General features: G+C 70.4%; 33 protein-coding genes (1 of these 33 only partly in view). 19 read left to right on the forward strand and 14 right to left on the reverse strand.

Features of this window, described 5'->3' with window-relative positions; genetic code table 11:
• On the reverse strand, window positions 1-1,431 hold the 5' portion of the coding sequence (locus D7X74_RS01960) for an NADP-dependent glyceraldehyde-3-phosphate dehydrogenase (RefSeq protein ID WP_120531185.1). The gene continues 189 nt to the left of window position 1, outside the view; the window shows 1,431 of its 1,620 coding nt (coding positions 1-1,431); the start codon lies at window positions 1,429-1,431; the stop codon falls past the left edge of the window.
• A gap of 209 nt (window positions 1,432-1,640) precedes the next feature.
• On the opposite strand from D7X74_RS01960, the gene D7X74_RS01965 reads away from it, so the two are divergent.
• The 5 genes from D7X74_RS01965 (at window position 1,641) to D7X74_RS01985 (ending at window position 8,887) form a co-directional block, all read left to right on the forward strand.
• Entirely contained in the window at window positions 1,641-3,872 is a 2,232-nt protein-coding gene (locus D7X74_RS01965; RefSeq protein WP_120531186.1) for a von Willebrand factor type A domain-containing protein, read from the forward strand.
• 12 nt (window positions 3,873-3,884) lie between these two features.
• Window positions 3,885-5,735 carry a HAMP domain-containing sensor histidine kinase gene (locus tag D7X74_RS01970; RefSeq protein WP_120531187.1) on the forward strand — a complete coding sequence of 617 codons (1,851 nt, stop codon included), beginning with the start codon at window positions 3,885-3,887 and terminating at the stop codon, window positions 5,733-5,735.
• The gene (locus tag D7X74_RS01975) at window positions 5,732-6,439 is read left to right on the forward strand and encodes a response regulator transcription factor (RefSeq protein WP_120531188.1); all 708 of its coding nucleotides are present in this window, start codon (window positions 5,732-5,734) and stop codon (window positions 6,437-6,439) included. Before D7X74_RS01970 ends, D7X74_RS01975 begins: the two co-directional genes overlap by 4 nt.
• A gap of 72 nt (window positions 6,440-6,511) precedes the next feature.
• Window positions 6,512-7,237, forward strand: coding sequence for a hypothetical protein (locus D7X74_RS01980; RefSeq protein WP_120531189.1), 726 nt, complete (start codon window positions 6,512-6,514; stop codon window positions 7,235-7,237).
• Between the two features lie 135 nt (window positions 7,238-7,372).
• On the forward strand, window positions 7,373-8,887 hold the full coding sequence (locus D7X74_RS01985) for an SBBP repeat-containing protein (RefSeq protein ID WP_120531190.1): 1,515 nt from the start codon (window positions 7,373-7,375) through the stop codon (window positions 8,885-8,887).
• A gap of 42 nt (window positions 8,888-8,929) precedes the next feature.
• Here D7X74_RS01985 and D7X74_RS01990 read toward each other — a convergent pair whose 3' ends face one another.
• A complete protein-coding gene (locus D7X74_RS01990) occupies window positions 8,930-10,192 on the reverse strand; it encodes a hypothetical protein (RefSeq protein ID WP_120531191.1) in 1,263 nt (420 codons plus the stop codon).
• A gap of 104 nt (window positions 10,193-10,296) precedes the next feature.
• Between D7X74_RS01990 and D7X74_RS01995 the strand changes: the two genes are divergently transcribed.
• From D7X74_RS01995 to D7X74_RS02010, 4 genes are all read left to right on the forward strand, one after another.
• The gene (locus D7X74_RS01995; RefSeq protein WP_120531192.1) at window positions 10,297-11,421 is read left to right on the forward strand and encodes a sensor histidine kinase; all 1,125 of its coding nucleotides are present in this window, start codon (window positions 10,297-10,299) and stop codon (window positions 11,419-11,421) included.
• Between the two features lie 25 nt (window positions 11,422-11,446).
• Complete coding sequence (locus D7X74_RS02000; RefSeq protein ID WP_233601930.1) at window positions 11,447-12,232, forward strand: LytTR family DNA-binding domain-containing protein; 786 nt, start codon at window positions 11,447-11,449, stop codon at window positions 12,230-12,232.
• A gap of 168 nt (window positions 12,233-12,400) precedes the next feature.
• Window positions 12,401-15,622, forward strand: a complete 3,222-nt coding sequence (locus D7X74_RS02005) for an Ig-like domain-containing protein (protein ID WP_147446437.1) — start codon at window positions 12,401-12,403, stop codon at window positions 15,620-15,622.
• Between the two features lie 108 nt (window positions 15,623-15,730).
• The gene (locus tag D7X74_RS02010) at window positions 15,731-16,477 is read left to right on the forward strand and encodes a type 1 glutamine amidotransferase domain-containing protein (RefSeq protein ID WP_120531195.1); all 747 of its coding nucleotides are present in this window, start codon (window positions 15,731-15,733) and stop codon (window positions 16,475-16,477) included.
• A 28-nt stretch (window positions 16,478-16,505) separates the two neighbouring features.
• On the opposite strand, the gene D7X74_RS02015 is transcribed toward D7X74_RS02010, so the two are convergent.
• Window positions 16,506-17,399 carry a hypothetical protein gene (locus tag D7X74_RS02015; RefSeq protein WP_120531196.1) on the reverse strand — a complete coding sequence of 298 codons (894 nt, stop codon included), beginning with the start codon at window positions 17,397-17,399 and terminating at the stop codon, window positions 16,506-16,508.
• A 191-nt stretch (window positions 17,400-17,590) separates the two neighbouring features.
• Here D7X74_RS02015 and D7X74_RS02020 point away from each other — a divergent pair, with 191 nt between their 5' ends.
• Window positions 17,591-18,799 carry an RICIN domain-containing protein gene (locus D7X74_RS02020; RefSeq protein WP_120531197.1) on the forward strand — a complete coding sequence of 403 codons (1,209 nt, stop codon included), beginning with the start codon at window positions 17,591-17,593 and terminating at the stop codon, window positions 18,797-18,799.
• A gap of 63 nt (window positions 18,800-18,862) precedes the next feature.
• On the opposite strand, the gene D7X74_RS02025 is transcribed toward D7X74_RS02020, so the two are convergent.
• A complete protein-coding gene (locus tag D7X74_RS02025) occupies window positions 18,863-19,930 on the reverse strand; it encodes a HEAT repeat domain-containing protein (protein WP_120531198.1) in 1,068 nt (355 codons plus the stop codon).
• A 102-nt stretch (window positions 19,931-20,032) separates the two neighbouring features.
• On the opposite strand from D7X74_RS02025, the gene D7X74_RS02030 reads away from it, so the two are divergent.
• Complete coding sequence (locus tag D7X74_RS02030; protein ID WP_120531199.1) at window positions 20,033-20,653, forward strand: LysM peptidoglycan-binding domain-containing protein; 621 nt, start codon at window positions 20,033-20,035, stop codon at window positions 20,651-20,653.
• Between the two features lie 117 nt (window positions 20,654-20,770).
• A complete protein-coding gene (locus D7X74_RS02035) occupies window positions 20,771-24,958 on the forward strand; it encodes an Ig-like domain-containing protein (protein ID WP_120531200.1) in 4,188 nt (1,395 codons plus the stop codon).
• A 9-nt stretch (window positions 24,959-24,967) separates the two neighbouring features.
• On the opposite strand, the gene D7X74_RS02040 is transcribed toward D7X74_RS02035, so the two are convergent.
• From D7X74_RS02040 to D7X74_RS02070, 6 genes are all read right to left on the reverse strand, one after another.
• Window positions 24,968-26,032 (reverse strand): HEAT repeat domain-containing protein, encoded by a 1,065-nt coding sequence (locus D7X74_RS02040; protein ID WP_147446438.1) that lies wholly within the window; start codon window positions 26,030-26,032, stop codon window positions 24,968-24,970.
• Window positions 26,033-26,119: 87 nt separating this feature from the next.
• Window positions 26,120-26,530, reverse strand: a complete 411-nt coding sequence (locus tag D7X74_RS02045) for a hypothetical protein (RefSeq protein ID WP_120531202.1) — start codon at window positions 26,528-26,530, stop codon at window positions 26,120-26,122.
• A 3-nt stretch (window positions 26,531-26,533) separates the two neighbouring features.
• Window positions 26,534-28,123 (reverse strand): DUF4157 domain-containing protein, encoded by a 1,590-nt coding sequence (locus D7X74_RS42870; RefSeq protein WP_158622158.1) that lies wholly within the window; start codon window positions 28,121-28,123, stop codon window positions 26,534-26,536.
• Between the two features lie 107 nt (window positions 28,124-28,230).
• Entirely contained in the window at window positions 28,231-28,617 is a 387-nt protein-coding gene (locus D7X74_RS02060; protein WP_120531204.1) for a VOC family protein, read from the reverse strand.
• 55 nt (window positions 28,618-28,672) lie between these two features.
• A complete protein-coding gene (locus D7X74_RS02065) occupies window positions 28,673-29,239 on the reverse strand; it encodes a DNA-3-methyladenine glycosylase I (protein WP_120531205.1) in 567 nt (188 codons plus the stop codon).
• A 126-nt stretch (window positions 29,240-29,365) separates the two neighbouring features.
• Window positions 29,366-29,608, reverse strand: a complete 243-nt coding sequence (locus D7X74_RS02070) for a DUF1059 domain-containing protein (protein WP_120531220.1) — start codon at window positions 29,606-29,608, stop codon at window positions 29,366-29,368.
• Window positions 29,609-29,720: 112 nt separating this feature from the next.
• Between D7X74_RS02070 and D7X74_RS02075 the strand changes: the two genes are divergently transcribed.
• Window positions 29,721-31,376, forward strand: coding sequence for an FAD-binding dehydrogenase (locus tag D7X74_RS02075; RefSeq protein ID WP_120531206.1), 1,656 nt, complete (start codon window positions 29,721-29,723; stop codon window positions 31,374-31,376).
• 46 nt (window positions 31,377-31,422) lie between these two features.
• Here D7X74_RS02075 and D7X74_RS02080 read toward each other — a convergent pair whose 3' ends face one another.
• Window positions 31,423-31,881 (reverse strand): GFA family protein, encoded by a 459-nt coding sequence (locus D7X74_RS02080; protein WP_120531207.1) that lies wholly within the window; start codon window positions 31,879-31,881, stop codon window positions 31,423-31,425.
• A gap of 169 nt (window positions 31,882-32,050) precedes the next feature.
• On the opposite strand from D7X74_RS02080, the gene D7X74_RS02085 reads away from it, so the two are divergent.
• Complete coding sequence (locus D7X74_RS02085) at window positions 32,051-34,012, forward strand: S9 family peptidase (protein WP_120531208.1); 1,962 nt, start codon at window positions 32,051-32,053, stop codon at window positions 34,010-34,012.
• 49 nt (window positions 34,013-34,061) lie between these two features.
• Window positions 34,062-35,207, forward strand: a complete 1,146-nt coding sequence (locus tag D7X74_RS02090) for an alpha/beta fold hydrolase (RefSeq protein ID WP_120531209.1) — start codon at window positions 34,062-34,064, stop codon at window positions 35,205-35,207.
• A gap of 15 nt (window positions 35,208-35,222) precedes the next feature.
• Here D7X74_RS02090 and D7X74_RS02095 read toward each other — a convergent pair whose 3' ends face one another.
• Complete coding sequence (locus D7X74_RS02095; protein WP_120531210.1) at window positions 35,223-35,711, reverse strand: MarR family winged helix-turn-helix transcriptional regulator; 489 nt, start codon at window positions 35,709-35,711, stop codon at window positions 35,223-35,225.
• 89 nt (window positions 35,712-35,800) lie between these two features.
• On the opposite strand from D7X74_RS02095, the gene D7X74_RS02100 reads away from it, so the two are divergent.
• Complete coding sequence (locus tag D7X74_RS02100) at window positions 35,801-37,081, forward strand: MFS transporter (RefSeq protein ID WP_120531211.1); 1,281 nt, start codon at window positions 35,801-35,803, stop codon at window positions 37,079-37,081.
• A gap of 16 nt (window positions 37,082-37,097) precedes the next feature.
• Here D7X74_RS02100 and D7X74_RS02105 read toward each other — a convergent pair whose 3' ends face one another.
• A complete protein-coding gene (locus D7X74_RS02105; RefSeq protein ID WP_120531212.1) occupies window positions 37,098-38,069 on the reverse strand; it encodes a quinone oxidoreductase in 972 nt (323 codons plus the stop codon).
• Window positions 38,070-38,152: 83 nt separating this feature from the next.
• Here D7X74_RS02105 and D7X74_RS42875 point away from each other — a divergent pair, with 83 nt between their 5' ends.
• The 3 genes from D7X74_RS42875 to D7X74_RS02115 all read left to right on the forward strand — a co-directional run bounded on the left by D7X74_RS42875 (window position 38,153) and on the right by D7X74_RS02115 (window position 41,967).
• On the forward strand, window positions 38,153-38,311 hold the full coding sequence (locus tag D7X74_RS42875; protein WP_158620247.1) for a hypothetical protein: 159 nt from the start codon (window positions 38,153-38,155) through the stop codon (window positions 38,309-38,311).
• 212 nt (window positions 38,312-38,523) lie between these two features.
• Window positions 38,524-39,066 (forward strand): HNH endonuclease, encoded by a 543-nt coding sequence (locus D7X74_RS02110; RefSeq protein WP_120531213.1) that lies wholly within the window; start codon window positions 38,524-38,526, stop codon window positions 39,064-39,066.
• A 78-nt stretch (window positions 39,067-39,144) separates the two neighbouring features.
• Window positions 39,145-41,967 carry an AAA family ATPase gene (locus D7X74_RS02115; RefSeq protein WP_120531214.1) on the forward strand — a complete coding sequence of 941 codons (2,823 nt, stop codon included), beginning with the start codon at window positions 39,145-39,147 and terminating at the stop codon, window positions 41,965-41,967.
• A gap of 78 nt (window positions 41,968-42,045) precedes the next feature.
• On the opposite strand, the gene D7X74_RS02120 is transcribed toward D7X74_RS02115, so the two are convergent.
• A complete protein-coding gene (locus D7X74_RS02120; RefSeq protein ID WP_120531215.1) occupies window positions 42,046-42,846 on the reverse strand; it encodes a hypothetical protein in 801 nt (266 codons plus the stop codon).
• Between the last annotated feature and the right edge of the window lie 1,298 nt (window positions 42,847-44,144).

A 44,144-nucleotide genomic window follows, 5' to 3' on the forward strand; every position in this document is an offset into this window, starting at 1 on the left:
CCCGCGCTGGCACTGGCAGTTGAGGTTGATGCGTCCCACCTGGTTGGAGAACGCGTCGATGAACCGGCCGATGCGCGCCGAGTCCTTGCCGAACAGGCTGAGCTGCTGGCCGAACTGCGACTGCACCACCAGCCGGACCGCCTCCGCGTCGTCGTCGAACACCATCACCGGGACCACCGGACCGAACTGCTCCTCGCTCGCGAGCCGCATCCCCTGCGTCACCGGGTACACCACCGTGGGGGCGTAGAACGACCGCGACGACTGGCCGCCCGTCGTGTTCACCACCCGGGCCCCCTTGGACACGGCGTCGTCCACCAGCCCCTGGAGGTAGGCCGCCTTGCCCGGCTCAGGCAGCGGCGTGACGGCGACGCCCGGGTCCCAGGGCATGCCGGGCTTGAGCTTGTCCACCGCGGCCGTGAACTTCGCGAGGAACGCGTCCACGATGCTCCGGTGCACCACCAGCAGCTTGAGCGCCGTGCACCGCTGGCCGTTGAAGGACAGCGTGCCGGTGATGCACTCCTTCACGGCGTTATCCAGGTCCGCGTCCTGCAGGATGATGGCCGGGTTCTTCGCGTCCAGGCCCAGCACCGCCTTGAGCCGGTGCGGCCGGGGGTGCATCCGCTTCAGCTCGCTGGCGCCCTTGTTGGTGCCGATGAAGGCGAACAGGTCCACCTGCCCGCTCTCCATCAGCGCGCCCACCGTCTCCCGGCCCCGGCCGTAGATGATGTTGATGACGCCGGGCGGGAAGCAGTCGCGGAAGGCCTCCAGCAGCGGGCGCACCAGCAGCACGCCGAACTTCGCCGGCTTGAACACCACCGTGTTGCCCATCAGCAGCGCGGGGAAGAGCGTGCTGAAGGTCTCGTTGAGCGGGTAGTTGTACGGGCCCATGCACAGCGCCACGCCCACCGGGCCCCGGCGGATCTGCGCCATGATGCCCTGCTCCTGCACGAAGCGGGACGAGGTGTGGTCCAGCTCCTTCAGCGCGCGGATGGTTTCGACGATCAGGTCGACGGTGCGGTCGAACTCCTTCTCCGAGTCCGGCTGCGTCTTGCCAATCTCCCACATCAGCAGATTCACGACCGCCGTGCGCTGGGCGCGCATCGCGACGAGGAAGCGCTCCACGTGCTCGATGCGCTGGGCCACCTTCAGGGTGGGCCACACGCCCCGGCCCAGGTCGTACGCCTTCACCGCCGCCGCGAGCGCGTCCAGGGACTCGCGCGAGGTGAGCAGCGGCGTCGCGCCAATCACCTTCTGCTGGAGCCCTTCCGGCGTCCGGAGGAACACGGGGCTCTGCACGGGGTTGAGTTCGCCCGCCCAGGTGCGCAGCTCGCCTCCCACGAGGTACTCGCGCTGCTCCAGATAGGCGGGGAGCCGGACACCAGGAGGAATCTGCGCGTCGGTGGGGAACAGGTCGTCGAGTGCCGTCGTCATGGGCGCCCTTTTTAACCAAGCGCCCCGCCACCGGCACGACTTCCCGCGCGGACGGGGCCGGATGATGTGGGTGTGGGCGCCGGACGCTCGCGCCCGGGCCCGCGTTCCCGTCATGATGAAACCATGATGAGGAGACGAGCCTCCCGTGCGGTTCGATGCGGGGTGCATCGGGATGATGGCTCCACCCTGAGGCACCGAGGTGGCCCACGATGACGTCCCTCCTTCGCAGTCCCCTGTTCGCGCTCCTGCTGCTGTTCGCGGCGCCAGTGCTGGCCCAACCTGACGCGGGCGACGTGAGCACGGGCGTCATCCTTGGAACGGTCCTCGACGGCAAGACGAAGAAGCCCGTCTTCGAGGTGGTCATCACCGCGACCTCTCCGAGCCTCCGGTTCGAGCGGGTGGCGGTCTCCGATGGCCAGGGGAACTTCCGCATCGAGGCGCTTCCGGCGGGCGTCTACGCGTTGCGTGCGGAAAGGGAGGTCTACAAGCCGTCCGCGCGGACGGGCCTCCACCTCCAGGAGCAGCGCACCGTACGGGTCGACATGGAGCTGGAACCCGACCCTTCCTTCAGCACCAGCGCGGCGCCCCTCGTCGACATGAACTCCGCGAATTCCAACGCCGTCGTGGACGCGGAGTTCATCAAGCGCATCGCGATGGCCCGCCCGGTGGGCAAAGGGGGAGCGCGCAGCTTCGAGTCCCTGGCAGAAGTCGCGCCCGGCTCCGCGTCCGATTCGTACGGTGTCTCCCTCCATGACTCAGCCATGTCCGGCGTCCCCGAGGGGGGCTACGTGATTGATGGCCTGAGCACGAATGACTACGTGAGCGAATCCAGCAGGAACGACCGGCAGCGCGCTCCGGCCTGGGCCCTGCCGTACATGCACATCGTCGTCCCGGACGGCACGCCACAGACGGTGTACCGCGCCCCCGAGGTCCCCCGGGGACCGTTGAATGACACCCACGACATCGTGATCGTCGCCCCACCGGAGCGCACCGTGGCCCCGCCAGGGAAGCGCTTCTTCGACATGTACTTCAAGGGCCACGGGGTGAACCCCACGGTGGACACCGAGGAGGAGCGCTTCTCCACCTTCTCCGTGGACACGGACACGGCCTCGTACACGCTGACGCGGGCCTACCTCCAGCGCGGCTCGCTGCCGGATGAACAGGCGGTGCGCGTGGAGGAGTTCGTCAACAGCTTCGACTACGGCTACCCGGCCGCGCCGGACGCCCCCTTCAGCGTGAACGTGGAGGGCTTCCCGTCCCCCGCGCGCAAGGGCTACCACGTGGTGCGCATCGGCGTGAAGGCGCGCGAAGTCAGCCACGCGCAGCGCAAACCCAGCCATCTGGTGTTCGTCATCGATGTGTCCGGGTCCATGAACATGGACAACCGGCTGGGGCTGGTGAAGCGGGCGCTGAACCTGCTGGTGAACGCGCTGGATGAGCGGGACCGGGTGTCCATCGTCGTCTACGGCAGCGAGGCGCGGCTCGTGCTCGGGCCCACCAACGCCAGACAGAAGTCCCTGCTGCGCGCCGCCATCGACGGGCTCACCACGGAGGGCTCCACCAACGCGCAGGCGGGCCTCGAACTGGGCTACGCCCTGGCCGCGAACCACCTCCAGGAGGGCGGCATCAACCGCATCATCCTGTGCTCGGACGGCGTGGCCAACAGCGGCATCACCGACGCGGATGGCCTGTGGGCGCGGGTGAAGGAGCGCGCGGCGGCGGGCATCACCCTGTCCGCGGTGGGCTTCGGGATGGGCAACTACAACGACGCGCTGATGGAGCGGATGGCGCAGGTGGGCGAGGGCAACTACGCCTACGTGGACGCGCTGGACGAGGCCCGCCGCATCTTCGTGCAGAACCTGAGCGGCACGCTCCAGGTGGTGGCCAAGGACGTGAAGCTCCAGGTGGAGTTCGACCGCAAGACGGTGTCCCGCTACCGCCTCATCGGCTACGAGAACCGCCTGCTCACCCGGCAGCAGTTCTCCGACGACAGCGTGGACGCGGGCGAGGTGGGCGCGGGCCACGCCGTCACCGCCCTCTACGAGGTGAAGCTGCGCGAAGCGTCCCGGCCCACCTTCGGCACGCTGCGCATCCGCTACAAGCAGCCCGAGGGCGGCGATTCGCGCCTCATCGAGAAGGACATGACCTCTTCCCTCATGCGCCCCGCCTTCGAGCAGGCCGCCTCGCCCACGCGCCTGTCCTACGTCGCGGCCGCCTTCGCGGAGAAGCTGCGCGGCTCCTACTGGGCGCGTCCGCTCACCTACGACGCGCTCGTATCGCTGTGGGAGGAGCTGGGCACGCCCCTGAAGGACCAGGAGGACGTGGCGGAGCTGGGGACGCTCATCCGCGAGGCGCGGAAGCTGGACCGCCGCAAGGACCGCTTCGAGTCCTTCGCGCCGGTGCGCACCATGGACGCCGACCGCGTCCCCACCTTCAAGTAAGGCCCCGCCCGAATGTTCCGCCGGCTGCTGCCCACCTTCGTCGCCCTCGTGCTCGGCCTCGCCGGGCTCGGGGTCGGCCTGGGCTACCTCCAGCGCATCTTCGCCGCTGAGCGCGAGGATGCGCGGGCCTCGCTCCAGGCCCGGCGCGAGGTCCTGGAGCAGTACGCCCGCGTCTCCCTGGGGCAGGCGCTGCGCGAAGGGTTGGAGTCCGCGCGTCCCACGCTGGAGGCCGCGAAGGAGGATCCGCTGGTGGCCGCGCAGGGGCTGTACCTGCGCGAACAGGAGGAACAACTGCTGCCCCGGCTGGCCCTCTTCGACACCGCCGGGGACTCGCCCGCGAAGGACCGCTACGCGCGGCTGCGGGCCCGCCAGGAGGCCGCGGACGAGGACGAAGGCCCGTGGCGGGAACGGCTGGAGCAGTTGCAGGCGGTGGAGCGGGCCCTGGCGGCGAAGGACCCCAAGGGCACCCTGGAGGCGGTGATGGCGCTCTCGCGACACCGGGCCCGCTTCGTGCTCGCGTCCACGCGCGACCTGCCGTCGCTGCTGATGGTGCTGGAGGACGTGGCCAAGAGGGGCGACCTGGTGCCCGACCTGATGCGGGCGCTGGTGCGCGACGGACTGCGGGATGGACAGGGCGAAGGACGGTTGGAGGGACTGCAGCGGTTGCTGCTCCTCAAGCGCTCGCGCTTCACGCCGGAGGACTTCGACTTCCTGCGCGGACGGGTGGCGGCCCTCTCCCTGCGCGTGGGCGTCCCGGTGGCGGATTTCGAGGCGAGGGCCCGGGAGCTGGCCACCACGCCGCTGGACCTGCCCGCGTCCGTTTCGGAGCCGCTGCTGACGCGGACGGGCTGGTACCTGGAGCCCCGCCAGCGACACGGCGCCCTGGGCCTGGCGCTGGACCTGCCTGGCCTGATGGAGGGACTCACCCGCGAGATGCGCGAGCGGGGCCTGCTGGAAGCGGACGGACGCGTGTCCCTGCCCGGGGACGCGCCGGTGCTGGTGCTCGCGTCGCTGCCGGTGGCGGTGGCGTCCTCCGCGTGGGCGAAGGGCGAGGCGGCGCTGGAGAACCGCTACCGGCTCAAGTCGCTGATGCTGGTGCTGTGCGCGGCGCTGGCGCTCACCATCGCGGCGCTGGCCTTCGTGGCGCAGCACCGCAAGTACCGCTTCCTGGAGCTGAAGAGCGACTTCGTGGCCACGGTGTCGCACGAGCTGCGCACGCCGCTGGCGTCCATCCGCCTGCTCGCGGAGACGCTGGAGTGGCGTCTGGCGGAAGGCGCGGACGCGAAGGACTACCCCGCGCGCATCATCCACGAGGCGGACGGGCTGGGCTTCCTGGTGGAGAACCTGCTGTCCTTCAACCGCATCGACAAGGGGCGCTGGGTGCCCCGGCTCGCGCCGGTGCGGCTGGATGAGCTGGTGTCCGGGCTGCGCCGGGACCTGGCGTCAGGAACTCCGGTGCCGGTGGAGCTGACGGCGGACGTGGACGCGCGCGAGCTGAACGCGGACGCGCAGCTCTTGCGGCTGCTGCTGGCGAACCTGGCGCGCAACGCCTGCGCGTACAACACCCGCAGCCCCGTGCGCCTGCACGTGGCGACGCTGCCCGGAGGACGGGTGCACTTCACGGACAACGGCACCGGCATCCCGGAGGCGGAGTGGGAGCGAGTCTTCGGCGAGTTCCACCGGCTGGCCGGCAGGAGCGGCCGCGAGGTGCCCGGCAGCGGGCTGGGGCTCGCGCTGTGCCGCCGCATCGCCCGGTTGCATGGAGGCACGCTGCGCGTGGCGGCCTCCAGCGACGAAGGCACCACCTTCGAATTGACCCTTCCTGAATCCCCATCCGGAGCACGGACCCGGAGCACCGCATGAACGCCGCCCCCACCCTGCTCGTCGTGGAGGATGACCCGAACCTGCGGCTCGCGCTGCGGGACAACCTGGAGCACCAGGGAGGCTACGCGGTGGAGGAGGCCGCCACGGTGCGGGAGGCGCGCGAGCACCTGGCCCGCCGCGACTTCCAGCTCATCCTCCTGGACGTGATGCTGCCGGACGGCGACGGCTATGCGCTGTGCCGCGCGCTGCGCGAGGAGGGCTCCACCGTGCCGGTGCTGATGCTCACCGCGCGCACGCTGGAGGAGGACGTGGTGCGCGGCTTCGAGGTGGGCGCCCAGGACTACCTGGGCAAGCCCTACCGGCTGCGGGAATTGCTGGCGCGCGTGGGGGCCCAGGTGAAGCGCGCGGGCGCGGGCATCGCGACGACGAAGCTGCTGCGCTTCGCGGGCTACAGCGTGGACCTGGACCGGCGCCGGGTGGTGACGCCGGAGGGCGCGGAGGTGGAGCTGACGCGCAAGGAGTTCGACCTGCTGGCCTTCCTCGTGCGTGAGCGCGAGCGGGCCCTGCGCAGGGACGAAATCCTGGATGCCGTCTGGGGCACGGATGTCGTCGTGGATCCGCACACGGTGGACAACTTCGTCTCCAGCCTGAAGCGAAAGCTCCAGTGGACCCCCGCGTCGCGCTTCTCCATCCAGACCGTGCGCGGTGTCGGCTATCGGATGGAGGTGGAGAAGAGCCCCTGAGCCCTGGGGTAGCGTGCCTAGCCTGCCCGGGCCGGCGGATGGACCGCACGAACACACGGAAGGCACGAAGACATGCTGAAATCCACGGGAGCACTCGTTGTCGCGCTGTTCACCCTCCTCCCGCTCCAGGGTCAGGCCCAGAAGCAGGACTGCGCCACGGCGTTCGACGCGGTGGCCAAGGCGGGCCAGCTCGACAACGCGGAGGCGCTGGTCAGCAACGACTGTGTCGTCATGTACACGGAGAACTGGCTGCAGGGCGCCGGCAAGAAGAACGACGCCGTCTGCGGTCCTGCGTGGAAGGCCCTGGAGGCCTCGGGCGCCACCGCCAGCGTGCGCTCGCTGGTCATCCAGGACTGTGCCGTCGTCCACATGACGGGCTGGAAGGCGATGTCCCAGCCCCAGGGAGCGGCCGCGGGACAGTGCTCCATCGGCCAGCTCATGACCGCGCAGCAGAAGGTGCAGGAGCAGCAGACGAACCTCTGCAAGAAGGTGGGCAAGGGCAGCGTCGACGCGGAGGTCGCGAAGAAGGTGCAGGCGTGTTTCGACACCCACGTCACGCCGGCCGTCGCGAAGTCCCCGGGCCTGAAGCAGTTCGTCGACGAGTGCGTCGTGAAGAAGAACGCCTGGGCCGCCGACTCCATGTGCAACAAGAAGAACCAGTGGGCCGTCTCCTCCTGCGAGACCAAGACCTTCAAGGCGAAGAAGGCCGCGCTGATGAAGGAGCTCACGAAGAACATCGGGGGCTTCTGCGCGCCGGCCGACGCGTTCGCCACGTGCATGACCGAAGCGACCCGGTAATCCCAGCCATCCCTCCGTCCGGCGCCTTCGTCCCGCGCGCCGGCGGTTTCGTCACATAACGCCCCGTCACTCCGGGGCGTGCCGGTACTCCTCGGGGGCCTCGTGCGCCCTTCGCACGACTCCCGAGGAGTCACCGTGAAAGCCTTTACCGCTGTCCGCAGCACCTTCCTGGCGAGCGCGCTCGTCCTCACGTCCCTGCCCGGCTGCCAGGGCGCGGACACGCCTGACACCGGGCCGGAGGAGGAGTTCCAGTCCACCGCCCAGGGCCTCACCTGTTCCTCCGCGGTGACAGCGATGACGGGCCCCACGACCCCGGCGGGCAGCGTGACGCGCTCGGGGGTCTACAGCGCCGCTTACGAGGCCTGGCAGGCGTTCGACGCGAACAGTGCCTCGCTGTGGATCTCCGCGGTGAACCAGACGCCCGCGTGGCTTGCCTACCAGGTGCCCGCGGGCACCGCCGCCGTCCACCGCTATGCCCTCGCCTTCGCCAACGGCCCCAGCCTCACCACGCGCGCGCCCAAGGACTGGACGTTCCAGGGCTGGAACGGCTCCGCCTGGGTGGTGCTCGACACGCGCACGAACCAGACGGGCTGGGGCGGGTTCGAGCGGCGGGAGTTCACGCTCTCCGCGCCCGCGTCGTACAGCCAGTACCGCCTGCACGTGACGGACGACAACGACACCCGTGCGGGCGTGGTCGTCATCTCCCTCAACCGGCTGGAGTTGATCACCTGCGTCAACGACGGCATCACGAACCCCGTCACGGCCCTCTGGACGCGGACCTCCGGAGCGGTGGGGACTCCCGTGCGCGTGCACGACCTGGTGGGCGACCCGGCGGGACGCTCGTACATCACGGGCTTCACGACGGGCGGCCTGGATGGCAACACCCGCACCGGCGACAAGGATGTCTTCGTGACGAAGTACGACGCCGCGGGCACCAGGCAGTGGACCCGGCAGATGGGCGCGGCCGGCCAGAACACGGTGGGACGGCGGGCGGCCACCGACGCGGCCGGCAATGTCTATGTCTCCGGTTGGACCTACGGGGGGCTGGACGGGAACACGCGGCAGGGCGTGCAGGACGCCTTCGTCATCAAGTACGACAGCGCCGGCGTGAAGCAGTGGACCCGACAGCTCGGGTCCTCGGGCAACAACGTGTGGCTGTATGGCGCGGCGACGGATGCGGCGGGCAATCTCTACCTGACGGGCCAGAGCGGCGGCGGTCTGGATGGGAACCCGAACCCCACCCCGGGCTCGGATGCCTATCTGGCCAAGTACGACCCTTCCGGCAACCGGCTGTGGACCCGGGAGTTCAGCGCCGCGAACGGCATCTGGGCCTCTGGCATCTTCATCGACGAGACGGGCATCTACGTGAGCGGCGGCGCGCAGGGAGACGTGGGCAACCTCACCAACACCACGGTCTTGAAGGGGCACAACTACGTCGCGAAGTTCGACACGGCGGGCAACCGGCTGTGGGTGGTCCAGCAGAACCCGGCGGTGTCGCCAGCCGGAGGGCCGGCCCCTGTCTACAGCAACGGCGTGAACCGGGAGTTCAACGGCAGCCTCTACCTGGGTGGCTATACGGAGGGGAACTTCGGCGGCAACACGCTGGTGGGGACCTACGACGCGTTCGTGACGAAGCTCGCGGCGCCGTGAGGTGAAGGCCCGGGACCGCGCGGCGCACGGGGCGCCGCGCGGTCACTCCTCCGCTTCGACGGGGATGGACTGGATGACGGCGCGGGCCCGGGTTCGCGGTTCGCCCTCCGGGTCGGAGGCGAGGAACGCGGCGAGGCGCTCGCGGGCCTCGGCGTAGCGGCGCAGACCCACGAGGGCCTTGATCTCCAGGCCCCGGACATCCCGATATTCACCGAGCTCCGCCGGGGTGGTCGCCACGGGCCAGGTCGCAAGGAAGGCACGGCAGGGCACGAGGGCCTCCGCGTGGAAGCCCTTGTCCGCGGGCAGGCGGCAGCGCTGGAAGTCCAGCCTCCGGCGGGGCTCGGTGGCAGGTCGCCCCAATCCCTCGAGTCGGGCGATGTCCCGCGCGGCCCGGTCCTCTTCGGCGCGGAGGTCCGCCCGCAGCATCCGCTGGTTGTCCTCCGCGTTGGAGCGATGGACGAGGGTGCTCCGCACGATGGCGTCGACCGCGGGCACCAGGGGGCTGTCCGGATACGCCTGACGGAAGGTGGGGCCGATGCGCAGGACCGTGTCCCATTGCTCCAGGTTCCGGGCGGCGTGGATCCGCAGCCACGCGGCCTGCTCGGCCGGGAGGCGCAGCTGGTAGCGGGGCAGGTCCAATTGGGAGATGCGCTCGGCGTCCATGGCCAGTGAACGCCAGCGCTCCCGGTTCAAGTGGGCATCGAGCAACGCCAGCGCCGCCAGCGACCGCGCCTCCGGAGGAAGGGTCGTGTCTTCCAGGTCCGCACGCAGTCGCTCGCTCGAATGCGCGGAGGAAGACGGGGGCCGCGGCTCCACCCGGGCCAGTGCGCCCACCAAAGGGGACGGAGGCGCGGACGCACCGCCCGAAGTGGGCTTCGAGCCTTTCAATGAGCCGCGCGAGGAGGCCGACTCCGTGGAGGAGGCACGCGAAGGCACCTGCTCCAGGCTCACGGTCCCGGGTTTCGCCGTCACCTCCGTGGAGGAGCCCTGCGCCGGGCGCGTCTCTCCGCTCATGGAAGGAGCGCCCGGGAGGGCCGTCACACCCGAGGACGCCTCTGGGACCGGAAGCCCCTGCGCGGGCGGACGCCGTAGGAAGACCGCGACCCCGGGCAGCGCGAGCCCCACGGCCACCAGCAGCGCGGTGAGCACCGTGGACGCACGGCCACCGCGCACCTCCCGCTTGCCGTTGGAGGACTCGCCGTCATCGTCCTCCGCGCCCTGCACGTACAGCGTGCCGTCCCGAAGCTCGGGTGGACGCGCGGGCGGATCATCATCAGGGTCGGGCCCTGGGGCGCTCTGGGTCACGGCGCGGCGGGACGTTAGCCGAAGCGGAAGCCCCTTTCCGTCAGCCCCCCTCACGAAACCCGGTTCCTCCCGCTAGGCTGCTCCGCCAGGGGACCGGGAACGCCATGAAGCAGGGGGGAGCGCTGGAATCAGCCGGGCTGTCCGCGATGCGGCGGGTCTGGATGCTGGGCATGGCCGCGGGCCTCCTGGGCGCGGTGCCCCATGCCCTGCGCGCCTACGCGGAAGAGCCCCGCGATTTCCTCCTCAAGCTCGCCCTCGCGCTCGTGCCCTACAGCGCATGGGCCCTGCTCGGGCCGCTGGTGCTGGCCGTCTTCCAACGCATTCCCCCCGAACGGCCCCGGCTGCTGCGTCACCTGGGCCTGCTGCTCGTGGCCGGCGCGGGCTTCGTCCAGGTGCACGTGCTGCTGCTCGCGCCCGTCCTGTCGGCGCTCCAGCAATGGAGCGCGCACGGGGTGTCCTTCACCGAAGGCCTGTGGCGCCTGCTGCTCGAGCGCGGCGCGCTGGGCTACTTCGAGTACCTGCTCTTCCTGGCCGCCTGGTCGGCCCTGCGCGCGACGCGGCACCTGCGCGAACGGGAGCTGGCGGAGTCGCGCCTCGCGGTCCAGCTCGCGGAGGCCCGGCTCCAGGCGCTGCGGGCCCAGTTGGATCCGCACTTCCTCTTCAACACGCTCAACGCGGTGGCGGGGCTGGTCCGCCAGCAACGCAACCCGGAGGCGGTGGAGGCCCTGGCGGAGCTGGGGCACCTGCTGCGCGCGAGCCTGGAAGGGCGGGGCGACCACGAAGTCCTGCTGGAGGATGAGCTGGAGCTGGTGCGCCGCTTCCTGGGCATCGAACAGCTCCGCTTCGGCGGACACCTGGAGGTCCACCTGACGCCCGGCCAGGACACCCTGAAGGCCCGGGTGCCCGCGCTCATCCTCCAGCCGCTGGTGGAGAACGCCATCAAGCACGGCATCGCGCGAAAGGCCGCCCGGGGTCTGCTCCAGGTGAGCACCGCGCGGCAGGGCAACCGGCTGCTTCTGGAGGTGCAGGACGATGGTCCGGGCCTGCGCGCGGGAGGCGCCGGAGGCACGGGCATCGGCGTGGCCAATACCCGCGCCCGCATCCGGCAGCTCTATGGCGAGCGCTACGGCCTGACGCTGGAGGACCTGCCCGGGGGCGGAGTGCTCGCGAAGGTGGAGCTGCCCTTCGTGGAGGAGAAGACAGACATGACCCGAGGGACGCGTGGTTGAGGCGCACCGACGAGAAGGCTGGCGCGTGCTGGTCGTGGACGACGAACCCCTGGCGCGGGACAGCCTGAGGCACCTGCTGGCCCAGACGCCGGAGGTCACCGACGTGCGCGAATGCCAGGGAGGCCGCGAGGCCGTGGACCACCTCCTGCGCGAAGCGCCGGACCTGGTCTTCCTGGACGTGCAGATGCCGGAGCTGGACGGCTTCGACGTCCTGCGCGAGGTGGGCGTGGAGCGCATGCCCCCGGTCATCTTCGTGACGGCGTTCGACCGGTACGCGGTGCGCGCCTTCGAGGCGAACGCGCTGGACTACCTGCTCAAGCCCTTCAGCGACCAGCGCTTCCGGGATGCCCTGGAGCGCGCACGCCGGCAGCGGGCCCAAGGCAGGGACCGGGAGCTGCTCAAGCACCTGTCGTCCCTGCTCGAACAGCACCGGGCCCCGCCCCCCGAACCCGTCCGTCCCACGGGCGGCGGCAGCCCGGTGGAGCGCATCGCGGTGAAGACAGGCGGCAAGGTGCTGCTCATCCCCGTCGAGGAGCTGGACTGGTGCGAGGCGGAGGGCAACTACGTGGTGCTGCACGCGGGCGCCCGCAAGCCCATGCTCCGTGAAACGCTGGGCCAGGTGGAGCAGTGGTTGGATCCACGCCGCTTCGTGCGCGTGCACCGCTCCGTGCTCGTCAACGTGGACCGCATCCGGGAGCTGGAGCCGGACGTGGACAAGGGCTGGGTGGTGGTGCTCCGCGACGGGACGCGGCTGCGATTGAGCCCTGGCCGCAAGGCCGCGGTGGAGGCCCTGCTGCGGCAGTCGTTCTGAGTTCGTCCCACCCGGCGGACGTTTCATCCCCCGCTCCGGCGGTTCCGACACATCGCTCCACGGCGCGCTCACGGGCGCCCGTACAAACACGGCACGGCCCAACGCTCGCGCAGCCCGCGCGAGAGCGCCCGGGCCGTCACCTGAAGCGATGGAAGCAAGGAGCACCGCATGAGCGTTCCCACCTCCAGAAGAAGCCTCTTCCTGGCCGGCGCCCTGGCCCTGGCCACGGCGCCGGGATGTCAGGGAGAAGAAGCCACCCCACCCCCACCGCTCGCGATGCGCGCCAGCCAGCAGGGACTCGACTGTGGAAGCAGCCTCGTCCCCCAGATGACCGGCGCGACGCTCCCCAGCGGCACCGTGACCCGCTCCGGCGCGTACGGCACCACCTACGAGGCGTGGCAGACCTTCGACCGCAACATCAACTCGATGTGGATCTCCAGTGCGGGCGTTGCCCCCGCCTGGATTGCCTATGAATGGGCGGACGGCCCGAAGACGGTCACCCACTACGCCCTCCAGTACGCCAACGGCGGCATCACCACCCGCGCCCCCCGGACCTTCACCCTCCAGGGTTGGAACGGCAGCGCGTGGGTCGTGGTCGATACCCGCCCCAATGAAATCAACTGGAGCGGTTTCGAGCGGCGCGAGTACGCGGTCACCTCCCCCGGCGCCTACGCCAAATACAGACTGAACGTCACGGAGGACAACGACAGCCGCGCCGGCATCGAGGTCATCTCCCTGGGCGGACTGGAGCTGTTCAGATGCCAGACGGACACCGTGCCGCCCACGGTCCCGGTGCTGACGGGCTTCACCCCCGTGTCGCCGTCCAAAACCACCACGAACCCCGTGCTCGCCGGCACGACGGAGGCGGGCGCCACCGTGAAGCTCTTCCTGGGCGCGTCCTGCCAGGGCACGCCGCTGGCCACCGTGACGGCCGCGTCGAATGGCGGCTTCTCCTCCACGCTGTCGCTGACCGCCAACACCACGAGCACCCTCTCCGCCACCGCGACGGACGCCGCGAACAACGCGTCCGCGTGTTCGTCGAGCGTCAGCTACCAGCACGACAGCGTCGCGCCCTCGCCGCCGACGCTCACCGGGTTCACGCCTGTCTCCCCGTCCACCAACCTCCAGCCCCTGCTGTCCGGTACGGGCGAGCCGAACGCCACCGTGCGCCTCTTCGCGGGCGCCTCCTGCCAAGGCACACCGCTCGCCACGCTGACGGCCGCGGCCACGACGGGCGCCTTCTCCAGGCTGGTCTCCGTCACGGCCAACACGAGCAGCTCCTTCAGCGCCACCGCCACGGACGCCGTGGGCAATACGTCCCTGTGCTCCACCGCCTCCGTGTACCGGCATGACAGCGTCGCGCCCGGGGCACCGGCGCTGACGGGCTTTACCCCGGCGTCACCCTCCTTCCAGCTCCAGCCGTCGCTGACCGGGACGACCGAGGCCGCCGCCTCGGTGCGTGTCTTCACGGGTGCGGGCTGCGCGGGGACACCGCTGACCACCGTCAGCGCGAACGCCACGACGGGGGCCTTCACGGTCGCCCTCACGGCCGCCGCCAATGCGACGGCGCGCTTCTCCGCGAAGGCGGTGGACGCGGCGGGCAACCTCTCCAACTGCTCCGCGGCCGCCACCTACGTGCACGACAACGTCGCTCCGGCGCCGCCCACGTTCCTGTCCGGCGTCATTCCCTTCTCCCTGCCACCGTTCGTCGCGGCGGTGCGCACGCAGACCGAACCGGGGGCCTCGGTGGTCCTGTTCACGGACGCCGCCTGCACCGTGCCCGCGCCCATGAATCCGGAAGCCAGGGCGGGAGCCACCGACGTCGTGATGATGCTGTTGCTGCCCACCCAATTGAATGCGCAGCTCTTCGTCTCCGCGCGCGACGCGGCGGGGAACCGCTCCGGCTGCGTGTCCTTCCAGTCAGGCTGCGCGGTGGGCACGGGCGACTGTGACGGCAACCCGGTGAATGGCTGTGAAGCCGACCTGCTGTCGGACGAGGCGAACTGCGGCACCTGCGGCACGACGTGCGGCGGGGCCGCTTCCGCCAACGCGGTCTGCGGCGCGGGCACCTGCGGCCTGGGCTGCGGGGTGGGCACGTTCGACTGTGATGGGAGCGCGGCCAACGGCTGCGAATCCGCCACCGCATGCGACCCGGCGACGTGTTCGGTCAATCCCTCCCAGGAGCTGCTCATCACCGACCTGTCCGTGGTGGAAGACCCGGTGCGGACCACCGGCGCTGGCGCCTGGACGTTCGGCACGCTGATGCGCGAGATGAGCGGCGGCATGGATCCGTCCCCGCTGGTGCGCGCCTGGTTGCGGACCTGGGAACAGCCCCAGTTCCTCGGGGCCTCGGTCATCCCGCCCCGCCCCGGCATCCGCGACCTCGTGACGAATGCCTGGGAAGCGCGCAGCGGCGGGCCTGGCCAGCCGCTCGACTTCAACACCGCGCCGTTCCGACTGCTCGCCATCGTCAACCGCCTCGACCTGCGCCAGGAAGGCGTGACCGCGGGCGAGGGCCGCTTCGTGTTCGGGGTGTTGGACCCCTCCGGCAATCCCACGCCGTTCACCGTCATCCTCGAATACGTGCTCCCGGGAGGAAGCCCGGAGGAGCTCCAGCGCTGGGCGCGTGACTGGCACGAGCTGACCCGGCTGGGCATTGCGCACCCGGACTACCGGCCCAGGCTCCAGGCCCTCACGGACCGCTTCACCAAGGCGTTCGTGGCCCCCGGGCGCTTCATGGGCAGCGCCATCAGCCAGGTGCGCACCAACGAGAACGCGCTCGACTTCGAATGGGAGCTGCGCGAGTTCCACTTCGGGGCCATGGGCCTCGCCCCCGCCCCGGTGGCGCTCACGCCCGAGTTCTTCCTCGACAACACCCCCTTCCTGGCCAGCTACATCAACCAGAACCAGGCCGCCATCCTCGCGGGGACGCACGAAGTGCCGGCCACGTTCCAGGGCCAGGTCTTCCAGGCCGGCTCCGCCATCACGCCCTTCTTCTTCTTCTTCAATGCGTCCGGCGTGAACCCGGAAGCACGCCACCAGTTCTCCGTGAACACCTGCAACGGCTGCCACGCGGGAGAGACCCGAACCGTCTTCCTCCACGTGGGACCGCGCGCGGCGGGACAGCAGGCCTTCCTCTCCCCCTTCCTCGACAACCCGTCCCCCACGCCGGATCCGACGGGCGCGGGTCCCGGGCGTGTGTTCCATGACCTGGAGCGGCGCAGGGACGACCTGTCCGCCCTGGTGTGCGGCGAGCCGCCCACGTTGAAGTCCTCCACGGGTGGGGTTGGAGAGGCGCTCCTCGCCCCGTGGCGGAAGGAGGGCGCGCGCAGGCCCGCCGTGCCGGGCTTCCCGCCCCGCTCCAACCTGCCCGCCGGCCGGATCCACTGACGGACCGTGACTTCACGCAGGGCCTCCCGCTCGGTGCATGGGGCGGGAGGCACCTTGAGACGAAGCGACAGCTTGTCAGGGGGCGGAGGGGCGGGATTGACTGGCGGCATGGCCTCCTCCCGCCGCGTCCTCGTCCCACTGCCCGACCGCGATTTCGACGTCACGGAGGTCGCGGTGCCCTGGCGCATGCTCACCGACGCAGGCCACCACGTGGTGTTCGCCACGGAGAAGGGCCACATGCCCGCCGCGGATCCGCTGCTGCTCACGGGCGTGCTCTTCGGGAAGCTGGGCGCGGATCCGGAGCCCCGCCGCTTCTACGGCGACCTCACCCTGACGGAGGGCTTCCAGAAGCCCCTGACGTGGGACGCGGTGGTGCCGGAGGACTTCGACGCGCTGCTCTTGCCTGGAGGCCACGCGCCGGGCATGCGGCAGTACCTGGGCAGCGAGGCGCTCCAGGCGAAGGTGGCGGCGTTCTGGGCGCTCCAGCGGCCCGTCGCGGCCATCTGCCACGGGGTGCTGGTGCTCGCGCGGGCGAAGGACCCCGCCACGGGCCGCAGCGTGCTGCACGGCACGCGCACCACCTGCCTGCCCAAGTACATGGAGCGCTCCGCGTACCTGCTGACGGCGTGGAAGCTGGGGCGCTACTACCGCACCTACCCCGCCTACGTGGAGGAGGAGGTGGTCGCCTCGCTCGCGGAGGCCCGCCACTTCGAGCGAGGCCCCCGCGCGGGCACGAAGCGCGGCACCGCGACGGACCACACCTCCGCCTTCGTGGTGGAGGATGGCCGGTACGTGTCCGCGCGCTGGCCGGGCGACGCATACCTCTTCGCCCAGCGCTTCCTCACGCGCCTGTAGGCCCGCGTCCTTGCGCGAGCAGGACGGCTCAGGATTCGTCGTCGCTGCTGTCGGACATGTACTCGCCGATCTTGCTGAACTGCGTCGGCGTCTCGATGGGCTTGCGGTAGTTCTTGTCCTCGTAGTTCACCGCGCGGCGCATGTAGTCCGGCTTGACGGCCATGGGGAACGAGGGGTTGTTGCCGGTGAAGGCATCCTCCAGGGAGATCTTCCCCTCCTGCACCATGCGCAGCGCCGCGCGCCCCGCCTTGTCGGAGCCTCCGACGCGCATGGGCTCGGACACGTTCATGATGGCCGTGAGCTTGGCGGCGGCGTTCTTCGACTTGTTGTCGGTGAGCACCGACGGCTTGCCACCATCCAGCGCGTTGAGCAGGTCCGTGGCGATGTCCTTGTCGCTGGCGCCGCTTGCCTTCAGCGCCGGCACCAGGTGCGAGTAGCGGTCACCCACCGACTGCTTGCCGTAGTCCTTCTTCTGGCTGGTGATCTTGAAGGCCGGGTCCGTCGTGGGGAACTTGCTCGCGTTCACCGGGCCGAAGGGCGTCTCCACCCGCTGCTTGCCGTCCGTCTTGGGGTCCATCTTCTGGAAGCCCTGCGCGGTGCCGATGAAGCCACTGCGACCGCCCGACGCGTCCACCGCGCCGGTGGACTCCTGGCGGCGCTTCGCGCGCACCTCCGCCCGCTTCAGCCGGGCCTCGGTCGTGTTGTCCTTGGGCTCCGCATCCACCTTCGTCTTCTTGTTGGAGCCGGAAGCGGAGGCTGAACCGTCCACCGCGTCCAGCGGGCGCTTCTGGCTCGTCTTCGTGCTCGTCGAGGGCGCGCTGGTGGCGACGGTGTTCTTCGGCTTGGAGAGGGAAGGCGACGCGGGCGGAGACAACGACGGCGCCTTGAAGGAGCTGGAGCCGCCACCAATCTTGCGAGGCATTTGGAATCTCCGGGGGGAGAAGGAGGGGGACCCAATCCTATCCAACGCCAGCCCCCATGCGAGCAGGGAAGACCTCCCCTGTTCATCCCCGACGTTTCGGGTTCCCCTGATTGACGCGGGATTAATCCCCAAAACCTGATTTCGCCGCCATCCAGGCTATATTGGCCGGACCTCGCCACACGGGAGTCGTCATGGCCAACACGCTGATGTTCCGCTGTCTGTCGTTGATGGGAATGGTGGGTGCGCTGGGAGGCTGTTCCGGGGCGGAGCCTTCCGGGGAGGCTCCGGAGGCTCTGGGGCAGCAGGAGAGCCCCGCCATCGTGTCGTCCATCGTGGAGGGTGACTACGTCATCCGCTCGGCGATGACGAACAAGTGCATCGACGTGGCTTCATCCAGCACGGCGGACGGCGCGAAGGTGCAGGAGTGGGACTGCAACGGCACCAACGCGCAGAAGTTCCACATCTCGCCCACGTCGGGCGGGTACTTCAAGATCATCAACGTGAACAGCGGCAAGGGGCTGGACGTCAAGGACGTCAGCACCGCGCAGAACGCCATCATCCACCAGTGGAGCTACCTGGGCGGTAACAACCAGCAGTTCCGGTTCGTGAACCGGGGCGGCACGCAGTTCAGCATGCACCTGCGGCACACGGACATGGCGGTGGACCTATCCTGGGGCTCCGCGGACAACGGGACGCCGCTGCTCCAGTACCCCTACGGCAACACCGCCAACCAGCACTGGACGTTCGACCTGGTCTCCGGCGGTGGCGGCGGGGGAACGGGCTTCGGCGGCATCCTCACCCGCGACACGTTCAACGCCATGTTCCCCAGCCGCAACGGCTTCTACACCTACGACGCGCTCATCGCCGCCGCGTCGGGCTTCCCGGGGCTCGCGACCACGGGCGACACCGACACCCGCAAGCGGGAGGTGGCCGCCTTCCTGGCCAACGTCAATCACGAGACGGGCGGCCTCGTGTACATCGAGGAGATCAACAAGGCGGATTACTGCGACACGTCGTGGGGGCCGCCGGGCTGCTTCTGCGCTCCGGGCAAGCGCTACTACGGACGCGGCCCCATGCAGTTGTCCTGGAACGGCAACTACTGCGCGGCGGGCAACGCGCTGGGCCTGCCGCTGCAGGCGAACCCGGACCTGCTCGCGCAGGACGCGAACGCGGCGTGGCGCACGGGCTTCTGGTTCTGGACCACGCAGAACGGCGCGGGCTCCATGACGGCGCACAACGCCATCGTCAACGGCGCGGGCTTCGGTGAGACCATCCGCACCATCAACGGGTCGCGGGAGTGCAACGGCGCCAACCCCGGCCAGGTGCAGAGCCGCATCGACGCCTTCGTGCGCTTCTGCGGCATGCTGGGCGTGAGCCCCGGCAACAACCTGGGCTGCTAGCCACCCATCGCCGGGGCGGAAAAAAGGGTTTCCCTTCTCCGCTCCGGCGCCCGGTGGTGCTGATCAGCCGACTTCCGACAGCAGCTCGCTCAGGGCTTCCTTCACCGGCCCCTTCACGGAGCGGACGACCTTCTTCAGCATGTCCCTGGCCTTCACGAGCAGGGCGGGCTCCACCGCCTCCAGGGCGGACAGCGCGGCGCCCTGCCCTTCGGGTGCGTCCTCCGCCCGCAGCAGCCGCTCCAGCAGCGCGAGCGCCTCCTCCGGAGGGGCTCCCAGGCGCAACAGGGCCACCGCCGCGCTGGCGGCCGGGGCGGGGTTCGCGTCCTTGAGCAGACCTCCCAGCGCGGTGAGCGCGGCCGGGGACACCGGCCCCGTCAGCCCCAGCAGGGACACCGTCTCCACCCGGACCGCGGGGTTCGAATCCGCCAGCGCACCGAGCAGCGCGGGCTCCAGGCCCCCCAGCGCGGGCAGGGGCAACTCCTTCAGGCGACAGTGCTCCAGCAGGGCACGCAGCGAGGACAGGGCCAGATAGCGGCGCATCCCTTCCGTCTTGCGCACCTGGGCCAGCAGCGCGGCGCCCGCGAGGTCCGGAGCTGCGGGCGCGAGCGCCCCCACCGACTCCAGCGCCGCGAACGACACAAGCTCCTCCGGGTCGTCCAGGTGCGCGATGAGCTTCGGCAGCAGCACGCCCTTCTCGTCGAAGGCCCGGCTCGCCGCGCGGGCCATGGCGTGCCGGACCGCGGGGCGTGGGTGATCCAACGCCGCGCCCAGGGCCGAAAGCTGGGAGGGGTCCACCCGGCACACGTTGCCCAGCACCAGCGCGGCATCCCTCACGGCGGGATCCGCCGCCTCCATGCGCGACAGGGCCTCCGTGATGGCCTGGACGGCGCTGGCCGCGAGGCGCTCGGGGGGCGGCCACCAGTCCGCCTGAAGCAGGGACAGGATGAGGCCGTGCGCGGTGGAGGCCGGCCGGGCCAGGTCCTTCAGGAGGAGCTGGGCGGTCCGCTCGCGCATCACCACCTCCTCGGATCCGAGCGCCTCCCCAACGGCCTCCAGGGCCTCCGCCCGGGCTTGCGCATCGGGGAGGGAGAGGCGGGCTACCCATTCGTCCACGGGCCGGCTGCTGTTCACGCGTGCTCCTGGGGCGGGTTTTCTGGGAAGGACGCAACCCGGGGCCCCTCCAGCCGATAATCCCGCCACGACTCCCGATTTCCAAGAACGAGAACCATCATCATGAGCTACCGCATCCAGAGGGGAGACACGCTGTCCGCGCTGGCGGGTCGGTTCGGCACCACGGTGTCGGCGCTGGCCAAGGCCAACGGCATCTCGAACCCCGACCTGATCATCACCGGCAACTCGCTGAGCATCCCGGGCAAGAGCGACAGCTTCCAGTCCGGTGGCGCGAGCGGCGGCGGTCGGTCCTCCGCGACGGGTGGCTCCTTCGGCGCTTCGGGCGCCGCGCCCATGGGTGAAATTCCCAGCTCGTTCGGTGCGAACGCCAGCCGGCTGGCCTCCTCCGCCCAGTCCATGGCCTCGTCGATGAACACCACCGGCTGGTGCGCCAAGGGCGTCAACCGCGCCCTCGCGGCGGCGGGCCTGAACGTCAATCCGCTCCCGTCCGCGTACATGTACGGGAACGTGCTGGCCAAGGACTCGCGCTTCCGCGAGGTGAGCCTCACCGACGAGCAGATCAAGCAGCTGCCCCCCGGCGCCATCATCGTGAGCGACGCCTACAACAGCCCGGGCAACCCGCACGGCCACATCGCCGTCACGCTGGGCAACGGCCGGGAAGCCAGCGACCACATCGCGGGCATCCGCACGCACGGCACCCAGCGGGTGTTCATCCCCGTCTGAGCCCCTGAAGCACGAGGCAGTCCCCGGCGGCCCTGGAGAGCAATCTCCGGGGCCGTTGCCTTTGGTGCGAGCCCTCTCGTGAAGCCTTCCGCTCACGGCCCGAGGGACACACACGCCATGCACTCCCCCCTCCCGGAGCGGTCCTTCTGCTCCCCCTCCGCCTCCCGCGCGGGCCTCCTCGGCGCGCTCACCTGCGTCCTGCTCGCAGGCTGCGTCGCGCCCTCCGGCGCTCCCGAGTCCACCGAAGCGTCCCCGCCCGGCACCGCCACCGTGCGCCAGTCCGTGGCCTGTAGCGGCGGGGGCAGCATCGACCAGCACGCCGCGCAGTGCGACGGCACGGGGAAGCTCCTGTCGTGGGCGCCGCCCGCGAACCCCGGCGCGTCCGCCGCGTATGACCACGTGCTGTCGCTGAACCAGGAGTACCTGCTGGCGATGCCCGACGTGAGCGGCCTCACGAACCCGTCGGTGGCGAAGCCCGCGTACTACGCGTTCTCCTACGTGTGCAGCGGCACCTCTCCCGGGTGTTCCCCCGCGGGCTCGCCGGTGGGCTGGCCGCACAACCCCGCCGGCCTGTACGCAATGCTCGTGGAGTCCGGCCTCACCTATTCGCCCTACAAGAATGATCCGCGTCTGAGGACCACCGCGCTGGCGCTCCTGGACTGGCACCTGGCGCACGGCATGACGGCGGTGGGCGACCACTGGTCACAGGTGCCCTACGCGAGCGGTGCCAGCGGCTCGCTGACGTATGCCGGCGCGGCGGCGGGAGGTTCGGTGGGCGTGGGGGACGGCGTGGGCTACCTCCAGCCGGAGAAGGTGGGCGCGCTCGCCTGGGCCGCCGTGCAGGCGTTCAAGTTCAATGGCAACACGGCCTACCGGGACATGGCCATCAACGCGGCCAACCAGCTCACCAGCCACCTGCGCACCCCGAGCGCCACCGTGTCGCCGTGGCCCTACCGCGTGCGGGCCTCCGACAACGCCGTGCGCACCGGGGCGAACATCGTCGACAACTACGCCTCCAACGTGGTGGAGCCGCTCAAGCTCTACCAGGAGCTCATCCGGCTGGGGCAGGCGGGCACGCTCGACGGCGCGCCCGGCTACAGCGCGACCCGGCTGTCCCAATGGCAGTCCACGAAGGCCACCGTGCTCGCGTGGCTGCTCGGCTCCAACGGTCCCATCGCGACGCAGAACTGGACCCAGTACTTCGAGGACGTGGGTTCGGACGCGACGAACAACCTGAACCAGCTCGTCCCGGGAGAGACGGCCAAGTTCCTCATGGACCACCCGGACCTGGACCCCAGCTGGCAGGCGCACGTGCAGAACATCATCGCCTTCATCGAGACGAACTTCGGGGACACGCTCGAGTTCGGCGCGCGCCCCATCAAGGAGCAGTACGCGTTCCACTACAAGATGGGCAGCCACACCTCGCGCTACGCCGCCGTGAACGCCCGCTACGCGGAGCTCACGGGGGACGCGGCGGCGAAGGACAAGGCCTTCCGCGCGTTCAACTGGGCCACGTACATGGTGCGTAGCAGCGGGCTGACCATCGACGGGCCCTATCCCAACAACGTCTGGTTCACGGACGGCTGGGGCGACTTCATCCGTCACTTCGTCATCGGCATGGGCGCGCAGCCGGACTGGGCGCCCGCCGGACAAAACCACCTGCTGCGCACCACCTCCGTGGTGAAGAGCGTCACCTACGGGCCCGGCAACGAGGTCCGCTACACCACCTATGACGCCGATGCGACGGAGGTGCTGCGCCTCGCCTTCGTGCCCTCGTCCGTGACGGCGGGCGGCACCGCGCTGGCGCAGCGCACGGACCTGGCGGCGGACGGCTGGACCTTCGACACCGGCAACAACGCGCTGCGCATCCGCCACTCGAACAGCGGGGTCATCGTCATCTCCGGGGCGCCTCCCACGGCCCCCAGCGTCGCCATCACCGCCCCTTCGGCCGGGCAGAACTTCACCGCGCCCGCCACGCTCAACCTCGGGGCCACCGCCACGGCCACCACGGGACGGAGCATCGCCAGCGTCACGTTCCGCGCCGGCACCACCGTGCTGTGCACCGTCAACGCGCCGGCCTCCAATCCCGTCACGTGCACGGCCACGAGCAGCCTGGGCAATGGCAATCACACCGTAAGCGCGGAGGCGGTGGACAGCCTGGGTGAGAGCGGCTCCGCGTCGGTGGCCCTCACCGTCGCGGGCCCGCCGACCGTCAGCATCACCAGTCCGGTGTCCGGCGCGACGTTGCCCACGGGGAGCACGACCCTGGGCACGAACGCCAGCGCGGGCGCGGGGCGGACCCTCACGCGCGTGGAGTTCTTCCAGGGCACCACGTCGCTCTGCTTCACGACCACCGGCACGGCCTGCACGTGGAACGCGACGGCCGGCACGTACTCCAACGTCTTCGCCCGCGCCACCGACAGCGGCAGCCCGGCGCTCGTCACGAACTCCGCGCCCATCAGCTTCACGGTGAGCGCTTCGGCGGGTGGCGTGCGGCTGGTGGGCGTCGACACCGCGGGCACGCAGAACGACTCCGACAATGGCGGTTCGGTGAACGCGTTCCAGTACACCGCCGTCGCGACGGGGACGCTGGGGACGCTCAAGGTGTTCGCGGCGCCGGGCAATGCCAATGCCTCGCTGTCCATTGGCGTCTACAGCGATGCGTCCGGTGCGCCGGGCACCCTGCTCTCCTCCTGCACCACGGCGGTGGTGGATCCGCTGCCCCTGGTGACGGGCCAGTGGTACGGCTGCACCGCCGCGCCGCAGGTGACGCTCACGTCGGGCACCGTCTACTGGCTGGCCCTGCTGGGCGCGAACGGCGGTGGCGTGTTCCGCTACATGGATCAGCCCACCGGCTCCATGCGCTACTCCCCGACGGGCCTCTCCGCGCTGCCGGGCCCCACCTTCGGAAGCTCCACCGTCTACGCGGGCGCGTCCAATGCGTCCCTGTATGGCCTTTCCGCGGGCAGCACCTCCGCGCCGACGGTGTCCATCACGTCTCCTGTCACCAATGCGAACTTCACCGCGCCCGCCAACCTGAACCTCCAGGCCACCGCGACGGCGGGGCCGGGCCGCACCCTCGCGAAGGTGGAGTTCTTCGACAACGGCGCCACGCTGCTGTGCACGGTGACGGCACCGGCTTCGGCGTCCGTGAGCTGCGGGGTCAGCTCGCTCCTGGACGGCGCGCACAGCGTGACGGCGAAGGCCACCGACGACCTGCTCCAGGCCACCACCTCCGCCGCGGTGCCCCTGTCCCTGTCCAACCCGCCCACGGTGGCCCTCACCTCCCCCGTCGCCAATGCCACGTACACGGCGCCGGCCTCCGTGGCGCTCGCCGCGTCCGCCACCGCCGGCTTTGGCCGGAGCATCGCGCGGGTGGACTTCTACGCGAACGGCACGACGCTGGTCTGCTCCAGCACCACCAGCCCCTACGGCTGCACCTGGAGCAACGTCGCGCAGGGAGGCCACACGGTGCGGGCCGTGGCCGTGGACAGCGCCAACCCCGCCGCGAGCACCCAGACCAGCACCGTCTCCATCACCGTGAGCAGCGCTGTCACCGTGCCCTTGGCCCCCACCGGCCTGACGGCCACGGCGGTGTCCTCCGGCCAGGTGGACCTGGCGTGGACCGATGCGTCGAACAACGAGAGCGGCTTCCAGGTGGAGCGGGCGCCGGACGTCTCCGGTGCGCCGGGCACCTTCGCCCAGGTGGCGACGCCGGGCGCCAATGTGACGGCCTTCAGTGACACGGGCCGCGCCGCGAGCACCCGCTACTGGTACCGGGTCCGGGCGACCAACGGCGCGGGCGCCTCGGCCTTCACCGCCAACGCCAGCGCGACGACCCCCGCCGCGCCCACGGCCCTGGTGGGCAACAGCACCGTGCTGAGCGCGTCCGACTTCGAGAACGCGGGCGTCGCGGCGGCGTTCAGCTACGTGGCGAGCGCCACCGGCAACGTCACGCGCCTGCGCATCTACGTGGACGGACAGACCACGGCCACCACGCTCCAGCTCGGCCTGTATGCGAATGGGAGCGGAGCGCCCGGCGCGCTGCTGCGAAGCTGCACCGTCGCGACGGTGACGGCCAACGCGTGGAACGACTGCACCCTCACGTCGCAGGCGGTGACGTCGGGCACGACGTACTGGCTGGCCGTCCTGGGTCCGTCGGGCGGAGGCAACGTCTACTGGCGGCACACGAGCGGCACTGGTTCCTACAAGGTGCAGCCGGGCCTGACGACGACGCTGCCCTCCACCTGGACCGGGACCGGGGGCTACCCGGGCAGCAACATGTCCGCCTACGCCGGCAACTGACGCCGGCGCTCAGTCCAGCGAGGCCAACAGGTCGTCCAGGGTGACACGGGTCGCTCCGCTCGTGTCACCGACCACCGACTCCAGCATCCCCTTCGCCCTGCGGAGCCGGGCGGGGTCCACCGACATCAGCGCGGACAGCGCGGCCTCCTGGACCTCGGGCGACGACGCCAGCCCCAACTGCCCCTTCAGCAGGAAGAGGGGCTCCGCTGACGACTCCCCCAACCCGAGCAGCGCCACGGCGGCACCCGCCGCCACGAAAGGACTCTCATCCCGGAGCCGGTCGCGCAGGGCCGCCAGCGCGACCGGCGACACGGGGCCCAGCAGGCCCAGCAGGGACACCGACTCCTGGCGGATGGGCGGCTCCGGCTCATCCAGCGCGCGAAGCAGCGCGGGCTCCAGGCCCACCAGCGAGGGCACGGCCCGCTCTTCCAACAGCAGCTCCTCCAGCAGGCCCCGCAGCGACACGAGGGCCAGATAGAGGCGCACGCCGTCCGTCCTGCGCACCTGCTCCAGCAGCCGGGGCGCGGCGACGTCCGGCGCCAGCACGGCGAGCGACCCCAGCGACTCCAGCGCGGAGATCGCCACCGACTCCTCGTCGTCCAGCAGGGCAAGCACCCAGGGCAGCGCCGGCAGCGCGTCCTGCCCCAGCCGCCCCACCACGCGCGCCATCGCGCTCCGAACGGACGGGTGGGGATGCGCGAACGCCCCTTCCAATGCGGAGAGCTGGGAAGCATCCACCCTGCACACCAGGGTCAGCACCAGCGCCGCATGCTCCAGGTCCGCGGAGCCGGCCTCCATTCGCGGCAGCATCGACAGGACGGCCTGGACGGCGCTTCCGGTGAGGCTCGCTTGAGGCGGCCACCAGCCGCGCTGCAACAGGAACAGGATGGGACTGGCGGCCGCCGTCCCGGGGCGCCCCAGCTCCTGGATGAGCGCCCAGGCGGTCCGCTCCCGCGACTCCGCCTCACCGGACCCCAGCGCTTCTTCCAGGGCCTCCTGCGCCTCCTCGCGCGCGCGAGCATCCCGCGCGGAGAGTCGGGCCACCCATTCATCCACGGTCGGGACGCGACCCACGCGGCACTCCTCCACTGAGAGCGCGCCCGTCGGAAGGCCTCCGACCGGCGCGGGTTCAGGTGATCATCCCGCGCCCCACCCGGGCCGTCACGGAGGAACCGCGGTGACGCGGCCCTCCGCATCCACGTCGAAGTGGAGGGAGCCCCGGTTCCTCCCCACCACGAAGAGCGCATAGCGCCCCCCGGGTTGGAGCGCCCGGGGCCCCTCCACGGAGATGAAGCCCGTGGGGACCTCCCCGTAGGTCAGCGCCCGCACGCTGTTCTCGTCACCGAACGGCTCGGCGCGCATCCGCCAGAACAGCTCCCCCTCCCGGTTCAGCACCTGGACGGTGTCGTAGCGGGGGCGGTCCGCATGCTCGGGATCCTCCACCTCGAAACGGGGGGCGGGAAGCTGCTGCGCTCCGGCCACCAGCGTCACCTGGATGACCGGGCGACAGGCGGTCAGCAGCATCAGCAGCCCCACGCACAGCAGCGGGGCGGACAGGCGCGTCGGCTTCATGGACTAGGGAGCTCCCTCGCCGGCACGCACTTGCGCGAGCGCGGCCTCCAACTGGGCCGTGTAGTCCTTGCCGTTGAAATGGAAGCCGGCGCTGGGGTCCTTGAAGTAGTCCGCGCGGTGGGCCCGTGACAGGAACTCTCCCTGCTGCTCCGGGTCCATCTGGCTCCACGACTTGCCCTCGTCCAGGGCCTTCTCGAAGTCGTACGCGTCCCCGAACTTCTGGGCCCACAGCGCTTCGCTCATGTAGTCCGTGCCGCCGTTCTGGTGCTGCCAGACGTGCGCCGACTCGTGGACGAGCAGCTCGTCCGTCATCGGCATGTCGCCGGGCGGGATGTAGATGGTGTCTCCGTGCGTGAAGGCCCGGCCGGAAGTGCTGAACAGCCCCGCGTTGCCCTCCTTGATGCGCATGGAGGAGTAGTCGATGGAGTCCCCATAGACTTCGCGCAGGGTGTTGATCTCATTGGCGCTGAGCTTGCGCGCCGGCGGCTCCACGCCAATCAGCGTCTGGATGGCGCTGAGCGCCCGGCCCCCGCCCATCAACAGGGCGTCGATGGGCGTCTGCACGAAGGTCTTCACCAGCCCCAGGCCCATCTGTTTGAGGCCGTCGCCGAACTTGCCCTGGAACAGCTTTCCGACGCCGCCGAAGAAGGTGCCCAGGCCTTCCCCGATGTTGCGCACCGAGTTCTTCGTGGTGCTGATGAGGCCCGTGGCGAGGCTGCGAACCCCGTCGAACAAACGCACGCCGACCGTCTTCAACGCGCCGCCCACCGCCTCCGCCGCCTTCCCCACGGCCTTCACGGCGCCCCCGACGACGTTGCCCACGGCCTTCGCGCCGCCGACGATGGCCCCGCCCACGGCCTTCGCGCCGCCAACGATGGCCCCGCCCACGGCCTTCGCGCCGTCCACGATGGCCCCGCCCACGGCCTTCGCGCCGTCGCTGAGGAACTTGAACGGCTTGAAGAACTCGACCGCGGTGTCCTTGCCGTCGACGCGGATGATGCCCTTGTCGTTCTCCGCGCGGATGTCCGCCACCTGCTGGGAGGACAGCTTCTCGCCGGACAGGACGCGGCGGAACAGCTCGCCCTCGTCGCCCACCGTGTCCTCGGTGTTGAGCTTCGTGTCCAGGTGGTGGCCGGCCTCCTCCACGAAGGTGGAGGCCGCCAGGGACGGATCCAGGGACTCGTTGAGGAGCACCGTCCCGGAGGCGGCGTCATAGGCGCCGTTGGCGCCCTGGAGCGTCTCCGCGGACACCGTCTTCACCTTGGGCATCCAGCCGAAGTCGCCCGCCTGGGCCTGCTGGCGGAACTTCTCGGCCTGGGCGGCGTTGTAGCCCTCGCCGTACACGGTGCGCATCGTGGCGTGGAACTGCGGCTTGTCCGACGCCAGCGCCCCGAACTGCCGCTGGAACGCGGACGTCGGATCCGGCTTCTTGCCGACGAACGCACTCTGTTCGGAGTACCCCGCCTGGCGCGCCGTGGCACCGGAGGTCGTGGTCGTGGTGGCGGCATTGCCCGCCGGCCGGGCTGGAGCATTCCCCGCCGGCGCGAGCGCCTTTCGAGGCTCCGGCGACGGTAACTTCGTTTGGATCCGCATCGTGAGATCCCCCTGTGGTCAAGCTGGAAAGCCGAGTATTAGGAGCAAACCCGGCGTCAGCTCAAGTCAGGGGGCCACCTGACCGATGGGCCCCTGTCCTCAACCGCTCAGACCTGGACCATCTGGATGAGGTTGCCGCAGGTGTCCTCGAACATGGCGACGGTGACCGGGCCCATGGGCGTGGGCTTGCTGCGGAACACCACGCCCAATTTCAGCATCCGCTCATATTCGGCCTGACAGTCCTCCACGCCGAAGGACGTCAGGGGGATGCCCGCGTCGAACAGCGCCTTCTGGAAGACACGCGCGGGGGCGAACCCCATGGGCTCCAGCAGGAGCTCCGTCCCGGACTGGGCTTCGGGGGAGACGACGGTCAGCCACCGGTGCTCCCCCCCCATGGGGATGTCCACCTTCAGCACGAAACCCAGGACCTCCGTGTAGAACTTCTGGGCCTTGGTCTGGTCGTCCACCATGACGCTGGTGATGTTGATGCGCATTGCGTGTCTCTCCCAATCGTGGTCGCGGGGTTCTAGTTCAGGGCGGGGGTCCACGTCAGCGGTGCCGCACGCCGTGCCGGAAGCAGCCCACCACGTGGTCGTCCACGATGCCCGTCGCCTGCATCCAGGCATAGACGATGACCGGCCCCACGAACTTGAAGCCGCGCTTCTTGAACGCCTTGGAGAACTCCTCCGACAGCGCGGTCTTCGCCGGCACGTCCCCCCTGCCCGTCCAGGTGTTGCGCAGGGGCTTTCCACCCGCGAGTTCCCAGACGAACGTGGAGAAGTCCTCGCCCGCCTCCGCCATGTCCAGGTACGCGCGGGCATTGCCGATGGTCGCTTGAATCTTCGCGCGCGCACGGACGATGCCCGCGTCGCCCATCAGCCGCTCGACGTCCTTCTCGGTGAAGCGCGCCACGACCTTCGGGTCGAAGCCCTTGAACGCCTTCCGGAAGGCCTCGCGCTTGCGCAGGATGATGATCCACGCGAGCCCCGCCTGGAATCCCTCCAGCATCAGCAGCTCCCAGAGCGCGCGGCTGTCGCGCTCCGGCACGCCCCATTCCTCGTCATGGTAGGCCTGATACAGCGGGTCGCCCTCGGACCAGGCGCAACGGTGTGGCATCCGCACTCCTCAAGGTCGCGCACCCGCGCGAAGGCGGACGCGCGACAGGGCTACCACGAGGACTGAACGGGCGACCAGCCCTGTTGCTGCCTTCCTCCAGGACGCACCGACCTCCAGGCGGAGGCTTCAGTGCAACCCAGGCGGCTGCACCGCGCCGGGAATCGGCACGGATTCGCCGGTCGGGAACCCCGGTTCATCCTTGAGCGAGACGCGGATCATCTCGCGCAGCGCGGGGACGTCCTCGTGACCGTGGACGGACACGGCGTGCTCGGTCGCGGCCCGGACCACCTCGTCCTCCTCGCCCGTGATGGTGAGCGTGCAGTTGGACTCGCTGGGGGTCTCCCGGCAGTCCATCATCTTGCGTGACATGGCCATTTCACCTCCTACCCCTGAGGTGCGCATGTGAAATGGGCTCCGCAATCCACTGCGGCGAAAGCTTCGCCTATCATCCGCGCGCGCAACGTCACCAGGAGGCAACCGCATGGGCCAGGAAGTGGATGTCATCGTCGTGGGCGGAGGGCTGGCGGGCCTCGTCGCCGCGACCGAACTGACGGATGCCGGCAAGCGCGTCGCCATCATTGACCAGGAGGGTGAGCAGAACCTGGGCGGGCAGGCGTTCTGGTCGTTCGGTGGCCTGTTCCTGGTGGACTCGCCCGAGCAGCGGCGCATGGGCATCAAGGACTCGCACGCGCTCGCGCTGGAGGACTGGATGGGCACCGCGGGCTTCGACCGCGAGGAGGACCACTGGCCCCGCAAGTGGGCGGAGGCCTTCGTCGGCTTCGCCGCAGGGGAGATGCGCTCCTGGCTGCACCAGCAGGGGATGACCTGGTTCCCCGTGGTGGGCTGGGCCGAGCGCGGCGGCTATGGCGCGGTGGGCCACGGCAACTCCGTCCCCCGCTTCCACGTCACCTGGGGCACCGGCCCCGGCGTGCTCGCGCCCTTCATCCGCCGGGCGATGGCGGCGCAGGCCGCCGGCAAGCTCACGTTCCTGTTCCGCCACCGCGTGGACGAATTGCTCGTCACCGCGGGCGCCGTCGTCGGTGTTCGCGGCATGAAGCTGGAGCCCACCGACGTCCCGCGCGGCGTCACCAGCTCCCGCAAGACGGAAGGCGACTTCGAACTGCGCGCGCAGGCGGTCATCGTCACGTCGGGCGGCATCGGCGGCAACCACGAGCTGGTCCGCAAGAGCTGGCCCAAGCACATGGGCCCCGCGCCGAAGTTCATGGTCCAGGGCGTGCCCGACCACGTGGACGGGCGGATGATCGCCATCACCGAGGCCGCGGGCGGGCGCCTCATCAACCGCGACCGCATGTGGCACTACACCGAAGGTCTGCGGAACTGGAACCCCATCTGGCCACGCCACGGCATCCGCATCCTGCCGGGCCCCAGCTCGCTGTGGCTGGACGCCACCGGCAAGCGCCTGCCCCCGCCGCTGTTCCCCGGCTTCGACACGCTGGGCACGCTGGAACACATCATGAAGACGGGCCATGAGCACACCTGGTTCCTGCTGAATCAGCAGATCATCAAGAAGGAGTTCGCGCTGTCCGGGTCGGAGCAGAACCCGGACCTCACGGGCAAGGACTGGTTCGGCGTCCTCAACCGCGCCGTGGGCAAGAAGGCCATGGGCCCGGTGGAGGCCTTCAAGGAGAAGGGCGAGGACTTCGTGGTGGCCAAGGACCTGCGCGAGCTGGTCGCCGGCATGAACGCGAAGACGGAGACGCCGCTCTTGGACTTCGCCACCGTGGAGCGCGAGGTGCTGGCCCGCGACGGACAGCTGGACAACCCCTTCGGCAAGGACCTTCAAATCGCCGCCATCCGCCAGGCGCGCGGCTACCGGGGCGACAAGCTGGTGCGCACCGCGAAGCTGCACCGCATCCTGGACCCCAAGGCGGGGCCGCTCATCGGCGTGAAGCTGAACATCCTCACGCGCAAGACGCTGGGCGGCTTCGAGACCGACCTTTCGGGCCGCGTCTTCAACGCCCAGGGGGAGACGATTCCCGGGCTCTACGCGGCGGGCGAGGTGGCGGGCTTCGGTGGCGGTGGCGTCCACGGCTACCGCGCGCTGGAGGGGACGTTCCTCGGAGGCTGCATCTTCTCCGGCCGCGCCGCCGGTCGCGACGCCGCGGGCCGGGTGTAGTGCTCCGGAAGGCAGGGGCCACCAAAGCCCCTGCCCTCCGAAGGACTCAAGAAACCGTGGGCTGGAAGGGCCACGGGCTGGAGCGCGGGCCAGACTGCCAGTTGTCGTGTCGGCCGTCCCAGTACTGGTAGGTGAGCAGCGAGGGATCCACGTCATCCAGCGTGTTGACGCCGACGGAGCGGAACAGGCCGCCCATCTCGGGCACGTCCCCGGCGCCGAAGCACTTGACGCCGCAGTGCTTGCAGAAGCTGCGGGAGTTCGGGCTCCCCTCGCGCCGGTACTCGCTGAGATGCTCCTGGCCCTTGATCAGCCGGAAGGCGCTCGGCTTCATGGAGACGTTGCCGACGTTGCCGAACTTCGTACAGAACGTGCAGTTGCAGCGGCTCACGTCGGCCAGGTCCACGGTGGCCTCGTAACGCACGGCGCCACAGTGGCAGCCGCCCGTATAGGTCCGCACGCCGGCCTTGGCGGGGTTCTGCTGGGAGTCGTTCTGGGTCTGGGTCATGGCGAGGTCTCCGGTGCCGCGTTGAAGGAACCCGACCCTTATCCCCCCGGGCAGTGACAGCCTTATGTCAGGTTTGTCCGCCCCCTTGCCGGGTCCTGGAGGAACCCCCTGACCTTCCCCGTGGGGTTGGGGCAGATTCCTGTCCGTCCAACGCTGCCCTGGAGGCCGTTTGAACGTCCGGAAACCCCTGCATCGCATCCTCGCCGCGACGCTGTTCGTTCCCCTGCTGGCGGTGGCCGCCCCACCGCCCGCCGCGCAGAAGCCGGCCCCGGCCCCCGCGCTCAAGCCCGTGCAGCGACCGTCGCGCCAGTACACGATGGAGCAGTTCATGGGGACGACGGAGGTGTCGGGCCCCGCGTTCGCCTCGGATGAGAAGCGGATCCTCTTCTCGTCGAACGCCACGGGCATCTACAACGTCGCCAGCGTGCCGGTGGCGGGAGGCAAGCCCACCGCGCTGACGAACTCCAAGACGGACAGCGTCCGGCTGGTAGGGGCCTTCCCGCGCGACAACCGCTTCCTCTTCGAGCGCGACCAGGGCGGCAACGAGCAGACGCACGTGTACGTGCGCACGCCGGACGGCAAGGAGCGGGACCTCACGCCCCTGAAGAAGGGGGTCGCGCACTTCTTCGGGTTCAGCCGCGACGAGTCCGCCTTCTACATCGTCACCAACGAACGCGACGAGGGCGCCATGGACCTGTACCGCCATGACGCGAAGACCTACGCACGCACGCTGCTGTTCCAGAACGACAAGGGCCTCGCCCTCTCCGGCATCGCCCCCGACGAGTCCTTCGTGGTGATGGAGGAGGCCCTCACCACGTCCGACGGGAACGTGTGGCGCTACGACGTCGCGACGAAGACGTTGAAGAACCTCACGCCCCACCAGGGGACCGCCAGCTACTCGGTGGCGGACATCGACCCGGTGTCCGGGGAGCTGTACCTGCTCACGGACGACGGTTCGGAGTTCACGCGCCTGGTGCGCCCGGCGAAGGAGGCCGGGAAGTGGGAGGACGTGGAGAAGGCCAACTGGGACATCGTCGCGTCCACCTTCTCGCGCACGGGGGCGTGGCGCGTCACCACCCTCAACGTGGACGCGGGCACGGAGGTGCGGCTGCACGACGTGAAGGCGGGTACGCAGTTGTCCCTGCCCCAGCTCCCGGAGGGCGCCGTGTCGGAGGTCGTCTTCTCCCGAGGCGAGAAGAAACTGGCCTTCCTGCACGAGGGCGACCGCGCCTCCCCCAACCTGTACGTCTACGACCTGACCACGAAGAAGGCCACGCGCCTGACGGACACGATGGGCAAGGCGTTGGATCCGGAGGACCTGGTGGAGTCGCAGGTGGTGCGCTTCAAGTCCTTCGACGGGCTGGAGATCCCCAACCTGCTCTTCAAGCCGCACCAGGCCACGCCCGAACAGAAGGCTCCCGCGCTCGTCTGGGTGCACGGCGGCCCCGGGGGCCAGACGCGCAAGGGCTACATCAACTTCATCCAGTACCTGGTGAACCGGGGCTACGTGGTGCTGGGCATCAACAACCGGGGCAGCACGGGCTACGGCAAGTCGTTCCACAAGGCGGATGACCAGAAGCACGGCAAGGAGCCGCTGCGCGACGTCGTGGAGGCCCGGAAGTACCTGGCGAGCCTGCCGTACGTGGATGGCTCGCACGTGGGCATCATCGGCGGCAGCTACGGGGGCTACATGGTGCTGGCGGCGCTCACCTTCCACCCGGATTCCTTCGAGGCGGGCGTGGATGCCTTCGGCATCTCCAACTGGCTGCGCACCCTGAAGGGCATGCCGCCCGAGTGGGGCGCCTTCCGTCAGGCCATGTTCCAGGAGGTGGGCGACCCGGAGAAGCAGGAGACGATGCTCAAGGAGATCTCCCCCCTCTTCCACGCGGAGCGCATCAAGAAGCCGCTGCTCGTCATCCAGGGCGCGAATGATCCGCGAGTTCCCCAGGCGGAGTCGGATGAGATCGTCGCCGCCGTGAAGAAGAACGGCGTCCCCGTCGAGTACCTCCTGCTCCCCGACGAGGGCCACGGCTTCAAGAAGAAGAAGAACGAGGTGGAGGTGAACGAGCGCGCCCAGAAGTTCTTCGACCGCTACCTCAAGCCCGCGCCGACGGCCACGCCCACGCCCTGACGGGGGTGGCTTTACAATAGCTGCATATACAGGCAATCCTTCCGGCGTGATGAACTCCGCACGCCGGACGTCCGCCTCGTCGTCCCTTCGCGCCCTCCTGCTGACGGTGGGTGTCCTGACCTCGGGGTGCGCCAGCGCGCCCCCGCGTGAGCAGGCCGCCGAGGCCGTGCCCGCCCCGGCGGCTCCGACGGCGCTGGAGGCGCGCGAAGCGGATGCGTTCTTCCAGGACCACCGCTTCCGGGACGGCACGGTGCTGCCGGAAGTGCGCATCCACTACGCGACGCTGGGCACGCCGCGACGGGATGCCTCCGGCGCGGTGACGAACGCGGTGCTCCTGCTGCACTGGACCAGCGCCAGCGGACAGGTGCTGCGGGGCAAGCCCTTCATGGATTCGCTGTTCGCGCCGGGCCGTCCCCTGGACGCGACGAAGTACTTCCTCATCTTCCCGGACAACGTGGGCCACGGTCGCTCCAGCAAGCCGAGCGACGGCGCGCGCACGAAGTTCCCCGCCTACGGCTACCGGGACATGGTGGAGCTGCAGCACCGGCTGGTGACCCAGACGCTGGGCATCGCGCGGCTGCACGCCATCGTGGGCCTGTCCATGGGCGGGATGAACGCGTGGCAATGGAGCGAGCTGTATCCGGACGCGGTGAAGGGCGTGATGCCCATCGTGGCGCTGCCCACGCGCATCGCCGGGCGCAACCTGCTGTGGCGCCGGTTCGTCTCCCGGCAGATCCGCACCGACCCGGAATGGAAGGCGGGCTTCTACACCGCCACGCCCCGGGGCTGGCGCGAGGCGTTCCCCGTCTTCCGCATGATGCTCGACGGCGTGCCCCACCTGCAGGCCACGCTGCCGGATGCAGCGGCGGCGGACGCCTTCATCGCGACGGCGATGACGCAGGCGGAAGGCATGGACGCCAATGACGTCCTGTACTCGCTCGAATCCTCCTCCGACTACGACCCGGAGCCCGCGCTCGGCGCCATCCAGGCCCGGGTGTTCGCGCTCAACTTCTCCGACGACGAGTTCAACCCCGTCTCGCTGCGCACGCTGGAGACGCTGATGCCCCGCGTGAAGCACGGGCGCTTCGTGGTGCAGGAAGGTGACGCGCGCTCCTTCGGCCACCTCACCCAGGCGCACCCGGAGCTGTGGGCGGATCAGGTCGCCGCGTTCCTCGCCTTCCTTGAAGGAGCGTGAGCCGTGCGCTCCGGCTCAACGACGGCGACGGGAGGTGGCCTTGGGCGCGGGGGTCTCTTCTTGGGATTGGCCCAGGCCCGTCCGGGCGACGGAGGCCAGCAGGTCGCGCAGCGCGGAGGCCTGGGAGTCGCCCACGGCGTGCTCGAAGTCCGCCTGGGCACGCAGCCAGAGGGGCCGGGCCTTGCGGTAGACGTCCTTGCCTTCGGCGGTGATGTCCACGGCGCGCTGGCGGCGGTCGGTGCGGCCCACCTGGAGGGCGACGAGGCCGTCCTTCAACAGGGGCTTGAGGTTGTGGGTGAGCGTCGAGGGGTCCATGACCAGTTGATGGGCCAGCTCGTTCACGGTCAGCGGGCCCTGGGTCTGGACGCGGTGGAGGATGGAGTACTGCGTGGTCCGCACGCCGCTGGGCGCGAGCACCTGATCATAGAACTGGGTGACGTGGCGGCTCGCCTGTCGCAGCGCCAGACAGTTGCAGAGGGTGCGCAGGGTGTCGTCTTGGGACATCGCCGTTCCGTGAAGCCGGGGGAACACGCCCGCGCTCCGGTGGGAAGTATACGCGGGCCCGGTCGCGCCCGCCGCAAGGAGACACCGTCATGAAGGCTGGAAGGCTCCATTACGCCTGGGTGGTCGCCGCGACCATCTTCGTGGTGCTCCTGTGCGCGGCGGGTGTGCGCGCGACGCCCAGCGTGTTCATCGTGCCCCTGGAGCGGGAGTTTGGCTGGAGCCGGGCCCTCGTCTCCTCGGCCGTGTCCGTGAACCTGGTGCTCTACGGGCTCGTGGGGCCGTTCGCGGCCGCGCTGATGCAGAAGTTCGGCATCCGGCGCACGACGCTCGTCTCGCTGTGCATCATCGCGGTGGGGGTGGCGCTGACGAACTTCATCCACGCGCCCTGGCAGTTGGTCCTCTTCTGGGGCGTGCTCGTGGGCCTGGGCACCGGGACGACGGCGATGGTGCTGGGCGCGACGGTCGTGCAGCGCTGGTTCGTCACGCGGCGGGGGCTGGTGATGGGCCTGCTCACCGCGAGCACGGCGACAGGACAGCTCGTCTTCCTGCCGCTGCTGGCGATGCAGGTGGAGCACCACGGCTGGCGCGCCGTGTCCTTCACGGTCGCGGGCGTGGTGGCGGTGATCATCCCGCTGGTCGCGCTGTTCGTGCGCGACCGGCCGGAGGACCTGGGGCTGAAGCCGTTCGGGGCGGCGCCGGACGCGGAGCCGGCGAAGGTGTCCACCGTCAATCCGCTGGCGAACGCGCTGGGGGCGCTGGGCCGGGCGTCGCGGCACCGCGACTTCTGGCTGCTCGCGGGGAGTTTCTTCATCTGTGGCGCGACGACGAACGGGCTCGTGGGCACGCACCTGATTCCCGCGTGCATGGACCACGGCATCCCGGAGGTCCGGGCGGCGGGGCTGCTCGCGCTGATGGGCATCTTCGACCTGGTGGGCACGACGGCGAGCGGGTGGATGTCGGACCGCTTCGACAACCGCTGGCTGCTGTTCTGGTACTACGGCCTGCGCGGCATCGCGCTGCTCTACCTGCCGAGCGCCTTCGAGATGTCGCTCTTCGGCCTGCCGCTGTTCGCGGTGTTCTACGGCCTGGATTGGATCGCCACCGTGCCGCCGACGGTGCGCCTGACGACGCAGACGGTGGGCGCGGAGGACGGGCCCATCGCCTTCGGCTGGGTGGTGGCCGCGCACCAGATTGGCGCGGGCCTGGGAGCCCTGGGCGCGGGCGTCATCCGCACGTCGCTGGAGACGTACACGCCCGCGTGGGTCGTCGCCGGAGTCATCTGCCTGGGTGCGGCATTGGTGGTGCTGCGCATCGGCCGCGGGCCCGCGCGGACGGAGCCAGTCGTCGTGAGCACGGCCTCACCGCACTGAGCGCGACCGGGGAGCCTCACCCCTCCCCGACCAGCACCACCTTGCCCACCGTGTCCCGGCCCTCCAGCTTGCGGTGGGCCTCCTCGGCCTGGGCCAGGGGAAGCGTCAACCCCACCACGACGCGCAGCCGCTTCGCCACGACCTGCGCCAGCAGCGCCTCCCGCGCCCGGCGCTGCACCTCCGGGGGCGTGGGGGTGCGCAGCCAGTAGGCGCTCACCGTGAGCGACTTCGCGTACAGGGACTCCACCTCCACATGCGGCGGAGGGCCGCTGGCGTTGCCGTAGCTCACCAGGTGGCCGAAGGGCGCCAGCGCGTCCACGCTGGCCTGCCACGTGCTCGCGCCCACCGAATCCAGCACGCGCTCCACACCGCGTCCCTGCGTCAGCGCGAGGACCCGCGCCGCGACGTCCTCCTGGTCATAACGGACAATCTCATCCGCCCCCACGTCACGCGCGAGCTTCGCCTTGGCCTCGCCCGACACCGTGCCAATCACCCGCGCCCCCGCGGCCTTCACGAGCTGCACCGCGAGCAGCCCCACGCCTCCGGCCGCAGCGTGCACGAGCACCGTCTGCCCCGCCTCCACCCGTCCCACGGTGTGCACCACGTGGTACGCCGTCAGCCCCTGCACGAGCAGCGCCGCCGCCTGCGCGAACGACACCTCCGGCGGAAGTTCGAGCAGCTCGTCCACGGACGCGCGCGCGAACTCCGCGTAGGACTCCTTCGTCAGCGCCACCACCCGGCGCCCCACCCACTTCGCGTCCACGCCCGGCCCCACCGCGCTCACCACGCCCGCGGCCTCACTGCCCAGGATGCGCGGCAACGGGGCCTGGGCGTCGTACAGGCCCCGGCGACGCTCGGTGTCCGCGAAGTTCACGCCCGCGGCGTGCACTCGCAGCAGGACCTCGCCCGGCCCGGGCGTGGGTGCGGGCACGTCCTCCCAACGGAGGACCTCGGGCCCTCCCACCTGGTGGTAGCGGATGGCTTTCATGCGCGGAGTCCTAACGGCCGCTCCGACGCTTGTCAGGAATGGATTTTCGCTTCCGTCCTTCGGAAACGAAAGGAGCGGTCCCCATGCGCACGGCGACGAAGCAGGCCCCGATGAACCCCAAGCACCTGAATCCTTCCGGTCACGGCATCGAAGCGTCCTCGCGTCCCAGCCCGGGCACCGCTCCCTTCACGTGCCGCTGGCGCGACTTCGCGTCCTATCGCCTCGCCTCGCCCGGCACCTGAAGGTCTCCCCGCCCCGTCCCTGACGCGGTCTGGAAGCCTCCTGGAGGCCGGGCTCCCTTACGGGAACCCGGCCTCTTCTTGCGTTTGGGCGCCCTGCTTCACCGTCCCCACTCCCACTTGTAGGTCGCGCACGGGGTGCAGCCTGGATTCCAATCCCGGGCGAGCAGGGTTCGACTCCCTGGCGGCCTGTCCTGCCCGAAAGGCCCCGTGTCATGGAAACGCTGGTGTTGAGCCAGTCCTATGAGCCCGTCGCACGCATCCCCTGGCAACGCGCCATCCACCTGCTCTTCCAGGGCAAGGTGGAGGTGGTGGAGGAGTACGAGGACCGCGTCGTGCGCTCCGTGACGGTGGAGTTGCGCATGCCGTCCGTCATCCGCTTCGTGCGCGCCCTGTGGAAGGGTCCGCGCGGCATCCGCTTCAGCCGCGAGAACGTCTACCAGCGCGACCACTGCCGCTGCCAGTACTGCGGCCGCAAGGTCACGCGTCCGGAGGCCACGTACGACCACGTGGTGCCGCGCGCTCAAGGGGGCCACACGAGCTGGGAGAACATCGTCATCGCCTGCGTGCCCTGCAACCAGCGCAAGGGCAACCGCACCCCGGCCCAGGCGCGCCTGACGCTGCTCGCCGTGCCCGTGAAGCCGAAGAAGATGCCCAACGCCGTGCACCTGTCGTTCCTCGTCGAACAGGGCGTGCCGATGTCCTGGCGCAAGTTCCTGAGGGACGTCGCCTACTGGCACACGGAGCTGGAAACCTGAGTCCCGGGGGTGCCGGGACTTCGCTTCCGTGCGGCACCGGTTAGAGTGCCGCACGTCGAGGGGGCGTTCCGGACCACCATGGCCACGAGGAAGAGCGAAGACCAGGAGCGGCTCATCGACCGCGACCTCACCGCGATGGCACGCGAGGGGAAGCTGCCGGCGGCGCACGGCGTGGACAGCGCCGTGACGGAGGTGCTGGGCCTGCTGACGCGTGGAGGCAAGCACCCGCTGCTGGCGGGCGAGCCCGGCGTGGGCAAGAGCGCGCTCGTGCAGGAGGTGGCCCGCCGCATCGCGGAAGGCCGCGTGGACGGGGACCTGGCGCAGGCGCGGCTCGTGGAGGTGTCCGTCGCCAACATCCTGGCGCGCAGCACCCAGCGCCAGGCCGCGGAGAGCTTCGAGGAGCTGCTCACGCACCTGGGCCGGCACCCCTGCCCCATCGTCTACATCCGCGACCTGCCCGTGGCCCTGGGCGGCCCCCTGGCCCCGGTGGCCGTGCGCGCGCTGCGCACCGGTGGGCTGCGCTTCATCTTCGAGACCGAACCCAAGCGCGTGCAGGAGCTGCTGCGCGCGGACGAGGCCCTGGCCGAGCGGCTCCACCTGCTGCCGCTCCTTGAACCGCCGCTGGAGAAGGCCCGCTGGATTGTCGGCCGCGTGGCGGAGGAGCTGGAGCGCGACCTGCGGCTGCCCATCGACCCGGCCGCGTGCGACCTGGTGCTGCGCCTGTCCGCGAAGTTCCTGCTGGCGCAGCAGATGCCGCGCAAGGCCATCGAGCTGCTCAAGGAGACGGCGGCGGAGGCCGCGGGCATGGCGCGCGACCACGTGGGGCCGGAGGACGTGCTCACGCGCTTCTGCGCCGCCACGCGCCTGCCCCGCTTCGTCGTGGACGACGCGATGCCGCTGGACCTGGAGGAGACGGAGCGCTTCTTCGGGGAGCGGCTGCTCGGCCAGACGGACGCGGTGGGCGCGGTGCTGCGGTCGGTGGCGCTGCTCAAGGCGGGCCTCAACGACCCGCGCCGTCCGCTGGGCGTGTTCCTCTTCGCCGGGCCCACGGGCGTGGGCAAGACGCAGCTGGCGAAGCTGCTGGCCGAGTACCTCTTCGGCTCCGCGGACAGGCTGGTGCGCCTGAACATGGCGGACTACCCGAACGACGGCGATGAGAGCGTGCCCTTCGGCGCGTCGTGGGCGCCCGCGCTGGAGACGCGGCGCGGAGAGCTGTCCGCGCTGCTCGACGGCAAGGTGTTCACCGTGCTGCTGCTGGACGAGTTCGAGAAGGCGGCGCGCAGCGTGCACGACCGCTTCCTCCAGCTCTTCGACGAGGGCACCTTCGTCAACGGCGCGGGCGAGGCGGTGTCGTGCAACAACACGCTCATCGTGGCCACGTCCAACGTGGGCTCGGAGGTGTACCGCGAGGCGGGCCTGGGCTTCGCCGCGCACAAGCGCGCCGAGGAACAGGTGTCGGAGGTGGACCGCCGCATCGCGGAGGCCTTCCGTCCGGAGTTCCTCAACCGCTTCGACGCCATCTGCCACTTCCGTCCGCTCTCGCGCGTGGACATCCGCAAGATCGCCCAGCGCGAGGTGGGCCGCGTGTTGGAGCGAGAGGGCATCCGCGCGCGCGCGCTGGACGTGGAAGTGACACCGGAGGTGGTGGACCGGCTGGTGGAGCGCGGCTATTCGCCGCAGTTCGGCGCGCGCTACCTGCAGCGGGAAATCGAGAAGACGCTCACCGCGGCGCTGGCGGTGGAGATTGCCCGCAGGCCGCTGCCGCCGGGCACGCCCGTGCGCGTGGAGGCCCGTCCCGGAGGCCGCGTGGTGGCGGTGGCCGAGCCCGTCCCGCCGCCCCGGGAAGTGACGGCGCAGCTGCTGCTGCCCTCCGCGAAGGCGGCGGCGGTGAAGCGCCGGTTGGATCGCAAGTCGCTGCTCATCGAAATGGACCGGCTGGTGGGCCGTGCCCGCGCGCTGGCCACGTCCGCGGGGCGACCGGAGCTGGAGGAGCGCCGCGCCGCGCTGCTGGCGGAGACACAGGCGCCCAACCTCTGGGACGACCCGCTGCACGCGGCGGACGTCATCCGCGCCTTCCGCACGGTGGAGGCGCAGATTGGCGAGCTGGAGCGCCTGGAGGCCGCGTGCCTCTTCGGGCGCCGGCTGGTGCGCGAGGCGAAGAACGAGGTGCAACTGGCGTCCGCCGCCCGGCAGGTGGAGGACGTGGCGCGCGAGGTCCAGATGGCGGAGGCCCTGCGGGCCGCGGGGGCCACGCCGCTGGACAACGAGGCGCTGGTGGACATCTGCGCCAGCGACGCGTCGGAGCAGCAGGACGCGTGGGTGCAGGAGCTGGCCACCATGTACCTGGGCTGGGCGCAGCGGCGCGGTTACGAGGCCACGGCCGTGGCGGAGGCGGAGACACCCGCGCGCGTGGTGGTGCGCATCGCCGGGCCGGGAGCGTACGGGTTCCTCGCGGGCGAGACGGGGCTGCACCGCCGCCTGGAGGAAGAGAAGCGCCAGCGCGCGTACGTGCGTGTGCACCGGGGCGGGCCGCTGGAGGAAGTGGAGCGGGCGCTGCTGGTGCTGGAGGGCCGTCCGGTGAAGAGCCGCGAGGGCGAATACCTCCAGCGCGTGCGCAACGAGGTCACCGCGAAGGACGAGGCGACGGGGCGCATGCTGACGCTCATCGGGGCCGGGGAGATGGACGAGCTCAAGGGCATCGCGGCGCGCGTCGTCGCGGGCCAGGGCGCCAGCACCGACGAGGCCCGCCGCTACTTCCTGGGCCGGGGCGCTCGCGTGGAGGATCCGCGCACCGGCGCCGGCACGCCGCGCGTGAAGGACGTGATGCGCGGTGAGCTGGACGTCTTCATCGCCGCGTGGATTTCGCGTCCACCGCCGGATTCGACGCCCCCGCATGCGTGAAGGCTCCGGGCGGGAAGTGCCATGCGTTGGAGCCTGGCCTCCACGCCCCTTGGGGAACCCCGCGCCGCGAGCGCGGCCTCAGGGCAGATAGCCCCGAGCAACGCCCTGCCGCATCGCCTCCGCGAGCACGTCCAGGCCCTGCGCGGTGTTGATGCGTGAATGGGACGTGGCGCCACTCACGATCTGCACCGCCCCGCCCAGGACGAACGGCAGGGGCCGGCGCCCCAGCCGCAACAGCCGCTCGTCGTAGAAGGCCGCGGGGGCGCGCTCGCGCAACAGGCGCGACAGGGCGACCATGTTCGCCGTGCGCGACGGCTGCATCGCGGGCCCCAGACACGAGAAATCCAACCCGAGCTCCGGAAGCACCGCGCCGCGCCCGTCGCGGTCGAAGACGAAGACCACCTGCGACGTCTCCTCCTGCGAGCCGCGCACGCTCGTCTCCGTCGTCTTCGTCATCTTCAGGCCACCGGTGATGATGGCCGCGCCCAGCGCCACCTGCGTCTTCTTCTCGGTGTGCTCGCTCTGCGTGCGCATGGAGCTGGCCCCTCGGAGGATGACCGTCACGTCCTCCCAGGCCATCGTGAGCGGCGCACCGGAGCGGGGCGTGAACGTCCCCTGCGCGGAGCCGAACGTCACGGTCCGGGCCGTCACCCGCTCCACGGTCTCCGCCTCGTCGATGGCGAGCGCCGCGAGCCCCGCGTCCTGGAGCGTCTTCACCAGCGCATCCGCCGCTTCAGGCGCGAGCCGCGCGAGCAGGGCCGGCGGCTCCGGGGCCAGCCGCATGCGGGCCTCCGCTGGCGCCATGCCCGAGGCCGCCGCGAGCACCTGGGCTGCTTCGGGGACTTCTCCAGCCGGACGAACGAGCGCGACGATCTTCATTGGCGTTTCCCCACCCCTGCGTTGGCTGGCTGGCAGTGGGCGCATCCTGGCGCGAAAGCAGCCCACGCGCATCCCAACGCGGGCGCCCCGGGCACATTCCCCAGGGCCTCCCTGGCGGAACGTCAGTCGAGCAGGTGCGGATTGCGCAACAGCAACACCGCGGCTTGCACGGTGCTGGTGTAGCCGTTGAGCTTGCCCGTGCGCGTCAGCTCGCTCACATCCCGCACCTTGGTCTCCGCGAGGACCCGGTCCACCACGCCCTCACCCTGGTTGTAGGCCGCGAGCGCGAGCCGCCAGTCGCCGCCGTAGCGCGCATGCAGCGCCTGGAAGAGGGCCGCGGCGGCCTCCGTCTCGCGAGCCACGTCCAGCCGTTCGTCCCGCCCGGCCTCCACCTTGAGGCCATAACGGCGCGCCGTCTCCGGAATGAACATCCACACGCCCGCGCCCCTCTGCCCCGGCGCCAACGACGGCTCCCCCGACGTCTCCGGCAGGTTGCTCACCGCCGACTCCACCATCGCCACCGCGAGCAACCCCTCCGGAAGGGACTTCGAGCGCAGCGTGCCCGCCAGCGCCTCGCGGTGCACCGCGAGATTCGCCAACGCCTTGCGCATGAAGTCGCGCCCCTTCGGCGTGGTGACGAACCGGTTGAGCTGCTCCACCACGGCCGCGTCCACCACCACCGGCAGGTCGCCCTCCGGCTGCGCCGCCGCGAGGGCCCGGGCCTCCGCGAGTGACACCGCGCGGCCACGCGCCGCCCCCTGCGCCCACAACGCCAGCGGCGTCATCACCAACGAAAAGGACAACACCAGGCCCAGGGCACGAACGGAACTGCGGGGACGGGGCTCGAACAACATGTGGATCCTCCTGACGGTGGGGTGGGACATGCCGGTGACTCCGGCGGGAAGGGGACTGGAGCCCGGGACGCGCAGCGACGCCTGGAGCAGGCACCGCGCATACGCCTCCGCGGGCACCCGGGGTCCGGTGACGAGCGCTTCGTCGCAGGCGAACTCCTGACAGTCCGCCAGCCACCGGCTGAACGCCCGCGCGAAGGGATTCCAGAAGAAGGCACTGTCAAAACCCAGCCGCGCATACGCGAACACCGTGTCGCGCTGCCGGTGGTGTTGCAGCTCATGCCGCACCGTGAGCCGGAACGCCTCCGCGTCCTCAAGCAGAACGGCGGGCACCACGACCCAGGCACCGCGTCCCGGGAACCACACCGAGTACGCGCCCCCACCCGTGTCCCCCAGCACCACCCGCACCCGGCCCTGTCTCTTATACACCTCTGACGCTGCCGACGA

Origin of the sequence: Corallococcus sp. CA047B (genome assembly GCF_003612065.1) — a bacterium.
Lineage (GTDB): Bacteria > Myxococcota > Myxococcia > Myxococcales > Myxococcaceae > Corallococcus > Corallococcus praedator.

Coding starts and splice junctions, on each gene's coding strand:
- D7X74_RS01980 (WP_120531189.1), top strand. CDS start 6,512: ATGCTGAAATCCACGGGAGCACTCGTTGTCGCGCTGTTCACCCTCCTC.
- D7X74_RS02010 (WP_120531195.1), top strand. CDS start 15,731: ATGGCCTCCTCCCGCCGCGTCCTCGTCCCACTGCCCGACCGCGATTTC.
- D7X74_RS02045 (WP_120531202.1), bottom strand. CDS start 26,530: ATGAAGCCGACGCGCCTGTCCGCCCCGCTGCTGTGCGTGGGGCTGCTG.
- D7X74_RS02070 (WP_120531220.1), bottom strand. CDS start 29,608: ATGTCACGCAAGATGATGGACTGCCGGGAGACCCCCAGCGAGTCCAAC.
- D7X74_RS01970 (WP_120531187.1), top strand. CDS start 3,885: ATGTTCCGCCGGCTGCTGCCCACCTTCGTCGCCCTCGTGCTCGGCCTC.
- D7X74_RS02110 (WP_120531213.1), top strand. CDS start 38,524: ATGGAAACGCTGGTGTTGAGCCAGTCCTATGAGCCCGTCGCACGCATC.
- D7X74_RS02090 (WP_120531209.1), top strand. CDS start 34,062: ATGAACTCCGCACGCCGGACGTCCGCCTCGTCGTCCCTTCGCGCCCTC.
- D7X74_RS02015 (WP_120531196.1), bottom strand. CDS start 17,399: ATGCCTCGCAAGATTGGTGGCGGCTCCAGCTCCTTCAAGGCGCCGTCG.
- D7X74_RS02060 (WP_120531204.1), bottom strand. CDS start 28,617: ATGCGCATCAACATCACCAGCGTCATGGTGGACGACCAGACCAAGGCC.
- D7X74_RS02080 (WP_120531207.1), bottom strand. CDS start 31,881: ATGACCCAGACCCAGAACGACTCCCAGCAGAACCCCGCCAAGGCCGGC.
- D7X74_RS02105 (WP_120531212.1), bottom strand. CDS start 38,069: ATGAAAGCCATCCGCTACCACCAGGTGGGAGGGCCCGAGGTCCTCCGT.
- D7X74_RS02100 (WP_120531211.1), top strand. CDS start 35,801: ATGAAGGCTGGAAGGCTCCATTACGCCTGGGTGGTCGCCGCGACCATC.
- D7X74_RS02030 (WP_120531199.1), top strand. CDS start 20,033: ATGAGCTACCGCATCCAGAGGGGAGACACGCTGTCCGCGCTGGCGGGT.
- D7X74_RS02035 (WP_120531200.1), top strand. CDS start 20,771: ATGCACTCCCCCCTCCCGGAGCGGTCCTTCTGCTCCCCCTCCGCCTCC.
- D7X74_RS02020 (WP_120531197.1), top strand. CDS start 17,591: ATGGCCAACACGCTGATGTTCCGCTGTCTGTCGTTGATGGGAATGGTG.
- D7X74_RS02115 (WP_120531214.1), top strand. CDS start 39,145: ATGGCCACGAGGAAGAGCGAAGACCAGGAGCGGCTCATCGACCGCGAC.
- D7X74_RS42875 (WP_158620247.1), top strand. CDS start 38,153: ATGCGCACGGCGACGAAGCAGGCCCCGATGAACCCCAAGCACCTGAAT.
- D7X74_RS01975 (WP_120531188.1), top strand. CDS start 5,732: ATGAACGCCGCCCCCACCCTGCTCGTCGTGGAGGATGACCCGAACCTG.
- D7X74_RS02075 (WP_120531206.1), top strand. CDS start 29,721: ATGGGCCAGGAAGTGGATGTCATCGTCGTGGGCGGAGGGCTGGCGGGC.
- D7X74_RS01965 (WP_120531186.1), top strand. CDS start 1,641: ATGACGTCCCTCCTTCGCAGTCCCCTGTTCGCGCTCCTGCTGCTGTTC.
- D7X74_RS02005 (WP_147446437.1), top strand. CDS start 12,401: ATGAGCGTTCCCACCTCCAGAAGAAGCCTCTTCCTGGCCGGCGCCCTG.
- D7X74_RS01995 (WP_120531192.1), top strand. CDS start 10,297: ATGAAGCAGGGGGGAGCGCTGGAATCAGCCGGGCTGTCCGCGATGCGG.
- D7X74_RS02120 (WP_120531215.1), bottom strand. CDS start 42,846: ATGAAGATCGTCGCGCTCGTTCGTCCGGCTGGAGAAGTCCCCGAAGCA.
- D7X74_RS02065 (WP_120531205.1), bottom strand. CDS start 29,239: ATGCCACACCGTTGCGCCTGGTCCGAGGGCGACCCGCTGTATCAGGCC.
- D7X74_RS02095 (WP_120531210.1), bottom strand. CDS start 35,711: ATGTCCCAAGACGACACCCTGCGCACCCTCTGCAACTGTCTGGCGCTG.
- D7X74_RS42870 (WP_158622158.1), bottom strand. CDS start 28,123: ATGCGGATCCAAACGAAGTTACCGTCGCCGGAGCCTCGAAAGGCGCTC.